The organism is Burkholderia lata, from assembly GCF_902499025.1.
Lineage (GTDB): Bacteria > Pseudomonadota > Gammaproteobacteria > Burkholderiales > Burkholderiaceae > Burkholderia > Burkholderia lata_C.
Genome location: NZ_CABVPW010000060.1, coordinates 1 through 42,114, shown reverse-complemented (window position 1 = coordinate 42,114; position 42,114 = coordinate 1). Strand labels below are relative to the sequence as shown.

The 42,114-nt window shown below is 67.4% G+C and carries 42 protein-coding genes; 27 read left to right on the top strand and 15 right to left on the bottom strand.

What is annotated here, in order from left to right:
• From BDI24065_RS37890 to flhD, 6 genes are all read right to left on the bottom strand, one after another.
• On the bottom strand, positions 1 to 895 hold an 895-nt coding region (locus BDI24065_RS37890), incomplete at its 3' end, for an Hpt domain-containing protein (RefSeq protein WP_175035498.1).
• Between the two features lie 33 nt (positions 896 to 928).
• A complete protein-coding gene (locus BDI24065_RS37885; RefSeq protein ID WP_011350594.1) occupies positions 929 to 1,306 on the bottom strand; it encodes a response regulator in 378 nt (125 codons plus the stop codon).
• A 24-nt stretch (positions 1,307 to 1,330) separates the two neighbouring features.
• Positions 1,331 to 2,347, bottom strand: a complete 1,017-nt coding sequence (motB, locus tag BDI24065_RS37880) for a flagellar motor protein MotB (protein ID WP_175035497.1) — start codon at positions 2,345 to 2,347, stop codon at positions 1,331 to 1,333.
• Positions 2,348 to 2,360: 13 nt separating this feature from the next.
• The gene (gene motA / locus BDI24065_RS37875; protein WP_011350592.1) at positions 2,361 to 3,221 is read right to left on the bottom strand and encodes a flagellar motor stator protein MotA; all 861 of its coding nucleotides are present in this window, start codon (positions 3,219 to 3,221) and stop codon (positions 2,361 to 2,363) included.
• Between the two features lie 168 nt (positions 3,222 to 3,389).
• Entirely contained in the window at positions 3,390 to 3,944 is a 555-nt protein-coding gene (gene flhC / locus BDI24065_RS37870) for a flagellar transcriptional regulator FlhC (protein ID WP_011350591.1), read from the bottom strand.
• A 92-nt stretch (positions 3,945 to 4,036) separates the two neighbouring features.
• The gene (gene flhD / locus BDI24065_RS37865; protein ID WP_039346834.1) at positions 4,037 to 4,357 is read right to left on the bottom strand and encodes a flagellar transcriptional regulator FlhD; all 321 of its coding nucleotides are present in this window, start codon (positions 4,355 to 4,357) and stop codon (positions 4,037 to 4,039) included.
• A 664-nt stretch (positions 4,358 to 5,021) separates the two neighbouring features.
• On the opposite strand from flhD, the gene BDI24065_RS37860 reads away from it, so the two are divergent.
• The gene (locus BDI24065_RS37860; protein ID WP_175035495.1) at positions 5,022 to 6,086 is read left to right on the top strand and encodes a glycosyltransferase family 4 protein; all 1,065 of its coding nucleotides are present in this window, start codon (positions 5,022 to 5,024) and stop codon (positions 6,084 to 6,086) included.
• Between the two features lie 105 nt (positions 6,087 to 6,191).
• On the opposite strand, the gene BDI24065_RS37855 is transcribed toward BDI24065_RS37860, so the two are convergent.
• Positions 6,192 to 6,488: an H-NS histone family protein gene (locus BDI24065_RS37855; protein ID WP_175016332.1), complete on the bottom strand. Its 297-nt coding sequence runs from the start codon at positions 6,486 to 6,488 to the stop codon at positions 6,192 to 6,194.
• A 300-nt stretch (positions 6,489 to 6,788) separates the two neighbouring features.
• On the opposite strand from BDI24065_RS37855, the gene aqpZ reads away from it, so the two are divergent.
• Complete coding sequence (gene aqpZ, locus BDI24065_RS37850; protein ID WP_175035494.1) at positions 6,789 to 7,532, top strand: aquaporin Z; 744 nt, start codon at positions 6,789 to 6,791, stop codon at positions 7,530 to 7,532.
• Positions 7,533 to 7,650: 118 nt separating this feature from the next.
• Here the strand turns inward: aqpZ and BDI24065_RS37845 are convergent, their stop codons facing one another.
• Positions 7,651 to 8,475: a Cof-type HAD-IIB family hydrolase gene (locus tag BDI24065_RS37845; RefSeq protein WP_175035493.1), complete on the bottom strand. Its 825-nt coding sequence runs from the start codon at positions 8,473 to 8,475 to the stop codon at positions 7,651 to 7,653.
• A gap of 146 nt (positions 8,476 to 8,621) precedes the next feature.
• Positions 8,622 to 9,503: a BadF/BadG/BcrA/BcrD ATPase family protein gene (locus tag BDI24065_RS37840; protein ID WP_175035492.1), complete on the bottom strand. Its 882-nt coding sequence runs from the start codon at positions 9,501 to 9,503 to the stop codon at positions 8,622 to 8,624.
• Between the two features lie 142 nt (positions 9,504 to 9,645).
• Here BDI24065_RS37840 and BDI24065_RS37835 point away from each other — a divergent pair, with 142 nt between their 5' ends.
• Positions 9,646 to 10,248, top strand: a complete 603-nt coding sequence (locus tag BDI24065_RS37835; protein ID WP_175035491.1) for a DNA-3-methyladenine glycosylase I — start codon at positions 9,646 to 9,648, stop codon at positions 10,246 to 10,248.
• A gap of 106 nt (positions 10,249 to 10,354) precedes the next feature.
• Here the strand turns inward: BDI24065_RS37835 and BDI24065_RS37830 are convergent, their stop codons facing one another.
• Complete coding sequence (locus BDI24065_RS37830) at positions 10,355 to 11,590, bottom strand: PepSY-associated TM helix domain-containing protein (protein ID WP_175035490.1); 1,236 nt, start codon at positions 11,588 to 11,590, stop codon at positions 10,355 to 10,357.
• 226 nt (positions 11,591 to 11,816) lie between these two features.
• Between BDI24065_RS37830 and BDI24065_RS37825 the strand changes: the two genes are divergently transcribed.
• Entirely contained in the window at positions 11,817 to 13,940 is a 2,124-nt protein-coding gene (locus BDI24065_RS37825; RefSeq protein WP_175035489.1) for a TonB-dependent siderophore receptor, read from the top strand.
• Positions 13,941 to 14,090: 150 nt separating this feature from the next.
• Here the strand turns inward: BDI24065_RS37825 and rpsU are convergent, their stop codons facing one another.
• The gene (gene rpsU / locus BDI24065_RS37820; RefSeq protein ID WP_006401410.1) at positions 14,091 to 14,303 is read right to left on the bottom strand and encodes a 30S ribosomal protein S21; all 213 of its coding nucleotides are present in this window, start codon (positions 14,301 to 14,303) and stop codon (positions 14,091 to 14,093) included.
• A 520-nt stretch (positions 14,304 to 14,823) separates the two neighbouring features.
• Between rpsU and BDI24065_RS37815 the strand changes: the two genes are divergently transcribed.
• The 5 genes from BDI24065_RS37815 to vioA all read left to right on the top strand — a co-directional run bounded on the left by BDI24065_RS37815 (position 14,824) and on the right by vioA (position 21,719).
• Complete coding sequence (locus BDI24065_RS37815) at positions 14,824 to 15,978, top strand: flagellin (RefSeq protein ID WP_175035488.1); 1,155 nt, start codon at positions 14,824 to 14,826, stop codon at positions 15,976 to 15,978.
• A gap of 132 nt (positions 15,979 to 16,110) precedes the next feature.
• The gene (gene fliD / locus BDI24065_RS37810; protein WP_175035487.1) at positions 16,111 to 17,613 is read left to right on the top strand and encodes a flagellar filament capping protein FliD; all 1,503 of its coding nucleotides are present in this window, start codon (positions 16,111 to 16,113) and stop codon (positions 17,611 to 17,613) included.
• Between the two features lie 25 nt (positions 17,614 to 17,638).
• The gene (locus BDI24065_RS37805) at positions 17,639 to 17,938 is read left to right on the top strand and encodes a flagellar protein FliT (RefSeq protein ID WP_175035486.1); all 300 of its coding nucleotides are present in this window, start codon (positions 17,639 to 17,641) and stop codon (positions 17,936 to 17,938) included.
• A gap of 244 nt (positions 17,939 to 18,182) precedes the next feature.
• Positions 18,183 to 20,534, top strand: a complete 2,352-nt coding sequence (locus BDI24065_RS37800) for an O-linked N-acetylglucosamine transferase family protein (RefSeq protein ID WP_175035485.1) — start codon at positions 18,183 to 18,185, stop codon at positions 20,532 to 20,534.
• Between the two features lie 42 nt (positions 20,535 to 20,576).
• Positions 20,577 to 21,719, top strand: a complete 1,143-nt coding sequence (gene vioA, locus BDI24065_RS37795) for a dTDP-4-amino-4,6-dideoxy-D-glucose aminotransferase VioA (protein ID WP_175035484.1) — start codon at positions 20,577 to 20,579, stop codon at positions 21,717 to 21,719.
• A gap of 296 nt (positions 21,720 to 22,015) precedes the next feature.
• Here vioA and BDI24065_RS37790 read toward each other — a convergent pair whose 3' ends face one another.
• From BDI24065_RS37790 to BDI24065_RS37775, 4 genes are all read right to left on the bottom strand, one after another.
• Positions 22,016 to 23,956, bottom strand: coding sequence for a tetratricopeptide repeat protein (locus tag BDI24065_RS37790; protein WP_175035483.1), 1,941 nt, complete (start codon positions 23,954 to 23,956; stop codon positions 22,016 to 22,018).
• Between the two features lie 39 nt (positions 23,957 to 23,995).
• Complete coding sequence (locus BDI24065_RS37785; RefSeq protein ID WP_175035482.1) at positions 23,996 to 24,736, bottom strand: acetyltransferase; 741 nt, start codon at positions 24,734 to 24,736, stop codon at positions 23,996 to 23,998.
• Positions 24,737 to 25,168: 432 nt separating this feature from the next.
• Positions 25,169 to 26,812 carry a TIGR04222 domain-containing membrane protein gene (locus BDI24065_RS37780; protein WP_175035481.1) on the bottom strand — a complete coding sequence of 548 codons (1,644 nt, stop codon included), beginning with the start codon at positions 26,810 to 26,812 and terminating at the stop codon, positions 25,169 to 25,171.
• Between the two features lie 141 nt (positions 26,813 to 26,953).
• Positions 26,954 to 27,283: a helix-turn-helix domain-containing protein gene (locus BDI24065_RS37775; protein ID WP_175035480.1), complete on the bottom strand. Its 330-nt coding sequence runs from the start codon at positions 27,281 to 27,283 to the stop codon at positions 26,954 to 26,956.
• Between the two features lie 723 nt (positions 27,284 to 28,006).
• Here BDI24065_RS37775 and BDI24065_RS37770 point away from each other — a divergent pair.
• The 18 genes from BDI24065_RS37770 to BDI24065_RS37690 form a co-directional block, all read left to right on the top strand.
• On the top strand, positions 28,007 to 28,213 hold the full coding sequence (locus tag BDI24065_RS37770) for a tail protein X (protein WP_174916720.1): 207 nt from the start codon (positions 28,007 to 28,009) through the stop codon (positions 28,211 to 28,213).
• A 16-nt stretch (positions 28,214 to 28,229) separates the two neighbouring features.
• On the top strand, positions 28,230 to 28,574 hold the full coding sequence (locus BDI24065_RS37765) for a putative holin (RefSeq protein WP_069246837.1): 345 nt from the start codon (positions 28,230 to 28,232) through the stop codon (positions 28,572 to 28,574).
• A 1-nt stretch (position 28,575) separates the two neighbouring features.
• Entirely contained in the window at positions 28,576 to 28,842 is a 267-nt protein-coding gene (locus tag BDI24065_RS37760; RefSeq protein ID WP_174916722.1) for a phage holin family protein, read from the top strand.
• A 3-nt stretch (positions 28,843 to 28,845) separates the two neighbouring features.
• Entirely contained in the window at positions 28,846 to 29,691 is an 846-nt protein-coding gene (locus BDI24065_RS37755; RefSeq protein ID WP_175035479.1) for an N-acetylmuramidase domain-containing protein, read from the top strand.
• The gene (gene lysB, locus BDI24065_RS41255; RefSeq protein ID WP_175035478.1) at positions 29,688 to 30,128 is read left to right on the top strand and encodes an Rz-like lysis system protein LysB; all 441 of its coding nucleotides are present in this window, start codon (positions 29,688 to 29,690) and stop codon (positions 30,126 to 30,128) included. The genes BDI24065_RS37755 and lysB overlap by 4 nt, the downstream gene beginning before the upstream one ends.
• Positions 30,013 to 30,252, top strand: coding sequence for an Rz1-like lysis system protein LysC (gene lysC / locus BDI24065_RS37750; RefSeq protein ID WP_254609943.1), 240 nt, complete (start codon positions 30,013 to 30,015; stop codon positions 30,250 to 30,252). Before lysB ends, lysC begins: the two co-directional genes overlap by 116 nt.
• Entirely contained in the window at positions 30,245 to 30,694 is a 450-nt protein-coding gene (locus BDI24065_RS37745; RefSeq protein WP_175035476.1) for a phage tail protein, read from the top strand. The genes lysC and BDI24065_RS37745 overlap by 8 nt, the downstream gene beginning before the upstream one ends.
• An 807-nt stretch (positions 30,695 to 31,501) precedes the next feature.
• The gene (locus BDI24065_RS37740; RefSeq protein ID WP_175035475.1) at positions 31,502 to 32,188 is read left to right on the top strand and encodes a phage baseplate assembly protein V; all 687 of its coding nucleotides are present in this window, start codon (positions 31,502 to 31,504) and stop codon (positions 32,186 to 32,188) included.
• A complete protein-coding gene (locus BDI24065_RS37735; protein WP_089493868.1) occupies positions 32,185 to 32,547 on the top strand; it encodes a GPW/gp25 family protein in 363 nt (120 codons plus the stop codon). The genes BDI24065_RS37740 and BDI24065_RS37735 overlap by 4 nt, the downstream gene beginning before the upstream one ends.
• Positions 32,544 to 33,458, top strand: a complete 915-nt coding sequence (locus BDI24065_RS37730; RefSeq protein ID WP_175035474.1) for a baseplate J/gp47 family protein — start codon at positions 32,544 to 32,546, stop codon at positions 33,456 to 33,458. The genes BDI24065_RS37735 and BDI24065_RS37730 overlap by 4 nt, the downstream gene beginning before the upstream one ends.
• Positions 33,451 to 33,993, top strand: coding sequence for a phage tail protein I (locus BDI24065_RS37725; RefSeq protein ID WP_175035473.1), 543 nt, complete (start codon positions 33,451 to 33,453; stop codon positions 33,991 to 33,993). Before BDI24065_RS37730 ends, BDI24065_RS37725 begins: the two co-directional genes overlap by 8 nt.
• Before the next feature lie 6 nt (positions 33,994 to 33,999).
• Positions 34,000 to 36,642 (top strand): phage tail protein, encoded by a 2,643-nt coding sequence (locus BDI24065_RS37720; RefSeq protein ID WP_175035472.1) that lies wholly within the window; start codon positions 34,000 to 34,002, stop codon positions 36,640 to 36,642.
• 15 nt (positions 36,643 to 36,657) lie between these two features.
• Positions 36,658 to 37,404, top strand: a complete 747-nt coding sequence (locus BDI24065_RS37715; protein ID WP_175035471.1) for a tail fiber assembly protein — start codon at positions 36,658 to 36,660, stop codon at positions 37,402 to 37,404.
• A 60-nt stretch (positions 37,405 to 37,464) separates the two neighbouring features.
• The gene (locus BDI24065_RS37710) at positions 37,465 to 38,637 is read left to right on the top strand and encodes a phage tail sheath protein (protein ID WP_175035470.1); all 1,173 of its coding nucleotides are present in this window, start codon (positions 37,465 to 37,467) and stop codon (positions 38,635 to 38,637) included.
• Between the two features lie 28 nt (positions 38,638 to 38,665).
• Positions 38,666 to 39,175 carry a phage major tail tube protein gene (locus BDI24065_RS37705; protein WP_175035469.1) on the top strand — a complete coding sequence of 170 codons (510 nt, stop codon included), beginning with the start codon at positions 38,666 to 38,668 and terminating at the stop codon, positions 39,173 to 39,175.
• 84 nt (positions 39,176 to 39,259) lie between these two features.
• Positions 39,260 to 39,628, top strand: a complete 369-nt coding sequence (locus BDI24065_RS37700; RefSeq protein ID WP_175035499.1) for a phage tail assembly protein — start codon at positions 39,260 to 39,262, stop codon at positions 39,626 to 39,628.
• Between the two features lie 8 nt (positions 39,629 to 39,636).
• A complete protein-coding gene (locus tag BDI24065_RS37695; protein WP_006484104.1) occupies positions 39,637 to 39,750 on the top strand; it encodes a GpE family phage tail protein in 114 nt (37 codons plus the stop codon).
• Between the two features lie 15 nt (positions 39,751 to 39,765).
• Positions 39,766 to 42,114, top strand: a 2,349-nt coding sequence (locus tag BDI24065_RS37690) for a hypothetical protein (RefSeq protein ID WP_175035468.1), incomplete at its 3' end; no start/stop codon positions are given.

Here is a 42,114-nt window from a genome sequence, read left to right as displayed (position 1 = left end):
CGGGTGCGGCCGGTTGCGGCGCGGCGGCCTGCGGCGCGAATACCTCGACGCGCGCCGGTTGCGTGGCGGCAGCCGGTTCTGCCGCCGGTGCCGCGGCTTCCTGCGCGGCAGCCGGTGCGGCCGGCGCCGTGCCGTGCCCGACGCGGATCTGGCTTTCGTCGATCACGAAGCAGCACACGGCGACGATGTCGTCGGACGGCACGTCGGATTCGACCCACAGCGTCAGGTCGGCGCCGGCTTCCTCGCGGCCGACGATCCGGCCGAGGTTGCCGAGTTCTTCGGTAAGCAGTTCGCGATCCTTCGCGTCGACACCCACGAGCGTGATCTTCAGGTGCGGGCCGCCTTCGCCTTCGCCTGCACCGCCCGCCGGATGGGCAGCCGCGAGTGCCTGCTCGATCACGTGGTCGGGCGCGCGATCGTCGCCGGCGGCCGGTTCCACGGCCGGCGCAGCCGGTACGGCAACAGCTGCGACCGGTGCCGCAGCGGCTGCGGGCGCACCCGCGCCGCTCTCGGCCTTCAGCCGTTCGAGCTTCGCGCAGATCGTCGCGGCGGCGGCCGCGTCCGGTTCGGCGCTCGCGCGGTAGTCGACGAGCTGGTCGGACAGCACGTCCTTCGTCTCCAGGAACGCGTCGACCATTTCCTTGGTCAGCGTCAGCTCATGGTTGCGCGCGCGGTCGAGCAGCGATTCAAGGATGTGCGTCGTATCGGTCAGCGCGGAAAAGCCGAACGTCGCCGCGCCGCCCTTGATCGAATGCGCGGCGCGGAAGATCGCGGCCAGATCCTCGGGGTCGGGCGAACCGACGTCGAGGTTCAGCAGCAGCTGCTCCATCTGCGCGAGCAGCTCGTCCGCTTCGTCGAAAAATGTCTGGTAGAACTGAGTGATGTCGAGAGTCATGCCCGGTCCCGGGTTGAATGCGTCGCGTGAATGTCAGGAGGCGGCCGGCTCGGACAGCGTCGCGACCAGGTCGACCAGCACGGCGGGGTCGATCGGCTTCTCGATCCAGCCGGTCGCGCCCGCGTCGCGTGCGGCGTCCTTGAACGCGTCGCTGCCTTCGGTCGTCAGCACGAGGATCGGCGTTTCCGTATAGGCGGTCAGCTTGCGCAGCGCGGCGATCACTTCCAGCCCGCTCTTGCGCGGCATGTTCTGGTCGGTCAGCACCAGGTCGTACGGCACGGTGGCCGCCAGGTCGAAGCCGGCCTCGCCGTCCGGCGCCACCGTCACGTCGTAGCCGGCCTGCATCAGCGTTGCCTGCAGCAGCGCACGCATGGTCGCGGAGTCGTCGATGGCGAGAATGGTTCGGATCATGTCTGTCTCGGAATCTTGTAAACGTCAGGGTTTCGGCACGGCGACGGCGGACGCCGCGAGCGCCGGGCGCGCGGCCGGCGCCGGGGCCAGCTGCTGCGCGAGCTGCTGCGAGCCGGCCGCATCGGCCGACAGCGTCGTGGTCGTCGCATCGTCGCGCATCAGCGCCTCTTCGGATTTGCGATTCAGCACGATCACGCTGATCCGGCGGTTTTCCGGATCGAGCGGGTCGGCCTTGTTCAGGTTCTGCGTCGACGCGAGGCCGAGCACGCGCAGCACTTTCGCCTCGTCCATGCCGCCGGAGATCAGCTCGCGGCGCGACGCGTTCGCGCGGTCGGCCGACAGCTCCCAGTTGCTGTAACCGCCCTCGCCGCCCGCGTACGGCACGGCGTCGGTATGGCCCTGGACGATGATCCGGTTCGGCACGTCGTTCAGCGTCTTGCCGATCTCGCGCAGGATGTCGCGCATGTACGGCTCGACGTGGTCGCTCGACATCGCGAACATCGGCCGCTTCTGCGTATCGACGATCTCGATGCGCAGCCCCATCAGCGTGGAATCGATACGGATCTGCTGCTTGAACTGGCGCAGCGTCGGGTTGGCCTCGATCGCGGCCATCAGCTTGATCTGCAGGTCGTGCAGGCGCGCCTGCTCGAGCCGGTCCTGCGCGCCCTGCGCCTGCGACCGGGAATTCTCGTCGCCCATCTTCGCGAGGCGCTCGGCGAGCTGCGTCGTGCCGTCGGTGCGGCGCAGCGTGCCGGCGTCGACGCTCGACAGGTCGCGGCCGCCGCCGTTGATGATGCTGGCATCCTGCGAGCTGCGGTCGCCGCTGCCGAACAGCGCGGCCTTCAGCGGCGTGTTGAAGTATTCGGCGATCCCCTTCAGCTGCACCGGCGTGACCGAGCTCAGCAGCCACATCAGCAGGAAGAACGCCATCATCGCGGTCATGAAGTCCGCGTACGCGAGCTTCCATGCGCCGCCGTGGTGGCCCTTCTTCGCCGGGGCCACCCGCTTGACGACGATTGCGCGATCCTTGCTCTTGCTCATCGTGCGCTCCGCGTCACTTCGCCTTCACGCGGCGCACATGCTCTTCGAGCTCCGAGAACGACGGGCGCTCGGTCGAGAACAGCACCTTGCGGCCAAATTCGACCGCAATCGCCGGCGCATAGCCGTTCAGCGTCGCGAGGATCGTCACCTTGATGCACTGGAACATCTTGGTCGACTCGGCGACGCGCTGCTCCGCGAGGCTCGCGAGCGGCCCGATCAGCCCGTACGACAGCAAGATCCCGAGGAACGTGCCGACCAGCGCCTGCGCGATCATCGCGCCGAGCACCGCGGGCGGCTTGTCGGCGGACGCCATCGTGTGCACGACGCCCATCACGGCCGCGACGATACCGAACGCCGGCATCGCGTCGCCGACGCGCATCAGCGCGTGCGCGGGGCCTTCGCCTTCCGCGTGGTGCGTCTCGATCTCCTCGTCCATCAGGCTCTCGATCTCGAACGCGTTCATGTTGCCGCCCACCATCAGGCGCAGGTAGTCGGTCAGGAACTCGACGATGTGGTGATCGGCGAGGATCTTCGGGTATTGCGTGAAGATCGGGCTCTTTTCCGGATCGTCGATGTCGGCCTCGAGCGTGAGCGTGCCTTCCTTGCGTGCCTTCGCGAGCAGCACGTAAAGAAGCGCCATCAGCTCCATATAGACGTCCTTCGTGTATTTCGAGCCCTTGAAGAGCGTCGGCAGCACGCGCAGCGTGGCCTTGATGGTCTTGCCGCCGTTGCCGAGGATGAACGCGCCGACGCCCGCGCCCACGATCATCAGGATCTCGACGGGCTGGATCAATGCGCCCAGATGCCCGCCTGCCAGCGCATAACCGCCGAAGACGGACAACAGCGTCACGAGTGTTCCCACGATAATCAGCACTGCCTGTCCCTCACGAATGACCGGCGGGGAGACCGCCGTTAAACAGGTTTACGGCAGTCGGCAGGAAAACTTTCGCGGCCGCCCGGCGGCGGCCCGACGGTGTTTACCAGCAATTCGCAGACGGTTCGCGCCGCCCGTGACGGCCGCTCGCGCCCCGCCCGGCGGCGCTCAAGCCGCGGCGGCGGCCAGTTCGGCGCGCGCGGCGGCAGCCTTGCGGGTCTTGCCCGCGCGCGACGGCGGCTGGCAGAGGCCGCAGACGAAACCTTGATGCGGATCATGCGCATGCGCGACGAAGTGGCCGCCGCAGCGCGTGCACGGGGTCATCTGCAGCATCCCCGAATCGAAGAAGCGCACGAGCGTCCACGCGCGCGTGAGGCTCAGCGCGGCCTCGTCGCCGGACAGGTTCACGTGCTCCTGATAGAGCCGGTACGCCTTCACGATCGACTGGATCGGCTCGCAACGGCCGTGGTCCTGCATGAACCGGTAGATGTTGTAGAACAGCGACGAGTGGATGTTCGGCTGCCACGTCATGAACCAGTCGGTCGAGAACGGCAGCATCCCCTTCGGCGGCGACACGCCCTTCAGTTCCTTGTACAGCTTGATCAGACGGTCCCGCGACAGGCTCGTCTCCGCTTCCAGCAACTGCAGCCGGGCGCCCAGTTCGATCAGTTCGATGGCGAGGGTGATTTCCTTCACCTCGATCACGACGCTTTTGCTTGCCATGGTGATAACCGTCCGCTTGACGTTATTCGGATGGATGGCCAATACGCTGCCCACCGGCGCGGCACGCCGGGACACACGCAAGGCGGGATGGATCAGCGGACGCCTTCGACCTGCTGCCCGGCCATCAGGATGGCCGAGTGGGCGTGCGCGACGACATCGCTGCGGCCCTTGTCGGCGAGCGACGAGAGCAGCGCGTGATCGTCGAAGCGGAAGCGGCACAGCATCTGGTTCGACGCGGCCAGCTTCACGGTCTGTGCGAGCGTGAGGTTGGCGAGCAGGTCGGCGAGTTCCTGGGAAATGCCCATGCGGAACATGCCCATCGCCTTGTCTTCCCGCAGCAGGCGTTGCGCGAGGAGGAGGTACGACAGGTTGACCTCTTTGATCTCACTGAGCATTTCGCTGGTAGCGCTCATGATTCCCCCGTTAAAGAGCTTTGCTTTGGCCATTCGTGTTATGAAAACGTTTGCTCGATCAGGGCGCTCTTGGCGCTCAGTCGGCTCGTTTATAGTCTTACAGGGCGAATTTTGGCTAAACGGCATTTACGCCGGTATCAGCGAAGTGGCGTATGCCATGCAGGATTTGTCTGTAAACCGTGTAGGAATTTTTCCGACAAAGCGAATTGAAAGGCTCAATCGGGGAAGCGGGTGCCAGCGCGGATTCGGCTGCGATGTGTCCGATGGCCGCCACTCGGTAGTGAAAGGCTTGCCGGCAAGGCTGCCGACAATCGGATCGGTAAAAATTATAGTGCTTTTTCACAAAGACGCAACAATAGTTGCGTCTGTCTCCATTCCTGTTTCCGCGCCCTTTTTCTGGGGGTTTTCGCGTATTTCATCGTGTAACAAGCCTTAAGTGTTTGAAAAAACACTCGAACCCCGCAGGGCGATATCGATAATGGACTCCGATGGGCGGCGGCGCGAGCCGTGCCGGCCCGCCCCGCAGCTTGCCGTCCGGCGCCCCGCGCACCCCGCCCAGGGCACGGCCACGTACCGCCAACCGCGTACGCCGGCGAGTTCCGCAACCTTGCACGGGATCCACATCGGCGCCACCGCGCCCCCGGATCGAAACAGGAGAACACCCATGCGAATTGCCCAGATCGCGCCGCTTTACGAAGCCGTTCCGCCGAAACTCTACGGCGGCACCGAGCGTGTCGTGTCCTACCTCACCGAGGCGCTCGTCGAACTCGGCCACGACGTGACCCTGTTCGCCAGCGGCGACTCCGTCACGTCGGCCCGTCTCGAGGCGGCCTGGCCGCGCGCACTGCGGCTCGATCCGTCGATCCGGGATTCGATGGCGCCCCATATGCGGCTCCTCGAACAGGTCGCCCGGGTCGCGCACGAATTCGATGTCCTGCACTTTCACCTCGACTACCTGCCGTTCGCGCTGATGTCGCGCCTCGACACGCCGTACGTGACGACGCTGCACGGCCGCCTCGACCTGCCGGAGCTGCAGCCGGTGTTCGACGCGTTCCCGGACTCGCCGGTCGTGTCGATCTCGAACAACCAGCGCAAGCCGCTGCCGCAGGCCGCGTGGGCCGGCACCGTGTACCACGGGCTGCCCGACACGCTGCTCACGCCGCAGCCGGACGTGAAGCCCGAATACCTCGCGTTCCTCGGCCGGATCTGCCCGGAAAAGCGCGTCGACACGGCCATCCGGATCGCCGCGCAAAGCGGGCTGCCGCTGAAGATCGCCGCGAAGGTCGACAAGGCCGACGCCGACTATTTCAAGGAAGTGATCGAGCCGCTGCTCGGCCAGGCGCACGTCGAATTCATCGGCGAGATCAACGAAGCGCAGAAGCCCGCGTTCCTGTCCGGCGCAAAGGCGCTGCTGTTCCCGATCGACTGGCCGGAGCCGTTCGGCCTCGTGATGATCGAGGCGATGGCCTGCGGCACGCCGGTCGTCGCGTTCAACCGCGGCTCGGTGCCGGAAGTGATCGAGGACGGCGTCACGGGCTTCATCGTCGAGGACGTGCAGGGCGCGGTCGGCGCGCTGCACCGGATCGACAGCCTGTCGCGCACGGCCATCCGCGAACGTTTCGACACGCGCTTCAGTTCGAAGGCAATGGCGCAGCGATATGTCGAAACTTACGAATCGCTTTGCACGGGAGCCCGTCAACCGGCATTGCGCCGGGTCGCCGGCGCCTGACACGGAATTCCGCAAGGAAATATTCCGTAATCAAATCCGCGCCGAAATCGGCGCGCCAAACAAAAGAGCCGCATCTCGATGCGGCTCTTTTGTTTGGGTTTTCGGTCATTCGATCAGGAAACGATCGCGGTTTTTACCGACGATCCAATTCGGCGGCTTGCCGCGCCCGCTCCACGTCGCGCCCGACTTCGGATCGCGGAATTTCGGGGGCAGCGGCGCCTTCTTCGGCGGGCGCCCGCGCTTCGCTCGCTCCGCGAAGCCCAGATCCTGGGCAGTCAGCCCATATTCGGCAATCTTTTGCTGGACTTCCGCAATCACCGCCGCCACTTCCTGGCGGCGCACATCGTCCGCCTGGGCCTGCAGATCGGCGATCTGCGCCTTGAGTTTCGCGTATTGAGACATTTTTCGACTCCCCTTTTCGATGATGCGGCCCCGGCGAATCCGGCCGGGACACCAACATCCGTTACGTCATCCGCACTGCCGCCCTGCCCTTCGAAATAAATGCTGTCATCTTTAACCGATTCGGCTATATCGAGAATGCGGACTTATTCTAATAAAAGGCATTCGTCAGCCATTCAAATTTAACAATCGTTGACCCTCCCCGACCCGATTCATTTCCTATAATCCAGACCAATTCCGGTTGATGGTTTAAATCCGTCGCGTCGTCCGGTTGTCTTCAATCCACTTGAACGAGGTCCTTACATGAATCTTTCTCAGCGTCTCGCTGCAGAGGTATTCGGCACGTTCTGGCTGGTGCTCGGCGGGTGCGGAAGCGCCGTGCTGGCCGCCGCCTTTCCGGGCCTCGGCATCGGCTTTGCCGGCGTCGCACTTGCCTTCGGCCTGACTGTGCTGACGATGGCATTCGCAATTGGCCACATTTCGGGCTGCCACCTGAATCCGGCGGTGAGCGTCGGCCTGACGGTCGCCGGCCGCTTCCCCGCACGCGATCTCGTGCCGTACATCGTTGCGCAGGTGATCGGCGCGACGCTCGGCGCATTCGTGCTGTACCTGATCGCGACCGGCAAGCCGGGCTTCGACGTCGTCGGCAGCGGTTTTGCGACGAACGGCTTCGGCGAGCGCTCGCCCGGCCACTACTCGCTCGGCGCGTCGTTCATCTGCGAAGTCGTGATGACGGGCTTCTTCCTGTTCGTGATCCTGGGCGCCACCGACAAGCGCGGCGTGCCGGCCGGCTTTGCGCCGATCGCGATCGGCCTGTGCCTGACGCTGATTCACCTGATCTCGATCCCGGTCACCAACACGTCGGTGAACCCGGCCCGCTCGACCGGCCCCGCGCTGTTCGTGGGCGGCGATGCGATCGGCCAGCTCTGGCTGTTCTGGGTGGCACCGATCATCGGCGCGGTACTCGCCGGGATCATTTATCCGCTGGTCGCGGGGCGTGACGACGCCGTCGACCGGCTGCCGGCATCGGCTCGCACAAGCGAATAAAACACTACGGGGTCAAGCGAGCAGAGCAGCGAGCCTCACGCTGTCCAAGAAGATCGAGGCAGGTAATTTCGACGGGCGCCACTGGCGCCCGTTTTTCATTTCCATCCCGGCAGGGCGCTCAGGATGCGGCGGTGTTGCCTTCGAGCGAGAACAGCGTGCGCAGGTGGCGGGCGACGCCCGCGTCGAAGTTGTTGCCGATCCGCGGGATGTGCGGCAGCCGTGCGATCAGGTCGGGGTTCGCGTTGTTCATCATGAACCCGTGGCCCGCGGTTTCGAGCAGGTCGATATCGTTCATGTTGTCGCCGAACGCGATGCAGTGGCCGGTGTCGACGCCGAGCCGCGCGAGCACCGAGCGCAGCGCGCGGCCCTTCGACACGTTCGCGGTCATCACTTCGAGGCAGTCGGGCAGCGAGTACGTGACGTACAGCGCATCGCCGAAGCGCACGCGCATCTGCTCGGCGACGACCGCCAGATCGGCCGGATCGCCGATGTACAGCACCTTCGCGATATCCGCGCCGTCGTGCGCGGGCATGTCGATCACGTCATAGCGGAAGCCCGAATCCTGGTGGAATTCGAGCAGGTGCGGCGCATCGCGGTCGATCAGCCAGCCCTCGTCGGTGAACAGGTTGACGATCACGCGGCCGTGCGCGCCGACGACGTCCGGCTGCACGAGGCCGCGGACGATCGCCGGATCGATGTCCTGCGCGTGGATCGTCGTGTCGTCCGGCGCATGCACGCGCGCGCCGTTCGACGTGATCAGATACGGCCGGATACCGAGCACGTCGCGAATGCCGGCGACGTCCGCGTAATGGCGCCCGGTGGCGATCACGAACTGCAGGCCGTCGCGGTCGAGCCGGCGGACGGTGTCGATCGTGTACGGATCGAGCTGGTGGTCGCTGTTCAGCAGCGTGCCGTCGAGATCGGTGGCGATGACTTTGTACATGGGACGGAAGAATGGCGCTCAGGGCTCTGCGGAACGGCCATTCTAACGTCGCGCCCGGTTGCCCGCCGGACGGTTCCCGGTCGATCGCCGCCAGCGGCCCGGTTTCGGCGAGCTTTCAACCACCGTCAAACACCTTCAGTGGCGCTTCAGTTGCCCTCCGCCGCCCGCAACGCCTGCAGCGCGAGCCGCAGCGCGCCGTGCGCCGAATCGTCGAGCGGCGCGCGCAGCCGGGCGGCATGGCGCGCCGGCACGGCCGGAGCAAGTGCGTCCGCCAGTCCGCCGCACAGCGCGATCGGCAGCGCCTGCTGCGGATCGAGCGCGTCGATCATCTTGCCGATCTCGTCGCCCGCCTGCGCGATCAGCGCACCCGCGACCGGATGCGAGCGGTGCGCGAGCACGATCGGTGCAAGCCGCGCGTAGATCGTCTGGTTCGCATCGCACGACCACTGGACGAGCGCGTCGCGATCCTGCGCACCCGTTTCCGCGAGCAGCGCGTTGGCGAACGCATCGCGCGGCACGCGGCCGTCGAGCGCCTGCTGCGCATAGGCAAGCGCGCGCACGCCGAGCCATGCGCCGCTCGCCTCGTCGCCGGACGGAAAGCCGAACCCACCCGCAATCCGGTAGGTGCCGGCCGCATCGAGCGCCGCCGCGATGCTGCCGGTGCCGAGCGCGACGATCAGCCCCGGCGCGCCGCCGTGTGCGCCAACGACGGTCGTATACGCGTCGCTCTCGACCGCGAGCGCATCGAGCGGTGCCTGCGCGCGAAACGCGGCCAGCCACGCTGCATTGTTGACACCCGCGAGCCCGCAGCCGAGCGCGCACTGCGACCAGTCGAATGCATGACCGGCCTGCGCAAACGCATCCGCGCAGGCCGCGCCGATCGATGCCCACGCGCGCTCGATGCCGAGCCCGAGCCCCGACGGGCCGCCGCGCCCCTGCGCGAGCTCGCGCCCGTGCCGGTCTGCCAGCACCGCGCGCGTGCCCGTGCCGCCGCCGTCGATGCCGATCGCAAAAAGTAATGCCGACATACCTTCATCCCGCTGATTCGAACAGGCGCCAAGCTTAACCGGATCGGCGCCGCGCGCCCATCTGCCGTTCGGCCGGCTGTTCCGTGAATGGAGCTTCCGCTATGCTGACGCGATCGAATTGACACTGAAAACGAGGCCGACGATGTCGCAGCGGTGCAACTGGGTGAAGACGGAAGCGGATGCTCACTATCACGATACCGAGTGGGGCGTGCCGTCGCACGACGATCGCCACCTGTTCGAAATGCTGATCCTGGAAGGGGCGCAGGCCGGGCTGTCGTGGTCGACGATCCTGAACAAGCGCGCGGGCTATCGCGAGGCCTTTGCGGATTTCGACGTCGATGCCGTCGCGCGCTTCACGCCGAAGCGCATCGAGAAGCTGCTGGAGAATCCGGGCATCGTGCGCAATCGCGCGAAGGTCGAATCGGCGGTCACCAATGCGCGCGCCGTGCAGCGCATCCGCGAAGAGCACGGGTCGCTCGCCGCGTTCCTGTGGTCGTTCGTCGGCGACACGCCGATCCAGAACGCGTGGCAGTCGTACCGTGACGCGCCCGCGTCGACCGAACAGTCCGACGCACTCAGCAAGGCGCTGAAGGCGTATGGCTGCAAGTTCGTCGGTTCGACGATCTGCTATGCGCTGATGCAGGCCACGGGCATGGTCAACGATCACGAGGTCGGCTGCCCGTGCCACGCGCAATGCGCGGCGCTCGGCGGCAAGCAGCCGGCACGCCGGCGCAAGACAGGCTGACGGCGCGGGCAGCCGCCGGCTGCCCATCGGTTGCCGCGGCCCTGCGCCGGTTGCACCGCCCGCCGCCCGCTCACCGCTCACAAAGCGCTGCGCGGCGCGTCACCCGTCACCTCGCGGCGCGCGACGACGCCGGCGCGACCGCCCGCGTGCTCCGCGCGGCCCGCACGCGCGCGCTGCGCTTCTTCACCCAGATGCAGATGCCCGTCACGCTCAGCATCGCGATGACGATACCGAGCACGCTCACCGCAGCACGCCCCGCGATGCCGGCGATCCGCCCCGAGTGCAGCGGAAACTGCGCCTGCATGAACAGGTCGCCGGCCGATCCGCGGCCCGGCACCTGGGCGGCGACGGGCTTGCCGGTCACGGCGTCCCAATAAAGCCACGCGTTGCCGAGTCCGACGTCGCCGTGATCGTTGCCGGGCGTGAAGAACCCGACCGCATACGCATTCATCGCCGGCGCGAACAGCAGCGCGCCGGGCGGCGCGGCAATCCCCGCGTCGCGCCCGGCCGCGCGCGCGATCTCGACGATCCGCTCGCGCGGCAGCATCTTGCTGCCCGGCGCGGCTGGCGGGAAGTGTTCGGGGTTCGTGTACGGCGTCTCGGCGAGCGGCGACACCAGCGATACCAGCGGCCGCACGACGGGAACGGCGAGATTCATCGAAATCGACGTGACCGCGACGACCAGCAGCAGCCCCCACACCCACACGCCGCCCGAACGGTGCAGGTCGAACACCAGCGGATAGCCGCCGCGCCGCACGCGGAACGCGAACGACTTGCGCCAGCTCTTCAGGTTCGGAAACGCGAGCACCAGCGCGATCAGGCTGTCGATCGCCCACACGATGCCGACGACGCCCATCACCCAGAACCCGAAGTTGATCCCGCCGTACACGGGCAGGAACAGCGAGTAGTGCAGCCGGTAGATGAACGGCATCAGGTCGAGCCGCGCGACCGACAGCGCCCCCCATTCGCGGCGGCCCTGCATTGCGCCGGTCGCGGGATCGACGGCGATCTGGCTGAAATCGATTGCGTAAGGCTGGCCGGTTGCGGGATCGGTGCGCGGCATCACGCCCGCCTGCAGCGTGTGCCCCGGCTCGACCGCAAGCGGCAGATAGGTCACCTGCACGCGCGGGTCGGCGGCCTCGATGCGCGTCGCGAGCGCGAGCGGATCGAGCGGCGCCGCATCGCTGCGGGCGGTGTAGAAGTCCGGATTCAGTGCCGCGTCGAGTTCGTGATCCCACGCAATCAGCGCGCCGGTGAGGCCCGCGATGAACAGGAACAGCGCGATCGCGAGGCCGAACCAGCGATGCAGGCGGACGAGAAACGGTCGCAGGAACGCATTCATCGCGCGCACTGCGAAGGACAAGCGGGCCGGCACGAGCGGCCCCGGGTCAACAGGGTGCAGGTCATTTGAGGTCAGGCGCCGCGCACGAGCCGGCCGGCCGCCGCTGGCGAGGCCGGATGCCCTTGCACGCGGCATGGAATTGTTGCGCGTTCGACGGGTTTTGATACGATGCGCGACATTTTATCGCAATGCGAATGATTCTTACTTGCATTTTTACTTATCCACCATGACCGCCTGCCTCGCCCGCCCTCCCGTCCGTCCACGTCGCGTGGCCGCCGCCCTTGCCTGCCTTGCCGCGTCGCTCGCGCACGCGGACGATTCGCCCGGCGGCGCCACGGCGTTGCCCACTATCAACGTCACGGCTGCGCATGATTCACCGCAGCACCTGACCGACACGATCTCCACCGGCGCGCTCGGCACGCGCCGCCAGCTCGACACGCCGTTCTCGACGACGATCGTCACGTCGGAGGAGCTCGAGGCACGCCAGCCGTACAAGCTCGGCGACGTGTTCGCGAACGACGCATCGGTGTCCGACAACAGCGGCGCGTACAGCGCGTGGGCCAGCTACATGACCGTGCGCGGCATGCAGCTCGACTGGCAGAACGGCTACAAGATCGACGGGCTGCCGTTCGTCACGTACGGGATCACGATGCCGTACGAACAGCTCGATCGCGTCGAGTTGCTGAAGGGGCTCGGCGGATTCCTGTACGGCTTCGTGACGCCCGGCGGCGTCGTCAACTACGTGACGAAGCAGCCGGGCGTCGAACCGGTGCGCAGCGTCGACGTCGGCTACCGGAGCACCAATGTGTGGACCGAGCACGTCGATCTCGGCCAGCGGTTCGGGCCGAACGGCATGTTCGGCGCGCGGCTGAACGCGACGCACGAGGAAGGCAAGACGTACAACGACGGCAACATCCGCCGCGACAGCGTATCGCTCGCGCTGCAGGCGAACCTGACGCGCGACCTGTCGGTGACGTTCGGCGCGCTGTACCAGGACCGCCGCACGACGGGCCAGACGCCGTCGATCTTCACCGGCAGCTACCCGGGCGGCGCGCTGCCCGCGACGATCAGCGGCGGCACGACGAACCTCGGCGGCAAGGACCAGTACCTGAACACGAACCTGCAGCTCTACACGGCCGGGCTGCAATACCAGCTCGCGCCCGACTGGCAGCTCGACGTCGCGTACAGCTACAGCAAGGCGACGCGCCGCCGCAACGAAAGCACGCTGTACCTGCAGGACGCGGCCGGCAACTACACCGACAGCCGCTACGTCGGGATGGAGGATCACCGCTTCAGCCAGTGGCGCGCGATGGTCGAGGGCAAGGTGCGCACGGGCCCGTTCAGCCACCAGATCGTGGTCGGCGCGTCCTGGCAGAAGCAGGCGAACGACTATTCGGCGAACAGCGTGTTCGTGCCGCTCGGCGCCGGCAACCTGTATGCGCCGAACCCGTACCGCTACGACAGCCCGCACGGCTTCATCCAGTACCGCACGAGCGAGATCGTGCAGAAATCGCTGTTCGCGAGCGACACCGTGCAGCTCACCGAGCGCTGGTCGGTGCTCGCCGGCGTGCGCTACATGAACTACGAGCAGCGCTCGTTCCAGGCGAGCGGCGTCGAGGATCCCGGCTACCGCCAGAACGGCGTCGTGACGCCGACGTTCGCGGTGATGTTCAAGCTCGCGCCGACGACCACCGCGTACGCGAGCTACGCCGAATCGCTCGAGCCCGGCAGCCGCGTGAACGACGTCTACGCGAACGCCGGCCAGGTGCTCAAGCCGCTGCGCAGCAAGCAATACGAGCTGGGGATCAAGAGCGAGCACGCGCGCTGGAGCGCGACGGCCGCGCTGTTCCGCATCGAGCGCAGCGCCGAATATGCGAACGCCGCGAACGTCTACGTGCAGGACGGCGAATCGGTCATCCAGGGGATCGAGTTCGGCGCGCGCGCGAAATTCGGCGCGCGCTGGAACGCGGGCGTCGACGCGATGCTGCTCGACGCGTGGTATGCGAACGGGATCGGCAACAACGGCAACCGTGTCGCGGGCGCGCCACGTTTCGTGCTCGCCGGCGACATCGGCTACGCGGTGCCGGGCGTACCGGGGCTGACGCTCGGCGTCGATGCGAAATTCACCGGCGCGACGCCACTGCGCGCGGCCGGCGGCCTCGACGCGCCGGGCTTTCTCGTCGTCAATGCGGGTGCGCGCTACCTGACGCGGGTCGGCCGCCACGACGTGACGCTGCGCGCATCGATCGACAACGTGCTGAACCGCCGTTACTGGGAATACCAGTACGCGGACTACGTGAAGCCGGGCGACCCGCGCACGGTGAGCCTGAACGCGAAGATCGACTTCTGAACGGTGGTCCGGCGGCCGCAAACCGCCGGCCATTAGCTGGACGGCCGCGCATCAGCGGCCTCGGGATTTTCCCGGACCCCAAAAGCAAAACGGCGGAGCGGCTTCTTTCGAAGCACGCTCCGCCGTTTCGCGGCGAACCGTAAGACGCTCTTAGTGGAGCTTCTTCGGCAGCATCTGGCTGCGCAGGCGCTTGTGCAGGCGCTTGACGGCTGCTGCCTTCTTGCGCTTGCGGACTGCGGTCGGCTTTTCGTAGGACTGGCGTTCGCGCAGTTCAGCGATCAGGCCATTTTTTTCGATAGCACGGCGAAAGCGGCGAATCGCCACTTCGAACGGCTCGTTTTCTTTCAGAAGAATCGTCGTCATGTCGTTCCTAAATTGCTTAAACGGTCAAAAACGTAGCGGCCAAGCGCCACGCACCGGCCATCCGAGCGTCCCCACAAACAGGCGAAACGAGCGGAAATACGGCCTCGGAGGCCGGAAAAGAGAGGCGGAAAGCACCGCGAGTACGCTTCACAAGCCGCGTGCAGCGCCGCGTTTGACTGCCAGCAGACATGCCGAAAACGGCAGAGGCTTGACAGAAATCTCAATTCAGCCCGCCATCATAGCAGGGAATCACAGACAAAACCACCCTTTTGTCGGGTGCGGGTGCACAGGCGAACGACTGCGTGGTCGGGTCGCTCTCTGACCCCATTCATCCGGCGCCATGCCCGAGCCCATCCGAAATGACAAAGAAGGATAAAAAATCGGGCCGAATCTCAACCTGCCCCTCAAGTTTTGTTTTGGTGCGCCGAAATCCTGCTCTGAGGCGGCCAGCAATGAACGAGTGCTTCCGCCGACGCCAAAACGGCTTTTCAGGGCTTTCGGCTTAAACAGGAGATTTTCCATGCTCGGAATTAACAGCAACATCAACTCGCTGGTTGCACAGCAGAACCTCAACGGCTCGCAAAACGCCCTGTCGCAGGCAATCACCCGCCTGTCGTCGGGCAAGCGTATCAACAGCGCAGCAGACGATGCAGCAGGTCTCGCGATCTCGACCCGTATGCAGACCCAGATCAACGGTCTGAACCAGGGCGTGTCGAACGCGAACGACGGCGTGTCGATGATTCAAACGGCATCGAGCGCACTGTCGTCGCTGACGAACAGCCTGCAACGTATCCGCCAGCTGGCCGTTCAGGCGTCGACGGGCACGATGTCCACGACCGACCAGGCAGCACTGCAACAAGAAGTTGCGCAACAGATCCAGGAAGTGAACCGTATCGCGTCGCAAACGACGTACAACGGCACGAACATTCTCGACGGCTCGGCAGGCATCGTGTCGTTCCAGGTCGGCGCGAACGTCGGCCAGACGATTTCGCTGGACCTGAGCCAAAGCATGTCGGCTGCGAAGATCGGCGGCGGCCTGGTGCAGAAGGGCCAGAACGTTGGCACGGTTACCGGCCTGTCGCTCAACAACGCCGGCGCGTACACGTCGACCGGCGCTGCGATCACGGCAATCAACGTGATCTCCGACGGCCAGGGCGGCTACTCGTTCACGGACCAGAACGGCCAGGGCATCACGGCGACGGTCGCTCAGGCAGTGTTCGGCACCAGCGCAACGGCCGGCACGGGCACGCAAGTCGGTGCACTGTCGCTGCAAAGCGGCGCAACGGGCGCAAGCACGACGACCGCGCAGCTCACGGCAATCAACAACTCGATCGCCCAGATCAACGCCGTCAACTCGCCGAAGACCGTGTCGGGCCTCGACATCAGCACGGTCAGCGGTGCGAACGTCGCGATGGTGTCGATCGACAACGCGCTGCAGACGGTGAACAACGTTCAGGCACAGCTGGGCGCGGCACAAAACCGTTTCACGGCAATCGCCACGTCGCAGCAGGCAGAATCGACCGACCTGTCGTCGGCACAGTCGCAGATCACCGACGCGAACTTCGCGCAGGAAACGGCGAACATGTCGAAGAACCAGGTGCTGCAACAAGCTGGCATCTCGGTGCTCGCACAGGCAAACTCGCTGCCGCAGCAGGTCCTGAAGCTCCTGCAGTAATCGAGTAGCAACCTACGGCCGGGCCCCGCGTAACGCGCGGCCCGGCCGCAAGCGCTTGGCACGCGGGGCCCCGCCCCGCTGCCAGGCCTTCATCCCGCATTTCACGGATCACCCGCCGCACGGAGCACTACGATGTCGACGATCAATCCCGCCGTCACCGCCGCCAACAGCTCGGCCAACAGCGCGCTGCAGCAGGCCGCCCAATCGATCATCAGCGGTTCGACCGGCAACTCGTCGATGGACGTCAACTCGCTCGTGACGGCGCTCGTCAATGCGAAGACCGCCGGTCAGGCCGCCGCGCTCAGCGCGCAGCAGACCAGCGACAACACCCAGATTTCCGCGTACGGCGCCCTTTCGGCGGCGCTGAGCGCACTGCAGGCCGGCCTCACGACGCTGTCGAACGGCTCGCTGCAGAACACCTTCACCGCGACCATGAGCGGTACCGGCATTACCGCGACCGCTGGCGCGGGTGCCGTCGCCGGTAGCTATTCGATCAACACCACGCAGATCGCGACGTCGCAGTCGCTGTCGTCGGCCGCGTTCGGTGCTTCGACGGCGCTCGGCACCGGCACGATGACGCTGTCGCTCGGCAGTCAGTCGTTCTCGGTCAACGTGGGCAGCACGAACAACACGCTGTCGGGCATCGCCGCCGCGATCAACACCGCGACCGGCAACCCGGGCATCGTCGCATCGGTCGTCAACGGCAGCGACGGCGCCCACCTCGTGCTCAGCTCGACGCCGACCGGCGCGGCGAACGCGATCAGCGTCGCGGTCAGCAACGTGTCCGGCGACAACGGCCTGTCCAGCCTCGGCGTCACGTCGACGGCCAGCACGACGGGCGGCCAGTCGTCCATTGCGTCCGCGAACAGCAGCGCCGCCTGGAAGCAGAGCACGGCCGCGCAGGACGCCGCCTTCTCGATCAACGGCATCGCGGCGACGAGCGCGAGCAACACCGTGACGAGCGCGATCACCGGCGTCACGGTGAACCTGACCTCGGCCGCCGTCGGCTCGACGCAGACGCTGACTATCGCCACTAACACGCAATCGCAGGCGTCCACGATCAACAACTTCGTGACGCTCTACAACACGCTCGTCACGACGATGGGCACGCTGTCGAGCTTCACGTCCGGCTCGTCGACGCAAGGCCCGCTGCTCGGCGACTCGACGCTGAACACGATCCGCAACGCGCTCGCGTCGGTCGTCGCAAGCGGCGTGAGCGGCAACGGTTCGACGGTCAACCTCGCATCGATCGGCGTCACGCTGCAGGCCGACGGCACGCTGCAGGTCGACAACACCGCGCTCAACACCGCGCTGCAGAGCAACCCGACGGGCGTCGCGTCGCTGTTCAACTCGACGAACGGGATCGGCCAGCAACTGACGACCGACATCACGAACTACACGCAGACGAACGGGCTGATCGCCGCCCGCACGACGGCGCTCAACAACGACCTGAAAAGCGTCACCACGCAGCAGACGACCCTGTCGAACTACGCGGCGCAGCTCACCAGCCAGTACCAGGCGCAGTTCACCGCGCTCAACACGCTGATGGCGACGATGAACAGCAACTCGCAGTACCTGACGCAGCTGTTCGGCGGCACGAACAGCGCCGGCGCGCTGTCGAGCAACAAGAGCTGATCGCTACCCGGACAGGAGAGCCCAGATGGAACAGACGGAACTGATTGCGCAGCTCGACGCGCTCACCGATGCGATCGAACATGCGGCCGCGATGGCCGACTGGATCGAGGCGGCGCGCCTCGTCGACCTGCGCGAGCCGCTCGTCGCGTCGCTCGCGGCCGATCAGCCACCCGCCGGCATCGCCGCGATCCGCCGCATGCAGACCAGCAACGACCGCATCTTCGTCAACGCGCAACGCGCGCAGCAGGAGCTGACCGACGAATACCAGGCGGCGATGGGCCGCGTGCAGGCCGTCGGCCAGTACCAGAACATCGCGAGCCGCTGACGCGCGCCTCGCACCGCGCCACCGCCGGCGCGCCAACCTGACAACAAGAACTACGCGCTGAAGTGAGGGCGTGCTCGTTCGCCTCCGCCCGCCTCGTGCGGGCGTTTTTTTTGGGGCCGCCGACCGCCTGCGCGGCGGATACGCCAATCGGCCAAACTGGCGCGGCTTTTGGCGTCACCTCAGCGCATCGCCACTGCGCCTCGCTGCAGATAATGGCAACAACCGATTCCTCGTCACCCTCGCCATGTCTTCGTCCGATTCCCCTGTTGCCGTACCGACGCCTGAACAGCAATTCGAGAGCGACATTGCGTTCGTGCTGCAAAGCGCCATCGAGCGGCACCATGCCGGCGCACTCGACGACGCGAAGGCGCTGTACGAAGCCATCCTCGGCGCACTGCCGGAACACGGCGACGCGAACTACAACCTGGCGGTTCTGAAAGTCGACAGCGGCGATCCGGGCTCGGCCATTCCACACTTCGAAACCGCGCTCGGCACGACGCCCGGCAACGGCAATTACTGGGTCGGCTACATCAACGCACTGCACCGGAGCGGCCAGACGGCGGCCGCCTGGATCGCGATCGAAATGGCGCAGCAGCGTGGCGTCCATGGTCCGGCACTCGATGGCCTGATTGCGCAGATGGCCTCGCCTTCGATCGTGCTCCCGACCGCACCCGCCGCGCCGGCGCCGGCAGCGGCACCGGCACCGGGGACGATCGAAATCACGCTCACGACCTCGCGGAAAGACGACGCAACGCCGCCACCGGTTGCCGCCACGGGCCAGATCCGCCGGGTGCCGTCGCGCAAACTGAACGCGCATACCGCCCTGTTCAACAAGGGACGCAACGTCGAGTCGATCGCGCTCGCCCGGGAACTGGTCGCCGACTACCCGGCCGACCCCGCGAGCTGGCGCGCGCTGACCGTCGCGCTGTATCGCGATCGCCGATATCGCGAAACCACGGACGCCGCGTATCAGGTGATCGAACGCCAGCCCGACGACGTGCTGACGCGCACCCTGCTCGCCGAGTCGCTGCGCGCGACCAACCGGGCGGCCGAGGCGGAAACGCAATGCCGCCATATCATCGCGATGCAGCCCGACAACGTGGAAGGCCACCGGATTCTCGGCCTCGCGCTGCATGGCATGCGCCGCTTCGGCGAGGCGCTGGCCGCGTGCCGGCGGGCGGTCGAACTGGGGCCGCAGGTTCCGGCGACTTATTCCGCGCTCGGCTTCCTGCTGCTGGACCAGGGCGCATCGCGTGACGCGATCCAGTGGTTCAGACGCGCCATCGAAATCAATCCGATGGACAGCATTACGCACAGCAGCATGCTGTTCTGCCTGATTCACGACGATTCGATCGACGACGATACGTTGATGCTCGAGCATCGCGCCTTCGCAAAACTCCACGAGGCGCGCGTCAAACCCGCTCCGCACACGAATACCAAACTCCCCGGCCGCGAACTGCGCGTGGGCTTCGTATCGGGCGACCTGTTCAATCACGCTGTCGCGTCGTATCTCGCCCCGACCGTCCACCATCTCGCGGACGACCCGGGCCTGTCGTTGCACTTCTACTCGAATCACCTGATCGAGGACGACATCACGGCCGCACTGCGTGCAAAGGCCGACACGTGGACGGATGTCACGGTGCTCGACGACGACGCATTCGCGGCCCGGATCCGGCGCGACCGGATCGACATCCTGGTCGACCTGTCGGGACACACCGGCCGCAACCGGTTACCCGCGTTCGCCCGCAAGCCGGCGCCGATTCAGGTTGCATGGATCGGTTACCCCGCCACGACCGGCCTGCGTACGATGGACTATTTCCTGAGCGACCGGTTCTTCACCCCGCCGGGCATGCTCGACTCGCAGTTCGTCGAAAAGATCGTGTGCCTGCCGGCCACGGCGCCGTTTTCGCCGCCGCAGAATTGCCCTCCGGTCAACGTCCTGCCGGCGCTGCATACCGGACAAGTCACCTTCGGCAGCTTCAACCGCCTGAACAAGCTGCGTCCGGATGTGATTGCGCTCTGGGCCCGCGTGCTGCGCGCCATCCCGAACGCACGCATGTTGATCGGCGCAATCGCACAGGACCAGGATCGCAGCACCTTCGTCGAATGGTTCGCCGCGGAAGGTATCGATCCGCAGCGACTCACGTTCCGGTCGCGCGCCCAGACCGCCGTCTACCTGCAGCAACACCATCAGGTGGACCTGTGCCTCGACACGTTTCCGTATTCGGGCTCGACCACGACGCTCAATGCGCTCTGGATGGGTGTCCCGACCATCACGATCTCCGGGCACCGGCTCCCGAGTCGGGGCAGCGCGGCGTGGCTGAGCCACCTGGGACTCGATCAGTTCTCCGTTGACAACGCCGATGAATTCGTCGACCGGGCACTTGAGCTGACGAGCGATCTCGACCGCCTGAACGCGTTGCGCGCCTCCATGCGCGAGCGGTGCCTGGCGTCGGCGGCCTTCCAGCCCGCAACGATCGCGGCCGGCCTGTCTGCCGCATGGCGCACCATGTGGACCCGCTGGTGCGCAGGCGAGCCGCCCGCATCGTTCGACGCCGCGTCCGCCATGCCGGACGTCGCCGCCCGGCATCCCTGACGGGCGGCTTCACAAGATCATGCACGAGGGGAATCGGACATCATGACAGCCAGCCTTCCTGTCGAATCGGTCGCGTCAGTGCCGCGCGAACGCATCTACGTCACGCAGCCGCACCTGCCGCCGCTCGAAGAATTCCTGCCGTACCTCGAGAAGATCTGGGAAAGCCGGACGCTGACCAACGGCGGCCCGTTCCACCAGCAGTTCGAGCGCGCGCTGTGCGAGTATCTCGGCGTACCGCACCTGTCGCTGTTCGCGAACGGCACGCTCGCGCTCGTCACGGCGCTGCAGGCGCTGCGGATCACCGGCGAGGTGATCACGACACCGTACTCGTTCGTTGCGACCGCGCATTCGCTGCTGTGGAACGGCATCAAGCCGGTCTTCGTCGACGTCACGCCCGGCACGCTCAATCTCGACCCCGCACGCATCGAGGCGGCGATCACGCCGCAGACGACCGCGATCATGCCCGTGCATTGCTACGGCAATCCGTGCGACGTCGATGCGATCCAGAAGATCGCCGACAACTACAACCTGCGCGTGATCTACGACGCAGCGCATGCGTTCGGCGTGCAGACCGCCACCGGCAGCGTGCTCACCCACGGCGACCTGTCGGTGCTGAGCTTCCACGCGACGAAAGTGTTCAACACGTTCGAAGGCGGCGCGATCATCTGCCCCGACGCGAAGACGAAGCAACGGATCGACCACCTGAAGAACTTCGGCTTCGTCGACGAAGTCACGGTCGTCGCGCCCGGCATCAACGGCAAGATGAGCGAGATCAACGCCGCGTTCGGGATGCTCCAGCTGCAGCACATCGACGGCGCGCTCGCACGCCGCCGCGACATCGACGCGCTGTACCGCGCGCTGCTGCGCGACGTACCCGGCATCCGCTGCCTGCCGCAAGGCGGCCAGACCGTCGCGAACCACGCGTATTTCCCGATCCTCGTCGACGAAGACTATCCGCTCGACCGCGACGCGCTCTACCGCAAGCTGCGCGACTACGACGTGTATACGCGCCGCTATTTCCATCCGCTGATTTCGGAATTTCCGATGTATCGCGGGCTGCCGTCCGCGAACCGCGACAACCTGCCGGTCGCGTCGGAAGCCGCGCGCAAGGTGCTGTGCCTGCCGCTCTACCCTGCACTCACGGACGACATGGTCCGCCGCATCGTCGAGCTGATCGCGCGCTGACGCGCGGCGATCGCCGATAGCGCCCGCCCCCCGCGAGATCGGTCATCACGTTCTCGCACGCCTGCCGGCCGCCGATCCGGCGCGGCGGAGCGCATTCGGCGCCCGGCAATCGAGCGTGTCGCCCGGTGCCCCGGTACCGGCCGGCCCGCTCGCCGATGTCGATCACGCCCTTGGGGCGACCGGACCAGCCGATCATGCGATCTTCCGCGAGCGGTTCGAGCTGGCCGCAATGCGCACTGCCGAGCCGTACCGCGACGGGTAGCGCGGGGATCTACGGTCGCGCACGCGCCATCCGCTCACACGGCCCGCACCGTCTCATCCGCCATCACGCGACCGGCCGCGCAATGCGTGGCAAACGCGTCGCGCAAGCGCTCGGCCATCTGGATCCAGCTTTCGTCGCGCCCGCGCCGGAACAACCGCACCGTGCCGGGATACCACGGCGAATCATCACGGTCGTGCATCCAGCGCCAGTCCACGTCCTGATTCGGCAGCAGCACCCAGCAGGGCTTGCCGAGCGACGCGGCCAGATGCGCGGTGGACGTATCGACGCACACCACGAGATCGAGTTGCGCGACGATCGCGGCCGTATCCGCGAAATCGTCGACCTCCGAGCCCAGGTGCAGCAACGGCAGGCCGCCCGGCGGCTGGCGCGCCTCGTCCTCGCCCTGCCCCTTCTGCAGGCTCACGAAATGCACGCCCGGCACGCTCCACAGCGGCGTCAGCAACGCAAGTGACGGCAGCGAGCGGTGCGCGTCGTTGTGATGCTTCGGGTTGCCCTTCCACACGAGGCCGACGCGCGGGCCGGCCGGCAGCGCATCTAAGCGTGCGCGCCAGCGTGCGACACGGACCGGATCGGGCGCGAGCCGCGCCGGCGGCGGAATCGTGTCGAGCGTCGTGCCCGCGTGCATCGGTGCGCTCAGCAGGCTCGTCCAGTAATCGAACTGCGCCGCCTGTGCGGTCGCCGTCTCGTGATCGAGCACTGCATCGACACCATCAACCGCCTCCATCAGCCGATGCAGCGCGGGCTGGCATGCGAACACCACGCGCGCCGCGTGCCGCGCCCGAAATTCCGCGAAATAGCGGCTGAACTGCAGCATGTCGCCCAAGCCGTCTTCCTGCCAGACGAGCAGCGTCTCGCCCGCGAGCGGCTCACCCTGCCACTGCGCACATGGCAGCACCTCGCGAGTCCGGCGGTGCACGAATGCCGATTGCTCGTAGCGCGATTCGTAGCGCCGCCAGCCTTCGTCGAACCGGCCCAGGCCGAGCAGCAGCGTCGCCAGCCCGAAACGCGCGTCGCCATAGTCGGCGCGCAGTTCGAGCGCGCGGCGGTACGCACGTTCGGCGTCGTCGTGGCGGCCGGCATGCGCGAACGTGGTGCCGAGGTTGTAGTGCACTTCGGCCATGTCCGGCGCGAGCGTCAGCGCATCGGCGAATACAGCCGTCGCTTCGTCGTGGCGGCCCTGCGCGCGCAGGACGCAGCCGAGATTGTTGTGCGGCTGCGGCAAGCCGGGGCGGCAACGGATCGCATCGCGATAGGCCGCTTCCGCTTCCGGCAGGCGATCGAGGTTCTGCAGCGCGACGCCGAGGTTGTAGTGCGCCTCCGGGTGATCCGGGCACAGCGCGAGCGCCTGGCGGCTGGCCGCTTCCGCCTCCGGCAGCCGCTGCATGTCGACGAGGATCGCGCCGAGATTCGCGTGCGCGAGCACATGGTCGGCGCGCACGGCAATTGCGAGCCGGTACGCGAGTTCCGCCTCGGCCTGCCGGCCGAGGACACGCAGCAGGTTGCCGAGATCGGTCAGCACGTCGGCCGACTGCGGCTCGATCAGCAGCGCCTGCCCGAGCGCCTGTTCGGCTTCGTCGAGCCGGCCGAGCGCTTCGAGCACCTTGCCGAGCCGGTGATGGTGCGACGCCCGCAACGGCGTGACGGACGCGAGCTGCCGGCGCAGGAGCGCCTCGGCGTCGGGCAGGCGACCTTGCGATACAAGCAGCGCGCCAAGGCCGTCGTAGGGCGGCTCGAACGCCGGCATCGCGTCGATTGCGCGCCGCCACCACGCTTCCGCATCGGCCAGCCGGTTCAGGCCGAGCGCGCAGACGGCCGCGACGTGCAGCGCCGTGACGGCCGGCGCCGGCCGGTCGAGCAGCGGCGCGACGCGCGACAGTGCATCGGCGAACTGTCCGTTCTGGCACAGGGTCGCGGCGTGTTGAACCGGTGCGGATTCGTCGAAAGCAGGTGTCATGTGATACGGCGCTGCGTGGCGCGCAACGCGAACGGTCGATCAGACGGTCGGTACGGCGGCCGGTTTGCCGGACTGGCTGACGGCACGGTCCTTGGCTTCCTGGAGCGCCGCGAGTGTCTCGAGCGAGCGCCCTTCATCGGCGGTGAGATCGACCAGAAATGCGTCGTTGTTCTGCTTGATCCAGGCGAGCGGCATGTCCCACCACGCGAGCTGCAGCAATCGTTCGCGCACTTTCTCCGTGAAGCGGAAGCGAATCAGGCGGGCCGGCGATCCAGCATAGATGCCGTACGCCTCGGTACGGAAATCGGGCGGAATAACCGCCCGCGCGCCGATCACGCATCCATTCGCGATCTGGCTACCGCCCAGAAACAGCGCTTCGTCGCCGATCCAGACATCGTTGTGGATCACGGTATCCGCGTATTGCGGCATCGGCGCATTGGTGAGGCCGTTACCGTAGAGGCTGAACATGCTCGTCGAAATCGTGCGCATCTCGTGCTGACCGTTCAGCAGGAATCGCAGGCGCATTCCACCGGCCACGTTCTTGCCGATCACCAGCTTCTGATGGCCCTGGTCATACTTCACGATCGAGCCCACACCCAGCCCGGAGCAACGACCGATATAAAAGGTACCGACCTGCGCTTCTTCATCGAGCCAGTCGCGGAAGAAATTGTTCGGGATCGTCGAAAAGGCCCCGTCCCGGTAGCCCAGCACGATGAAATGCTTCGCCCACGGATGGTCGGACAGCACGCCAATACAATCGTCGGAGGTCGTAACGTTCATTCGCGGTCACAAGTGTGCCGGCGTGGCGGCTCGATGCCGGGCCGCTCGATACGGCGGTGGGAAACATCGCGGCGCATGGGCCGCGAGCATGGACGATGCAGTATAGGAAGCCGGCGCCGGCAACCGACCACGGAGAAGAGCGGCGTTGTGGCTTCTGTTCCTGCGATGGGGGCTCGCGCGGCCCCGCGGCCGCCGCCTGGATGCGCCGCGTATCGGCGTGGATTGGCCGTCGGGGCCGATGGCTGGTGCGCGAATCATCCGGCGGTCGAGAGTGCGCGCCCGATTTTCCATCGGGACGCTCAGGCATCGGCAGAATCGTCGCGTCGACCCGGTTAGCCCGCTACGTCACGCGAGGCGACCACAGTGGCGATGTGTTGTCCCAGTCTTCTCGAACGGCGTGCGCCTCCTCCTCCCCTGCGCCACGCCACGCGTTCAGTTACTCGACGAACACCCGCCGCAGCTGCTCGAACTGCACGAGCTGGAGCTGCACGAACTCGACGAACTGCAGCTCGACGACGAGCAACTGCTGTCCGACGCATCGAACGAACTGCCGGTGCCCGCCTTCGCGGCGGCGAGTGTCGAGAACCGCGACGCGGTCTGCACGGTTTGCGAATACACCGACCATGCGGTGCCGGCCAGCGCGGCCGTGCCGAACAGCGCCGCAGTCCACAGCAACGGATCCGGCTCGCTGCGTTCGCGGTCCTGTGCCTGTCGCGCTGCCTGCGTATCGGGCGTGGGTTGCGGGTTTCGCGCGGCCCGCGGATCGTGCGAAGTCCGGCGCGCGAGCAGCGCGGCCCGCCCGGCAGCCGTCGCCCCGCCGCGCCCGAAGCCGGTCAGCCGCCGCGCGACGAGCCGGTACGCGACCGCGAACACCACCATGCAGACGGCGAGCAGCAGCACGGGCCGCCCTCGGCTCAGCCCGACCGCGAGTTTCGCGGCACCGGTGCCCAGCACGATCAGCACGATCGCACGTGCGGCCATGCGCGACGCGCGCATCTCGCCGGACGCCCAGAGCCAGCCTTGCGCGCGCATCCCGTCGACGACCTCCTGCGCATACCCGGCGAGCCGCTCGCGAAACACGTCGTAGCGCACGGTGCCGGACGGCTGCTCCTTGAGCCACGCGCAGTGGTCGTCATGCCGGCCCGCGCGGTCGAGGTCGGCGATCTGCACGTAGCCGCCCTGCCCCGGCACCGTCCACAGGTCGACCGCGCCCGCATGCGCGAGCGACATCGTCACGACCTGGGCGACCCGCGCTTCGCCGCCGGTGAGATAGGCGACTTCGTCGGTGCTCAGGTCGTCCGACGCCTTGCGCGTGTGCGCGCCCCAGCGGCGGCGCCGGAACTCGATCGCCTGCAGCACGACGATCAGCAACAACGCGACCACGCACGCCGGCACGTAGAACGCGAGGAACTGCGGCCCCGCGTAGTTCAGCACGTTGAAGTCCTGCGCCGATGCGCAGGTCGCGGCGACGCTCGCGGCGGCGGCCGGCCATGCGAGTTTCGGCAGCCGGTCGCGCCAGGTCCTGCCGGCCGGCGCGGTAGCCGGCGAATCCGCGCGCCCCGCCCCGCTCACGGCCGACGGTTCCGGCTGCAACGATCCAGACGCGTCACGCCGGCCCGGGGGCGGCGGCCAGATCGACTCGGGCGGCTCGCAGCCAAACAGCCGGCGATAGCTGTCCAGCGTGTCGCGGTAACGCTGCGCGTACACGGCGGCCTCGTCCGGCGCGCCCGTGCCGGGCATGTGATGCAGCCGCGCGCGCAGCACGCTGGCGCAGAAGACGTCCCAGTATTCGAGCGTGTATTGCAGGTGGAAATGCCACGCGGCATCGACCGCGACCGACGGCGTGACCGGGTGTCCGGCCGCCTGGGCGAGAAACGCGAAGCGCTTGTATTCGTCGATTACCGCCCATGCGTGCGCATGCGACCAGCCTTCGGCTTCGGCAAGGCGGCGGCTGTATGGCAGCGGCGCGTTCGGGTCGTCGGGGGAATAGGCGTGCAGACGCGCGAGCAGCGCCTGCTGCGCATCGGTCAGCGCGCGGGCATCGACTGCGGTCGAGGTAGACGGAAGGGCAGCCATCGGGAGTCGGCGCGATGCACGGACGGCCGCCGCGATCGACGCTTGGAGTTGTCGTTGCGGGCGATTCTCGCACAACGGCGAGGCAACACGACTCCGGCACGCCGGCTGCCCAGGCGGCCGACGCGTTCGCCGGCCCGCGCGTCAGAAATCGAGCTGCGCCAGCGTGATGCCGAGCGCCGCTGCGATCTTCCTGCGCACCGACTTGCGCAGCTTCTCGCGCTTCTCGCGTTTCGCGTAGTCCGAGCGACTGATGCCGATCCGCTGCGCAACCTCGGCCCGCGTCAGCCCGAGATACTCGCGCCACGCGCGCGCGGGCGAACTGCCGTCGAACACGGCGCGCGTCACGACTTCATGCGGAACCGGATCGGGCGCGACCGGCTGCTGCGCGACATAGTCGGCGTACGGAATCACGACGAAGGCCGGCGTACCGTCCGGCCCGTTGATGAACTGAACGGGGAGTGATTTGCTCATGCGGTGATCGCCGCCCGCGAGGCGGTGCGGCCATTTCTCGTTTCGATCGACATTTTCAATCGGCGCCTTCAGACGGGCTTCGAGCACGTCGAACCGGACCGGCGAATGGTTGCGCCGGGTCGGATGCCGGGACGCCGGCGTCCGGGGGAGTCGGTCGCCGTCCGGCGCACGCGATCGAAACCCGCCGCGCCGGCAACCGCCGCCCGGCCGGGATATTACTGCAAACGGAAGAGCGACGAGACGGCGACACCGCCGGGTGCCCGAACGGGCATGTTTCGACGCGCGCCCGGCTGGGATCGAACCAGCAACCCCTGCCTTCGGAGTTTTACCTACGTTCCCCCTGCCCTTGCCCGGCAAGGCCCGGCACGCGTCGCACGGCGCAAAACCAAGGTTGCACAAGGTCAACCAAGGCCGCCCCGGCCCACGCCAGCTGCAATCCGGCTGCACGGCACACGCCGCGCCCGCTCCTGCCCTCACCTGCCCATCGAGCACCTGCCCGGAAAGCGTAAGGCCCGACGCCCGTCGCGACACGCGCCGCGCTGCGTCTCCGCGCAGGCCACGCATGCATGTCGTTGAAGCCCGCCCGGCGAAGCTCGACCATGGGAACCATCTTCACTGCCTCACCGCCCGGGACTTCGCCATGGCAAGCAGCACGACATCGACATGCCTCCACCACGCGCCGGCCGGCGACTGCGTCGCCGTCACGCATCGGGAGCCCCGGCCATGATCGTGCGCACCTTGCAGGGCGACACCGTCGACGCGCTGTGCTGGCGCCATTACGGCCGCACGGACGGCACCGTCGAAACCGTGCTCGAAGCCAACACCGGGCTCGCCAGCCTCGGCGTCGTGCTGCCGGCCGACACGCCCGTCCATTTGCCGCCGCTCGACACCGCCACGCGCGCACGGCCGTTGCTGCAACTGTTTGACTGACCCTGGAATCGCCTGCATGGCCGAACCGAACCTCACCACCGCCGCGATGCTGTCCGCCGCGATCGGCGTCGCCGGGCTCGCGCCCGGCATCGACGGCAACGCGCTGATCGGCGCGTTCACCGGCGCCGCGCTCGTGGTCGTCACGTCGAAGGAGATCGGCGTCGCACGGCGCGCCGCCTACCTGCTGATCTCGCTCGTGATGGGCTATCTCGCCGCACCCGAAATCGTCGGCGCCACCCCGATCCATTCGACGGGCGTCGCCGCGTTCTTCGCGGCCGCGCTCGTCATCGCCGTCACGCTGCAGCTCATCGAACGGGTCAAGACGCTGGACCTGCTCGCGCTGTTCCGCAAGGGGGGATGACATGCCGCTCCCGCTCGTGCTGATCGCGCTCTGCGCCCACGTCGCCGTGCTCGTGCGCGTGCTCACCTACCGGCGCAACGGCGCGCGGCACCGGCATCGCGCGTCCTGGTTCGCGTGGGTCGTCGTGGCGGTTGCCGGCGGCGCATCGATCGAATTGCTGCTGCATGCCGGCTCCGTCGGCTTCTTCGAAGCGGCCACCGCGGTGCTGCTGGCGATGTCCGTCTGCGGTACGCGCGGCAACGTCGCTCGCCTGCTCAGGAGTGAATGAATCATGAAGACCCGCCGCCTCGGCGACCACGGCGACGACGTCGGCCTGCTGCAACGCCGGCTGGTCCGCGCCGGCTATCCGGTGCCGGTCACGCACGTCTATGACGCGGCGACCGAAGCCGCCGTGATCGCGCTGCAACGGAAGACCGGCCTCGTCGACGACGGCATCGCCGGCCCGAAGACCTGCGCCGCGCTGGCCACCGGCCAGCGCGATCCGGCACACCTCGCGCTCGCCGATCTCGAACGCGCCGCCCGCACGCTCGACGTGCCGCTCGCGTGCATTCGCGCAGTCAACGAAGTCGAATCGCGCGGCGCCGGGTTCCTGCCCGACGGCCGGCCCGTGATCCTGTTCGAACGCCATGTGTTCTGGAAGCGGCTGCAGGCACGCGGCATCGATCCCGCGCCGTTCGCGGCGCGACAGCCGGACATCGTGTCGCGCACGCGCGGCGGCTATCGCGGCGGCGCCGCGGAATACACGCGCCTCGCGACGGCCGAGTCGATCGATGCCGGCGCCGCATGGGAATCCGCGAGCTGGGGCGCGTTCCAGGTGATGGGCTATCACTGGGAACGCCTCGGCTATGCCGGCATCGACGAATTCGTCGCGTGCATGGAACGAGGCGAAGCGGCGCACCTCGACGCCTTCGTCCGTTACATCGCGGCCGACAACGCGCTGCGCCGCGCGCTCGGCACCCGCCAGTGGGCCGCATTCGCAAGCGCGTACAACGGCCCCGACTACGCGGCGAACCTCTACGACGTGAAGCTCGCGCGCGCCTATGACCGCTATGCATCGCAGTCGGTCGCGCCGACCCCGGGCGGATCCGCACCGCCCGGCGCCCCGTCCGCCGCATGAACGGGCTCGCCGCGAAATTCGCCGCCTGCATCGTCGCGCTTGCCGCGTGCACCGCCGCGGCGCTGTACCTGCATGCGTTGCGCGCCGACCTCGGCGCCACCCGGCAGCAACTCGTCGATGCACGACAGGCGCTTGCCGGGCGCGACGACGTCATCGCGCGCCTGCGCCAGGACACGGCCGAGCGCGCACGACAGCAGGCCCGGCTCGACCGTTCGCAGGCCGCGATCGCATCGAAGCTCGACGCCACTCGACTTGAAAACCGGAGATTGACCGATGAAAACGCCGCGCTTCGCGCCTGGGCTGACACTCGTCTGCCTGACGATGTTGTCCGCCTGCAAGCCAATCCCGCTCTCACCGGCGCCGACGCTTACGTCGAATACGTGCCAGGCGGTGAGCCCCTGCACGCTGCCGATGCTCGCGCCCCGCACCAACGGTGAACTCGATGCCGCGCTCACGCTCGCGAAGGCGGCCTGGGCGACCTGCGCGGCGCAAGTCGACATGATCGCGACGTGCCAGGCCGGCACGCCCGCCCCCGATCACGGAGCGCATCCGCATGATTAAGCCTGACAGCCTGCGGCGGGCGCTCGTCGCCGCAATCCCGTCACTGGGGACCGAGCCGGGCGCGCTGACCGTGCTCGTCGAGCAAGGATCGATCGCGACGACCGGCACGCTGACGCCGTCGTTCGAATACCGGTACACGGCCCACGTGCTCGCGACGAATTTCTCCGGCGACACGGATCCCGTGTTCGTCGCGCTCGTCGAATGGGTCCGCAAGAACCAGCCGGATCTCGTGACGAACCCCGCCGCGCGCGCGAGCGGCATCGCCTTCGAGGTCGGCATTCGCGACCAGGCCGCGGCCGACCTGTCGATCCGGCTGGCGCTGACGGAAAGCGTCAATGTCGTCACCGGGCCCGACGGCCGGCACGTGATCACCCACGTCGACGACACGCAGGTCGATCCGGCCGACACGCTGACCTGGGTCGCGCTGCCGCAGATCCGGTAAGCCTGGCGGGCGGCGGCCCGTCTTCCGGCACGCGGCAACGGCGCCGCGTGCGGTCAAGAGGACGCCGCGCGCCGCGCGGTTTTCTGCTGCGTTCATACATCAGGTCAGCCCAGCCGGCGGTGGCCCGTCTTCCTGCATACGGCATCGGCGCCGCGTGCGGTCGAGCGAATACCGTGCACCGTGCGTGCCCAGTGTTCCGCCGCATTCATTCGCCGCTGCAACGGCGGCGCATCGCAGCCGGACATTTCGTTTCGCCCACCTCCTCTCACCTGCCGTGGTGAATCCGTATGTCGCGATCGCAACGCTGATCGCCTGCTCGTGCATTGCCTTCGAATCGACCGATGTCGACGATGCTCGCTGCGTCGACGGCGTCGCCCGTGGCGACACTTCCATACGCTCACCATATCGGCTCCCCGCAGCACGATATCCGTCTGCATTTCACCGCCACGCAATCCGTCGCGCCTCCGCCCTGTCGCCCTCCCTCCCGGCGTCGATCCACTCACGCATTCCAGCCTCGCGACGAGATCGCCCGGGCGCACGACGCCATCCTCACGCTGACCGGTGATGCGATTCACCGCCACGCAATCCGTCGCCCCTCGGCCCTGTCGCCCTCCCTCCCGGCGTCGATCCACTCACGCATTCCAGCCTCGCGACGAGATCACCCGGGCGCACGACGCCATCCTCACGCTGACCGGTGATGCGATTCTCGACGCGCGCCTTCGCGCCGGCATCCGGCGCGCGCTGTCCTCGTTGCGACGACACAGGCCGTCGCTCGCGCCCCGGTCGCCCGGCCGTCACCATGGCTGCATGGACGCAAATGAAATTCAACGGCAGGCACGCAACGCGGTGCGCAAGGGAACGATCCTCGCGGTCGACCATGCGGCCGCGTTGTGCCGCGTCTCGGTCGGCGACGCCGACTCCGACGGCAACGGCCTGCAGACCAACTGGATTCCGTGGGTCGCCGGCACCGCCGGCGGCACGCGCGACTGGCTGCCGCCGACGCCGGGCGAACAGGTCGTGCTGCTCTGCCCGATGGGCGATCCGGCGCAGGGTGTCGCGCTGCGCGGCGTCTATTCGAATGCCGCGCCGGCACCCGCCTCGAGCCCGGACACCCACGCACGCGTGTACCCCGACGGCGCAAGCATCACGTACGACCACGCCGCGCATGCGCTCACGGCCGAGCTGCCCGCCGGCGCGACCGTGCGCGTCGTCGCGCCGGGATCGGTCGTGGTGCAGACCCGCGACGCCACCGTGAAGGCCGACAGCATCACGTTCGACGCGCCGCAGACGACCTGCACCGGCGCGATGACGGTCAAGGGCCCGTTCGCATTCGAAGCCGGCATGACCGGCACCGGCGGTGCCGGCGGCGGCGCCACGATGCAGATCGACGGCGCGGCCACCTTCACCCGCGAAGTGAAATCCCAGGGCATCAGCCTCCCGCATCACACGCATCGCGAACAGGGCGATGGACAACTCGTGAGCGCACCGCAATGAAAGGCATGAACGCGAACACCGGCCGCTCGATCTCGGGCCTGGACCACTTCTACCAGTCGATCGGCAGGATCGTGACGACGCCGCTCGCGTCGTGCGTGAAACGCCGCACGTTCGGCTCCGAGCTGCCCGACCTGATCGACGCACCCGGCAACGGCACAGTGCGCACCCGGCTGTACGCGGCCGTCGCGACGGCGCTGATGCGCTGGGAACCGCGCCTGACGCTCACCCGCGTCGTGCTCGCCTCGGACGACGCGAATGCGGCGGCCGGGTCGGTCTATCTCGACATCGAAGGCTGGACCGGCGAGAACGGCACGGCCGTGTCGACGCGCGTGCCGATGACGAACGGGAGCCCGGCATGAGCGTGACGCCGATCGACCTCTCGCAGCTGCCGTCACCCGACGTCGTCGAGACGATCGACTACGAAACCCTGCTTGCCGCGCGCAAGGCACGGTTCGTGTCGCTCTACCCGGCCGACGAACAGGCCGAGATCGCCGCGACGCTCGCGCTCGAATCGGAGCCGATCGTGAAGCTGCTGCAGGAAAACGCGTACCGCGAGATCGTGCTGCGGCAGCGCGTGAACGACGCCGCGCGCGCCGTGATGCTCGCCTACGCGGTCGGCACGAACCTCGATCATCTCGCGGCGCTGTTCGGCATCCGGCGCCTGACGATCACGCCCGCCGATCCGGAACACAACATCGCGGCGGTCATGGAAAGCGATACCGACCTGCGCGCCCGCACGCAGCTCGCGCCGCAGAGCCTGTCCGTCGCCGGCCCCGAAGGCGCGTATGTCTCGCACGCACGCAACGCGGACGGCCGCGTGCTCGACGCGTCGGCGGTCAGCCCGGCCCCGTGCGAAGTCCTCGTCTCGGTGCTGGCGCGCGATGGCGACGGCACGGCGGATCCGGCGCTGATCGCCGCGGTGGCGGCCGCGCTGCAGGCCGACGACGTGCGGCCGCTCACCGACAAGGTCACGGTGCGCGGCGCGGAAATCCTGCGCTACCAGGTGCGCGCGCGGCTCGTGTTCTTTGCCGGCCCGGATCGCGCGGTGGCGCTCGCGGAAGCCAACCGCGCGATGAAGAAATACACCGAATCCATGCACCGCCTCGGCATGGAAGTCACGCTCGACGGGATCTATGCGGCCGCCCGCGCGGCCGGCGTGCAGAAGGTGATCCTCGAAAGCCCGCTCGCCGGCCTGCCGGCGACGAAGCAGCAGGCGCCGTACTGCACCGGGATCGAGCTGATCGACGGCGGGGTGTACAGCAATGAATGACGTCCTCCCGCCGAACGCGACGCGGCTCGAGCGCCGGTTCGCGGCGACGAACGCGCGTATCAACGACGTGCCGACGCCGCTCGCGACGCTGATGAATCCGGACGCGATCCGGTCCGACCTGCTGCCGTGGCTCGCATGGCACCTCGGCGTCGATGCGTGGAAGGACTACTGGCCCGAGTACGTGAAGCGCGCCCGGGTCAGCCAGGCGATTCCGATCGCCCGCCGCAAGGGCACCGCCGCCGCGGTGCGCGAAGTCGTCGCGGCGTTCGGCGGAAACATCGTCCTGCGCGAATGGTTCGAGCAGCGCCCGCCGGGCCGGCCCGGCACGTTCGACCTCGTGATGACCGTCAGCGGCCAGGAAGGCAAGCCGCCGACCGCCGAATACGTCGCCGACATCCTCGCGGAGATCGACCGGACCAAGCCGGTACGGGCGCACTACACGTTCACGCAGGGCTTCGAGATGCGGGGCCGACAACCGGTCGGCGCCGCCGCGCGCGTGGCGGCCTATCGCCGCCTGAACCTCACCGACTACTGATCGCACATGGCAACCCAGATCATCATCACCGACGCCGGCCGTGCCGCGCTCGTCGCCGCCGGCAACGGCGGCACGAATGCCCACCAGGTCGTGGAAATCGGCCTGGCGAACGCGCCGTTCGTCGCCGACAAGGGGCTCACGAAGCTGCCGAACGAGCTGAAGCGGATCAAGTCCTTCGGCGGCGCCAACGTCGCGCCGGACACGATTCATACGACGCTCAAGGACGACTCGACGGACCAGTACTCGCTGTACGGGTTCGGCCTCTACCTCGAGAACGGCGTGCTGCTGGCCGCGTATGGCCAGACGACGCCGATCATGGAGAAGTCGCCGGCCGCGTTGCTGCTGCTGTCGTCCGACATGCAGTTCACGGCGCTCGACGCGACGCAACTCGTGTTCGGCGACGCGTCGTTCCTCAATCCGCCGGCGACCACCGACCGGCAAGGCGTGGTCGAGCTGGCGACGCAGGCGGAAGTCGATACGGGCAGCGACGACACACGTGCCGTCACGCCGAAGACGGCCGCGGCGCGATACGCGGCGTTGACCGGCGCGAAGTTCACGGGCCCGGTCGTCACCGAGTTCGATGCGGGTCCGGACACCGCGCACGTGTCGATTCGCCCCCCGTCGGGCAAGACCGGCCGCGAAAGCCGGTTGCGCCTGCATGGCACGTTCGGCGGCAACAACGCCGATACCGGGACGCGCCTGATCGCCACGATCCGCTCCGGCTTCGACAACGGCGCGTGGGGACGCGAGTACGTCGACCTGTGGCTGAACCGTACCGGTAACGACAACCAGTCCGACGCGAACCAGGCGCGCGCATTGCGCGTCGGCTACGGCGGCCGCGTGCTGGTGGGTGACGTCAAGAATGACGACGGGAATTCACGCCTGCGTGTCGGCGGCGATATCGCTGTCGAAGGCACGAGCAATTCGAAGAATTCAACGATCGACGGCGGCGCCGGCAACTTCTCGACACTGTTCTTTGCTGACGGCGGCAAGTTCCGTTGGTCGATGTTCAAGCGCGATGGCGCGGCAACCGGCGGGAACAACGGCAACGACTTCGGCATGAACGCGTTCGCTGACGACGGTGTCACGCAGTTCCCCGCGTTCCGCGTCAGCCGCGGCAACCAGACGTTTTCGGTCGCGAAGCGACTGACCGTCGGCGACATCGGCGACGACGGCAGGAACGCGATCCAGGTCGGCGGGAGCGCCACGTTCGCGGGTGGATTGACCGCGCGTGAAATGGACGCCACGGGTTCCCATTTCCGTGCGATCTCCAACGGCTACGGTGCCTTCCTGCGCAATGACGGCAAGGATGTCTACCTGCTGTCGACCGACAAGGGGGATCCGGATGGCCAGTGGAATGATTTCCGCCCGTTCTCCTGGTCGCTCATCAGCGGGAACGTCCTCATCAATGGCAACGGAGCCTCGACGAACATTGGCGGCGATCTCGTAGTCGGAAAAACTACGGACGAAGGACGCATCAGGGTCGGCCCCACCGACGGCTACTTTTATGCAAATGCCCAGACGGTCGGCTGGTGGAGAAACAACGACTCGTTCCAGTACTTCATGGAAGACCGCACCTTCCGCGTAAACGGCAAGCGGGTGTGGCACGCCGGCAACCTCACGCCGCTCGATCGCGCGACGGGCGGCACGCTGTCGGGCGATCTCCAGTTCGACGCGGGCAAGCGGCTGTTCCTGTCCGAAGGCAGCGCGCAAGTACCGTCCCTCACGTTCATCAACGACGGCGCGCCGGACACCGGCCTGTACCACATCAACGACGGATCGTTCGGCGTCACCTGCAACGCGACCGCACAGGTGACGTTCACGCCCGGCGGCACCGTCTTCCAGACACCCGTGCGAGGTCCCACGCCCGCGGCAGGCGACCGATCGACCGCACTCGCCACGACCGAATGGGTGCTGGCCGCGCTGTCGACGACGTCTGTCGGCCAGATCATCTTCGAGCCGCGCACGTCGGTGCGCGCCGGCTTCCTGAAGGCGAACGGTGCGCTCGTCAAGCGCGCCGACTACCCCGCGCTGTGGGCCTACGCGCAGGCCAGCGGTGCGCTTGTGACGGAAGACGAATGGCCGCAGGGCCTCTGGGCCAGCTTCTCGTCCGGTGACGGCTCGACGACGTTCCGCCTGCCGGAGCTGCGCGGCGAATTCATCCGGTGCTGGGACGACGCCCGCGGCATCGACGCCAATCGCATCCTCGGCTCGTGGCAGGACAGCGCGAACCGCTCGCACGGCCACGGCGCGAGCGCGGCCGCAGTCGGCGACCACGCGCACTCCGCTTGGACCGATGCACAGGGCTGGCACGGTCACCATGGCTGGACCGGCGGAGCGGGCGGACACAACCACAACAATGGCGCATTCAGCCGTCTGCTGCGTCCGCCCTACGGCGGCTCATTGACCGGTTCCGATCAGGCGGGCAGCGGGTCGGAACAAGCAGTCGGTCCCGGCGACTCCCAGGACATCGTCGGTGTCGGCGACCACGGCCACGAATTCAACACCGAAGGCGCCGGCACGCACGGCCACAACGTCGGCATCGGCGCCGCCGGCAATCACAGCCACGCCATCACCGTCAATCTCGACGGCGCCAACGAATCGCGTTCGCGCAACGTCGCGCTGCTCGCGTTGATCCGCGCTTATTAACCTGGACCCCGAAACATGCTGATCCACCACTACAACCAGTCGACCGGCGAATACCTGAGCAGCGGCCAGCCCGACGCCGATCCGCGCAACCCCGAACGCTGGCTCGTGCCGTCATGGGCGACGTTCGACATGCCGCCGGCGCGCACGCCGACGTCCTGGCCGTTCTACCGCGACAGCGCGTGGACGCTGTTGCCGGACTTCCGCGGCCGTCTCTGCTATCGCACCGACACGGGCGAAGCCGTCGAAATCGCGACCGCCGGCAAGACGCCCGACGAACTCGGCCTGACGACCCAAGCGCAACCGTCGCCGCGCCACGCGTGGATCAACGGCGCGTGGGCGATTCCGGCCGCGCTGCTCGAGCGCGAAAAGCGCGACGCCGCGATGGCCGAATTCGAGCGACGACTCGAAGCCGCGCGCAAGGCCAACGCCGGCAAGGCCGATGCCTACGCCGCGGGCCTGCTCGATGACGAAGGCATCTACTACTTCAAGGCCTGGTCGGCCTACCAGATGGCACTCGTTTCGGTCATCCAGGCCGACACGTTCCCCGATTCGGTGACGTGGCCGACTACGCCGGCGCCGTACGTACCGCCTCCGCCTCCGCCTCCGCAGCCGGAACCGGAACCGGAACCGAAACCGGAGCCACAGCCGGAACCGCTGCCGGAATCGAAGCCGACGCCCGAGCCGGAGCCCCAGCCGGCCCCCCAACCCCAGCCCAACGAACCCAGCGCACCTGCAGCTCCGGTCGCGGACCCCGCGGCCTGATCCGCACGGGATTTCTCCCGTTCTCTTTCATCTGATCTGCACACACAGGAGCCACACACCATGCCGCAGGATTACCACCACGGCGTACGCGTCATCGAAATCAACGAGGGCTCGCGCCCGATCCGCACCGTGTCGACGGCCGTCGTCGGCATCGTCTGCACCGCGTCCGACGCCGATGCCACCGCATTCCCGCTCGACACGCCCGTCCTTCTGACCAACGTCGTTGCCGCGCTCGGCAAGGCCGGCACCAAAGGCACGCTGCGCCGCACGCTCGATGCGATCGGCCGGCAGACCAAGCCCGTCACGATCGTCGTGCGCGTCGCCGAAGGCAAGGACGCCGCCGAGACGGCGACCAACGTGATCGGCACCGTCACCGCCGACGGCAAGTACACCGGCATGAAGGCGCTGCTCGGCGCGCAGGCACGCTTCGGCGTGAAGCCGCGCATCCTCGCGACGCCGGGCCTCGACACGCAACCCGTCGCCGCGGCGCTCGCGTCGATCGCGCAGTCGCTGCGCGCATTCGCGTACGTGTCGGCCAACGGCTGCAAGACGAAGGAAGAAGCCGTCACCTATCGCAAGCAGTTCAGCCAGCGCGAACTGATGGTCGTCTGGCCGGATTTCCTCGCATGGGACGACACGACCAACAAGACGATCGTCGTGCCGGCCACCGCGTATGCGGCCGGCCTGCGCGCGAAGATCGACAACGACACGGGCTGGCACAAGACGCTGTCGAACGTCGGCGTGAACGGCGTCACCGGCATCAGCGCCGACGTGTCGTGGGACCTGCAGGATCCGGCGACGGACGCGGGCTTCCTCAACGAGCAGGACGTGACGACGCTCGTGAACCGCAACGGCTTCCGCTTCTGGGGTTCGCGCACGTGCTCGGACGATCCGCTGTTCGCGTTCGAGAACTACACGCGCACCGCGCAGGTCATCGCCGATTCGATCGCCGAAGCGCAGATGGCCATCATCGACGGCCCGCTCAACCCGTCGCTGCCGCGCGACATCATCGAAACGATCAACGCCAAGTTCCGCGAATGGATCTCGCAGGGCTACCTGATCGGCGGCTCGGCCTGGTACGACCCGGAGCCGAACACGACCGACGTGCTGAAGTCCGGCAAGGCGTATCTCGACTACGAATACACGCCGGTTCCGCCGCTCGAAAACCTGATGCTGCGCCAGCGCATCACCGACCGTTACCTCGCCGATTTCGCCGCGCGCGTCAGCGCGTAACGACCGGCCTCACCAGGAGTCAAACACGATGGGTATGCCTCGCAAACTCAAGGGATTCAACCTGTTCCAGAACGGCGAGAACTTCGTCGGCCAGGTTGTCGAAGTCACGCTGCCGAAGCTCACGCGCAAGATGGAGGACTACCAGGGCGGCGGCATGAGCGGCCCGATCAAGGTCGACTTCGGGCAGGAAGGGATCCAGCTCGAATGGACCTGCGGCGGCTTCATGCGCTCCGTGCTCGGGCAATACGCGATCACGAAGCACGACGGCGTGCTGCTGCGCTTCGCCGGCGGCTACCAGTCCGAGGATTCGACCAACGTCGACGCGATCGAGATCGTCATCCGCGGCCGCCACAGCGAAATCGACCCGGGCACCGCGAAGTCGAAGGAAGACACCGCGTTCAAGGTCACGACCGTCGCCAGCTACTACAAGCTGTCCGTGAACGGCCAGGACGTGATCGAGATCGACTTCGTCAACATGGTCGAGAAGGTCAACGGCAACGACCTGTTCGCAGCGCTGCGCAACGCGATCGGCCTGTAATCCGCCGCCCGGCCGGTTACGCCGGCCGGGCCTGCCCTCCGCACTTCCCCCCGACAGATCACCGACAGGACCACCATGAATCCGATGCAACCCGACCCGGCCGCGAACGACTCGCAGGCCGATGCGTCCGCCGCCGCGATCGCCGCGCCCGACCAGGACGATCCGGCCACCCACACGCTCGACACGCCGCTCGTGCGCGGCAACCAGACGATCACGTCGATCACGCTGCGCAAGCCGAAATCGGGCGAGCTGCGCGGCGTTTCGCTGTCCGACCTCGTCAGCCTCGACGTCGTCGCGCTGTCGAAAGTACTGCCGCGCATCAGCTCGCCGATGCTGACCGAAGCCGACGTCGCCGGTATCGACCCCGCCGACCTCGTGCAGCTGGGAGGCATCTTCGCCGGTTTTTTGATGCCGAAGGCCGTGAAATCCCGACTGGCCTCCCAGACCGCGTAGAAGACCCGATGGCAGACATCGCGACGGTGTTCGGCTGGACACCGCCCGTGATGGATGCCTTCAGCCTGGCCGAGCTGATGGACTGGCGCGAGCGCGCACGAGTACGCGCCGGCGCCCAATGAGCGAAACGATCGACGATGGACAACACCACGAAACTGCGCGTCATGTTCGACATGGTCGACAACATGACGAAGCCCCTGCAAATGATGCTGACCGGCAACCAGGGGCTGGCCGATTCGCTGCGGGCCACCCGCCGCGAGCTGGATGACATGGCGAAGATGCAGAAGCGCATCGGCGAGTTTCGCGACTTGCGCGGCGGCGTGGCGAAAACCGCGTCCGAGCTCAAGACGGCCAAGCTGCGTGTCGGGGAGCTGCGCATCGCGCTGCGCGCCTCCGGTCCGCCGTCGCGCCAGATGATCGACGACTTCGCCCGGGTGCAGCGCTCGGTCTCCGACCTGACGGCCACGCAAGGCAGGCAGGTCTCACGCATTCGCGAACTGCGCACCCAGCTCGTCGGTGCGGGTATCGACACGCGCCATCTCGACCAGCACGAATTCGCGCTGGCCACGAACAGCGCGCGACGCAGGTCGAAGATGACGGCCGACACGGACGCGTTCGACGACGCGCGCCGCCAGCGCGCCGACGCCCGGCGCGCGAAGATCGACGCACTGCGCGGCGTCGGCGAGAAGTGGGCGAAGCGCGGCGACGCGGTCAAGGGCGTCGGCAAGAACATGCTCGGCATGCTGTCCGATCCGCTCGACACCGCGAAGCAGGCCGAAAGCGAGACGCTGCGCATGCGTGCGCAAGGCGCATCGGCCGACGCCGTGACGTTCGCGCGTGCACAGCGTACCCAGGGCCTGTCGACCATCGACAACCTGGCGCTGATGCGCGAATCGCTGACCGAGCTCGGCGGCGACGAACAGCATGCGCGGGTCGCGCTGCCGCTGCTGTCGTCGATGAAATTCGCGAACGAGGCGCTGTACGGCAAGGACGACGCGAAGGCGAACGTCGACAAGTTCATGAGCATGCTGAAGGTGATCGACCTGCGCGGCGGCACGAAGAGCGAAGCGGCGTTCGGCGCCGAAGCGAACATCGTGCAGAAGATGCAGACGGCGACCGGCGGCAAGGTCAGCGGCGACGAGTGGAACAACTTCGCCGAATCGGGTGGCAACGCGGCGAAGAAGTTGCGCACGGACGCGTTCTACTACCAGATGCAGCCGCTCATCGAGAAGCTGGGCGGCAAGTCGGCCGGCGCAGGCCTGGCCGCACTGTCCGGCAGCGCGCTTGAGGGCAAGGCGACCCCGCTCGCCGCGCAACGGCTGGCGGCGCTCGGCCTCGTCGATCCCAAAGGGCTCACGCACCGGAAGAACGGTGCGATCGGCGGGCTCAAGCCGGGTGCGCTGGCGGGCAGCGACATGCTGCAGGCGTCTCCGTTCGAATGGCTCGAAAAGGTGCTGCTGCCGAAGCTCGCCGCCAAGGGCATCACGAGCCCCGACAAGGTGAAGGCCGAGCTGGCGAAACTGTTTCCCGACAAGGCCGCGGGGAACCTGCTCACGACGATGTACGACCAGCGCGAGCAGATCCACGACACCGAGCGGCAGAGCGCCGCCGCCGACGGCGTCACCGGCATGCGGGCGAAAGCCGCGGATTCGACCGCGGGCCGCGAACTCATCGTCCTCGCGCAGTTGCGCGACCTGAAGCTCGAGATCGGCGAGAAGATCACGCCGATGTACAACGCGGCGCTGGACGTCACGGCCACCGTGCTCGAGAAGATCGTGAAGTTCGTGCGCGAACACGGCACGGCGACCCGCATCCTCGCCACGGTTTTCGCAGGGCTGGGCGGCGCACTCACCGTCGTCGGCACGCTGGCGAGCGTTTTCGGCAACGTGCTCGGATCGGTGAACGTGCTCCGCTTCGCGACGTCGATCGTCGGCGCGTTCAGGCTCGTCGGGCAGGCATTCATGGTGCTCGGCCGGCTGGCGCTGGCGAATCCGCTGATGGCCGTGATCACCCTGATCGCGGGGGCCGCCATCTACGTCTGGCAGAACTGGGACACGCTCGGCCCGAAGTTCCTCGCGCTGTGGGAAACCATCAAGGAAGCGTTCGGCGCAGCCGGTGACTGGATCACCGCGAAATGGGACGCCACTGTCGAGTGGGTGAAGACCACGCTCGGCGGCATCGGCGACTGGTTCGGCGACCTCGGCACGCGCTTCCAGGAAATCGGCGCCGGCCTGGTGTCCGGGCTCGTCGACGGCATCAAGAGCCGCTTCGCCGCACTGAAGGAAACGATCAGCGGCCTGGGCAGTTCGGCGCTCGGCTGGCTCAAGGAAAAACTCGGCATGCAGGCTTCGACCACGCCCGACGACGGCACGGCCGGCGCCGCTGCCGGCACCCCGTCACTCATGGCCCGCACCGCCGCCGCGCTCACGACCACCGCCGCGCTGGCCGGCCCGCCCGCGTTCGCCGCGAGCCCGGCGATCGCCGCT

Coding starts and splice junctions, on each gene's coding strand:
- rpsU (WP_006401410.1), bottom strand. CDS start 14,303: ATGACGACGATTCTTCTGAAAGAAAACGAGCCGTTCGAAGTGGCGATT.
- BDI24065_RS37765 (WP_069246837.1), top strand. CDS start 28,230: ATGGCCGAACCGAACCTCACCACCGCCGCGATGCTGTCCGCCGCGATC.
- BDI24065_RS37860 (WP_175035495.1), top strand. CDS start 5,022: ATGCGAATTGCCCAGATCGCGCCGCTTTACGAAGCCGTTCCGCCGAAA.
- BDI24065_RS37805 (WP_175035486.1), top strand. CDS start 17,639: ATGGAACAGACGGAACTGATTGCGCAGCTCGACGCGCTCACCGATGCG.
- BDI24065_RS37835 (WP_175035491.1), top strand. CDS start 9,646: ATGTCGCAGCGGTGCAACTGGGTGAAGACGGAAGCGGATGCTCACTAT.
- motB (WP_175035497.1), bottom strand. CDS start 2,347: ATGAGCAAGAGCAAGGATCGCGCAATCGTCGTCAAGCGGGTGGCCCCG.
- BDI24065_RS37840 (WP_175035492.1), bottom strand. CDS start 9,503: ATGTCGGCATTACTTTTTGCGATCGGCATCGACGGCGGCGGCACGGGC.
- BDI24065_RS37730 (WP_175035474.1), top strand. CDS start 32,544: ATGAGCGTGACGCCGATCGACCTCTCGCAGCTGCCGTCACCCGACGTC.
- BDI24065_RS37785 (WP_175035482.1), bottom strand. CDS start 24,736: ATGAACGTTACGACCTCCGACGATTGTATTGGCGTGCTGTCCGACCAT.
- BDI24065_RS37695 (WP_006484104.1), top strand. CDS start 39,637: ATGGCAGACATCGCGACGGTGTTCGGCTGGACACCGCCCGTGATGGAT.
- BDI24065_RS37720 (WP_175035472.1), top strand. CDS start 34,000: ATGGCAACCCAGATCATCATCACCGACGCCGGCCGTGCCGCGCTCGTC.
- BDI24065_RS37735 (WP_089493868.1), top strand. CDS start 32,185: ATGAAAGGCATGAACGCGAACACCGGCCGCTCGATCTCGGGCCTGGAC.
- BDI24065_RS37775 (WP_175035480.1), bottom strand. CDS start 27,283: ATGAGCAAATCACTCCCCGTTCAGTTCATCAACGGGCCGGACGGTACG.
- BDI24065_RS37815 (WP_175035488.1), top strand. CDS start 14,824: ATGCTCGGAATTAACAGCAACATCAACTCGCTGGTTGCACAGCAGAAC.
- BDI24065_RS37855 (WP_175016332.1), bottom strand. CDS start 6,488: ATGTCTCAATACGCGAAACTCAAGGCGCAGATCGCCGATCTGCAGGCC.
- lysB (WP_175035478.1), top strand. CDS start 29,688: ATGAACGGGCTCGCCGCGAAATTCGCCGCCTGCATCGTCGCGCTTGCC.
- BDI24065_RS37780 (WP_175035481.1), bottom strand. CDS start 26,812: ATGGCTGCCCTTCCGTCTACCTCGACCGCAGTCGATGCCCGCGCGCTG.
- BDI24065_RS37725 (WP_175035473.1), top strand. CDS start 33,451: ATGAATGACGTCCTCCCGCCGAACGCGACGCGGCTCGAGCGCCGGTTC.
- BDI24065_RS37705 (WP_175035469.1), top strand. CDS start 38,666: ATGGGTATGCCTCGCAAACTCAAGGGATTCAACCTGTTCCAGAACGGC.
- BDI24065_RS37700 (WP_175035499.1), top strand. CDS start 39,260: ATGCAACCCGACCCGGCCGCGAACGACTCGCAGGCCGATGCGTCCGCC.
- BDI24065_RS37715 (WP_175035471.1), top strand. CDS start 36,658: ATGCTGATCCACCACTACAACCAGTCGACCGGCGAATACCTGAGCAGC.
- BDI24065_RS37825 (WP_175035489.1), top strand. CDS start 11,817: ATGACCGCCTGCCTCGCCCGCCCTCCCGTCCGTCCACGTCGCGTGGCC.
- BDI24065_RS37790 (WP_175035483.1), bottom strand. CDS start 23,956: ATGACACCTGCTTTCGACGAATCCGCACCGGTTCAACACGCCGCGACC.
- lysC (WP_254609943.1), top strand. CDS start 30,013: ATGTTGTCCGCCTGCAAGCCAATCCCGCTCTCACCGGCGCCGACGCTT.
- BDI24065_RS37755 (WP_175035479.1), top strand. CDS start 28,846: ATGAAGACCCGCCGCCTCGGCGACCACGGCGACGACGTCGGCCTGCTG.
- BDI24065_RS37740 (WP_175035475.1), top strand. CDS start 31,502: ATGGACGCAAATGAAATTCAACGGCAGGCACGCAACGCGGTGCGCAAG.
- BDI24065_RS37710 (WP_175035470.1), top strand. CDS start 37,465: ATGCCGCAGGATTACCACCACGGCGTACGCGTCATCGAAATCAACGAG.
- fliD (WP_175035487.1), top strand. CDS start 16,111: ATGTCGACGATCAATCCCGCCGTCACCGCCGCCAACAGCTCGGCCAAC.
- flhC (WP_011350591.1), bottom strand. CDS start 3,944: ATGGCAAGCAAAAGCGTCGTGATCGAGGTGAAGGAAATCACCCTCGCC.
- flhD (WP_039346834.1), bottom strand. CDS start 4,357: ATGAGCGCTACCAGCGAAATGCTCAGTGAGATCAAAGAGGTCAACCTG.
- BDI24065_RS37770 (WP_174916720.1), top strand. CDS start 28,007: ATGATCGTGCGCACCTTGCAGGGCGACACCGTCGACGCGCTGTGCTGG.
- BDI24065_RS37800 (WP_175035485.1), top strand. CDS start 18,183: ATGTCTTCGTCCGATTCCCCTGTTGCCGTACCGACGCCTGAACAGCAA.
- BDI24065_RS37830 (WP_175035490.1), bottom strand. CDS start 11,590: ATGAATGCGTTCCTGCGACCGTTTCTCGTCCGCCTGCATCGCTGGTTC.
- BDI24065_RS37845 (WP_175035493.1), bottom strand. CDS start 8,475: ATGTACAAAGTCATCGCCACCGATCTCGACGGCACGCTGCTGAACAGC.
- BDI24065_RS37885 (WP_011350594.1), bottom strand. CDS start 1,306: ATGATCCGAACCATTCTCGCCATCGACGACTCCGCGACCATGCGTGCG.
- vioA (WP_175035484.1), top strand. CDS start 20,577: ATGACAGCCAGCCTTCCTGTCGAATCGGTCGCGTCAGTGCCGCGCGAA.
- BDI24065_RS37745 (WP_175035476.1), top strand. CDS start 30,245: ATGATTAAGCCTGACAGCCTGCGGCGGGCGCTCGTCGCCGCAATCCCG.
- aqpZ (WP_175035494.1), top strand. CDS start 6,789: ATGAATCTTTCTCAGCGTCTCGCTGCAGAGGTATTCGGCACGTTCTGG.
- BDI24065_RS37760 (WP_174916722.1), top strand. CDS start 28,576: ATGCCGCTCCCGCTCGTGCTGATCGCGCTCTGCGCCCACGTCGCCGTG.